Origin of the sequence: Anditalea andensis (assembly GCF_000714815.1) — a bacterium.
In the GTDB taxonomy this organism is placed as follows: domain Bacteria; phylum Bacteroidota; class Bacteroidia; order Cytophagales; family Cyclobacteriaceae; genus Anditalea; species Anditalea andensis.
The window spans coordinates 403,701-461,371 of record NZ_JMIH01000016.1 but is presented as its reverse complement, the minus strand read 5'-3'; the positions used below and the strand labels follow the sequence as shown (position 1 = coordinate 461,371).

Below are 57,671 nucleotides of genomic sequence, written 5' to 3'. Positions count from 1 at the left end.
TTTCTTACTGGCAGTAGTCTTTGCCCCCAGATATATGGGTGCAAGAGTGCAGACCCTGCCCGAGTTTATGGGTAAAAGGTTTGGAGATTCCACACGGAATATTCTTGCTTGGTACATGATTGTTACCATTTTGATAAGCTGGTTATCTCTTACATTATTTGCAGGAGGGATTTTGATCAGGCAGATTCTAAACTTCCCCATGTGGCTTTCGGTAATTGTACTCATCATCATCGCCGCTTTTTTTACTATAGCGGGAGGTCTGAAAGCCATTGCCTATACGAATGTATTTCAGATGATCTTACTGATAGTGGTTTCCTTAGCCCTGACGCTTACGGGTATATATTCCGTCGGTGGAGTAGGGGAACTGATAGCCAGAGCTCCTGCCGAATATTGGAATCTGTTTTTACCGGCTGATGATCCCAATTATCCATGGATAGCCATTATCCTGGGTTATCCGGTGATGGGTGTATGGTTTTGGTGTACAGATCAGTCCATGGTCCAATCAGTTTTGGGAGCTAAAAACCTCAAGCAAGGACAATTGGGTGCAAATTTTACCGGGTGGTTAAAAATCTTGGATGTTCCTCTATTTATACTTCCAGGAATATTGTGCTTTTTAATCTTCCCCGATTTAGAAAATCCTGATGAAGCCTATATGACTATGGTGACCAAACTATTTCCGGTAGGAATGACCGGGTTGGTGATGGCTGTGCTCATAGCGGCACTGGTAAGTACTATCGATTCTGCATTAAACGCATTAAGTACCGTTTTCACTGTGGATATTTACGTCAAAAAATACCATCCAAACGCTACACAAAAGCGGGTAGTGATGGTAGGTAGAATAGTAACCGTAGTGGGAGCTTTATTGGCAATTTTCATCACTCTGGCAATTGACAGCATCAGAGGACTGAATCTTTTTGATATTTTCCAGTCTGTACTGGGTTTTATAGCTCCCCCTATGTCTGTGGTATTTCTCTTTGGAGTTTTATGGAAAAAAACGACCACCAAAGCTGCCAATACTATCCTTATATTCGGTACCCTACTCAGTATAGGTACCGGGATAATGTACTTATGGGTTTTTCCACAGGAAGTATATGGTATCTGGCCACACTTCCTATTATTGTCCTTTTATATATTTGTCTTCTTATGCTTTCTTGTAGTTATAATTTCTCTTGTAGACAGTAAAAGGAAGGACGTTTCGACCAATGTTCTGGACTATGGAAAACTTCCCCGCATTCCTACCAATGTCAAGTGGCTTTGGGCTGTTTTGATCGTAATTATGATAGCCCTTTATATAATATTCAATGGTCATGGTTAAATGATCAATACAATAACCATATTATTGGAATATCTATCCATACCTCCTCCATTTCTTATCAAATACAGGAAGGTCCAGGATAAATTTGATGAATTTTGATTTCAGCTTTATAAACTATGCAATGATAATTTTCTCTATGAATAAGCTCAAAATAAAATCATATTTAGTATACACCATATTACTGTTAATATTGGGTACACTGTTTTCTTTTACAGAAAAGGATCCTATAGAGAAACAGGCTACTTGGATCTGGTATCCCGGAGATTACGAGATCTGGTTAAGTAATAAGATGCAGGCGCGCAGAACAGAAAGAGGAGCTTTCCTGCCACCCCTTTGGCGCTATTATAGTCCCTATGCTTTGGTAACTTTCCGGAAGGAGATCGACTTACCCGAGGATGATGAAATAGAAATTAAAACTGAAGGGGACTTCAAGTTGCAAATAGACGGAGACCTGGTCCATGGAAGACCAAAAAAACTGGCAATTCCTGCCGGAAAACACAGTATTGTGATCAAGGTCTATAATCAGGAAGCAGTACCGAGTGTATATATAAAGGGTAAGCATTTACGAACCGATGCGAGCTGGAAAGTGACGTTTGAGGATAAAGAATGGATAGATGAAACAGGAAAAGCTTCTGATCAATCAGGGACTTTTTGGGAAGCAGTGGGAAGTTGGAATTTCGATTCCGCCGAGTCTCTTCCTTCAGAATTCAGATTGGAAACTACTCCCCAATATGCAGTTGAAGTCAAAGAAGCGGGTGATGGAATATTGGTAGATTACGGAAAAGAAACCTTCGGGTATGTCAAATTTCATGGATTAAGAGGAGCAGGCAAAGTTTCCTTATACTATGGAGAATCAGAAGCGGAAGCTATGGACAAGGAATTCTGCGAGACATTGGACCACTTGGAGTTTGATGGATCGCAGGAAGAGGATTACCAATTAGAGGGTTCTATGGCTTACCGCTATGTCCAAATACAACATGATCCGACTATCAGTTTTGATTCGGTTTCTATGATGTATGAATATCTGCCGGTGACCTATAGAGGGGAATTTCGCAGCTCAGATGATTTATTAAATGAGATTTGGGACGTTTCGGCTTATACCATGCATTTAAATACCCGCGAGTTTTTTCTGGATGGCATAAAAAGGGATAGGTGGATATGGTCCGGTGATGCCTATCAAAGCTACCTGATGAATTATTACCTGTTTTTTGACAATCCTTCCGTCACCAGAACATTACTGGCCCTGAGGGGCAAAGAACCTATAACCAGTCACCTTAATACCATCATGGACTATTCCTTTTACTGGTTTATTGGGATTTATGATTACTACCTTTATTCAGGGGATGAGGAGTTTATAAAAAACTTCTACCCACGGATGGTCAGTTTGATGAAATTCTGTTTAGGCAGAAGAAATGAAGAGGGGATGATGGAAGGACTTCCGGGAGACTGGATTTTCATAGATTGGGCCGATGGTTTGAGCAAAATGGGGGAAGTGAGCTTTGAGCAGATGCTTCTCGCCCGAAGCTTAGAAGCCATGGCCATAAGCGCAAATATTGCTGGTGATAAGAAAGGGGAGGAAGAGTATGGTAAGATGGCTTCGGATTTAAAAAAGAAGCTGTTTGACGTATTCTGGTCAGAGGAACACCAGGCCATCATGCACCAGAGAGTGGAAGGTGAAGTCTTGGACAATGTAACTCGGTATGCGAATATGTTCGGGATATTTTTTGATTATTTCTCTGAAGAGCAAAAATTAGCGGTAAAGCAGAATGTCCTTCTTAATGATGATGTTCAAAAAATCACCACCCCATATATGAGGTTTTATGAGTTGGAGGCATTATGCGCTATGGGGGAGCAAGAATTTGTTCTCGCAGAGATTAGAGATTATTGGGGAGGTATGCTTGAGCTTGGTGCAACCTCCTTTTGGGAAAAGTATGATCCGACTGAGTCAGGTGAGGAGCATCTGGAAATGTATGGACGACCATACGGAAAAAGCCTTTGCCATGCTTGGGGGGCTAGTCCTATTTACCTATTTGGTAAATACTATTTAGGAGTGAAGCCGCTTACAGCAGGATACCAAACGTATGAAATCGTTCCTGAGTTGGGTGGTCTGGAATGGATGGAAGGGAAAGTCCCTACCCCTGAAGGTGATATTAGCATCTTCGCAAATAACAGGGAAATTAAAGTAAAAGCAGACAGCGGCCAGGGTACGCTCCGTTTTAAAAGCCGCTCCAAGCCAAGAAGCCAGTCCGGGAATATCCGTAGCTTAGGAAACAATGCCTATGAGATGGATATCCAGTCCGGGAAAGAATACTTAGTAAATTACAGAGTAATAAAATAATGCGGGAAATCATCCAGTCCTTTAAGATTTTTAAGGCAAAAGCAGCCTTGGACAAACCTATCTCGGACAGTACACATACCTTGACCGAAATATCCTTTCTAATCCTGAGGATACGGTTGGGTAGTGGTGTAGTGGGAGAAAGCTATCTGTTGAGTTTCCAATACAGCCATAATGCTATAGTCGGTGCGCTCAAGGATGCAGGGGATCTGCTGATCGGTGAACCTGTCTATGCCACTTCCAAAATATTTGAAAAACTGGAAGCAGCCAATGAGTATTTTGGGCAGGATGGTGTCAACCGCTGGGCACAGGCGGCCTATAATATTGCTATGTGGGATGCCTGGGGGAAGACCTTGGGAGAGCCCGTCTGGAAAATTCTAGGACTGGCAAAGAAGAAAGTGTCAATCTATGGCAGTGGGGGTTGGATTTCTTACAGTACAGAGGAATTGATCGATGAAGTGAGTGATTACAAAGCCAGGGGTTTTCGGGCAGTGAAGATAAAAGTAGGCAAACCGGACTGGAAAGAAGACCTGGAAAGGCTGAAATTGGTTCGGGAAGCTGTAGGCAATGATATACAGATCATGATGGATGCCAATCAGGGGATGCAAGTTTCCTCTGCTCTTCAGTTGGCCCAAAATGCCAGAAGTTTAAATATCCATTGGTTCGAGGAGCCGATTGACCATAGGGATTTTGAAGGGTACCGTTTGTTAAGAGAGCAGACGGGTATTTCTATTGCCATGGGCGAAAGAGAATATTCCACATTAAGTTTAAGGGAATTGCTCCAGCGTAATGCCCTGGACATTTGGCAGCCGGACATTTTACGTATAGGAGGGGTGGAAGCATGGCGTGAAAGTGCTGCCTTGGCCAAAGCCTTTAATGTGCGGGTCCTTCCCCATTACTACAAAGATTATGATGTGCCGCTACTATGCACCATTTCCAATGGGGTGGGTGCAGAGTCTTTTGACTGGATCAATCCTCTGATCGATCATCCCATGTTAATTAAGGATGGCTGGGCCGTACCCCATGACCGTCCGGGTTGGGGCTTTGGGTTTAAGGATTACTATTTAGAAGAAATTAAATAATGATCTCATTACTTAATAACATTGTATCTACTTTAAGGAATCCGGACAATCATTCCCTTCCAGTAGGTTTGGAGTGAACCAAGCGGTAATAAATATAAATTGATCAAATCAAAGAAGTCCCGCCTTATAAAATATCGGTCACATCCAAGTGGGAAATTAAATTTTGAATGTAAATATTGATTTAACCATGATTAAAAATACCAATGACGGAAGTCAAAACACGCCTTACTTGAGAGTGGACATGAATTACGGAGGATGTAATGAGCTTCCGGGCTTTTCAGAGGGGCCAAAGGGGGATGACAGGGAAAAGCATCAAGCTATCAAAAAAGCAGGATTTGGGGGTATTCAGGATGGAGAGCCTTCATTGTGCAAAGAATTGGGGCTTGAATTGACCGCCCATGCCCGTATGAACGAGGTGGGTGACCTTGATGAATTGTTGCCTAAATGGAAAGATGGGGGGTATAATTGTGCCACCCTTCATGTAGGCTGGGGTATGGAGTCAGATGCAGAAGCAGACCGTTTGGTGGAGTATGTGTTGAGCAGTTCAATGAAATTTGATCTGCCCATATATATAGAAACCCACCGGGCTACCATTACCCAAGATATGCAGCGAACAGTTGAACTGGTTAAGCGATTTCCGGAAATACGATTTAATGGAGATTTTTCCCACTGGTATACCGGACAGGAAATGGTTTATGGGGGCTTCGAGAATAAACTAGAGTTCATCTCACCAATTATAGACCGGGTAAGGTTTCTTCATGGTAGAATTGGAAATCCTGGTTGTATTCAGGTAGATATTAAAGAAGGTAAAACTCTGAGCTATGTAGAGCATTTTAAGACTATGTGGACCCAATCATTTTTGGGTTTTTTAAGATCAGCATCTCTAGGGGATTATATATCTTTTACAGTAGAATTACTCCAATCAGATATTTTCTATGCTCGAACTATAATAGATAATAATGGGATAGAGCAGGAAGAAGGTGACCGATGGCAACAAGCAATACTTTACAAGCACCTTGCTGAAGATTGCTGGCAATCAGCAATTAAATCTTTAAATTAACAAAAAAAGGCCGTTCACTCAGGACAGCCTTTTTTTTAATTAATAATTCATTTACAGTTCATCAGCAGGAATTAAACTTACATTTGAAATGGTAACACCATTTGGCCCTAGGGTTCCTTCCCAACTTCCTGCTTTGATGGCAAAATATTTAGTACCGCCTTCTTCAAAGTTTACAATACCATCTGTTTCTCCATCACCAGCACAATGTATCTCGACTATATTCCCCTCAAATGGGTCTATACCGCATTCTGCCCATGTATTCATACTAAATTGATTATTGTCTGAATAATCATCATCTTCTTCGGGTTCATCGTCCCCAAAAAGAAACTCTACCCAGGATTGGTGCATTCCTCCTCCAGATATTTGAGCTGAAAATACATAATCAGTATTTGCCTGAACTTCTATAGCTTGCCAGACCACTACATTCGATTCCACTTCTTCGCCATTTGAAAGTATCAATTGTCCATTTTCAAATGCATGTTGGGTCACCTCCACAGAACCGCCCGCATAAACATTCCAGTTTTCAGGATTCTCAAAATTGCCATCCTGGATTCTTTCTCCTAATAAACTTCTATCAATAACGGAGACTTCCCTCACAATTTCATTTCCCGTACCATTACCCATTACTGCAAGTTTAACTTCATAAATTCCACCAGCTGGGAAAGTATGAGTGGGAGAATCTTCAGAGGAATGATCACTTCCATCTCCAAATAACCAATAGGATGAATGATGATGCTGAGATGTGTTAGTGAAATGAATAGTCATATCATCATTTGGATCTGCCTCATAAGTGAAATCCGCAATTGCTTGCGGACCATCTAAAGTGTCATCACAGGATGTAAAAACTAGCAAAGAGAGGGCAATACCAAAACTGGCTTTCAAGTAAGTACTTCTTTTCATATTTCTGTTTTTTTGGATTAAACCATATTACATAATGTCATAATTTAACAAAATCAGCTATTTTTTCCTACCCTTACTGTCATGCACTTACCTGAACCTACATGCTCATTCCCTTATTTTAATTATTAAAGTAATTCATTTTTAATAGCTAAAATCAAGACCTATTATTTCTTTCAAGTTACATTAGGCTATATAAAGCTTAAAATTTATAGATACTTAAATAAATCATTCCATGGAAGTACAGGAGGGTTTAGCCATAGAGAAAGTTAAATTTAGCCTAGTTTATAGATCCTTATCTTTAAAATCAACTGTATGTTCATCAAAAAATATTTCGAAGAAATTAAGTTAGAAGAAAATCGGATTACACTGGGCAGGACCATTACAGAAACGGATATAGTAATCCACGCTGGCCAGTCAGGGGACTTTTTCCCCCATCATATGGATGAAGAGTGGTGCAAAACCCAGCCTTTTAAAAAAAGAATTGCTCACGGTACTTTAATATTCACTATAGCAGTGGGTATGACAGCCCAGTTAATAAATGAAGTCGCCATGACCTATGGCTATGAAAGATTACGCTTTACCAAACCTGTATTTATCGGTGATACCATAAAGGTGAAGGTGTCCATAAAAGAAAAGAAAGATCATAAAAAACCAAATTATGGGTTGGTCACCGAATTAGTAGAGGTGTTTAACCAGCATGAGGAATTGGTAATGCTCTGTGAACATATATTAATGGTAGAAAGAAAAAGTCAAGCTTAAAATGACGAAAACAATACTTAAAGGAATAACATGGGGTCATAGTAGAGGGCTAGTCCCTTTACAGGCTTTTTCTCAAAGGTTTAATGAAATATATCCTGATGTAGAAATCACCTGGAAGAAAAGAAGCCTGCAGGAATTTGCGGACTATCCTATAGAAAAACTTACAGAATTTTATGATCTGTTGATCATAGACCATCCTTGGGTGGGATGTGCTGCTGCTACCAATTGTGTTTTGCCCCTGGACTTGCACCTTTCCCCCACCTATTTGGAAAACCAAACACTCAATCAAGTGGGGAAGTCTCATGAGAGCTACCGGTATGGTGGTCACCAATGGGCCTTGGCAATAGATGCAGCCACGCCTGTACCGAGCTTCAGAAAAGACTTGTTGGATAATAATGATATAAATGTCCCGGAGACTTGGACGGAAGTATTGGAAATAGCAAAAAAAGGAAAAGTAGCGGCTCCTGCCATTCCGATAGATCTATTGATGAATTTTTATATGTTCTGTCAGGTCCATGGTAAAACTCCTTTTACCAATAAACAGGAAGTAATAGATCAACCTACCGGCTTCAAAGCCCTTAAAACAATGAAGGAATTCTATTCACTTTTGGACCCTGCATTGTTTGATGCTAATCCAATCCGGGTAGCAGAGATAATGTCAGGTTCAGATGAGTATTGGTACTGTCCTTTTGCCTATGGCTATTCTAATTATTCTAGAGTGGGATATGCTAAAAACAAATTGACCTATGGCAACTTGGTAAATTTCGATAGTCAGCAAAAATTAAAAAGCACGCTGGGAGGAACAGGCTTAGCTGTTTCAGCTTTTAGTGAAAATAAAGATATCGCAATCAAATTTGTAGAGAAGATAGTTTCTGAATCTTATCAGTCCACAGAATATGTACTTAACGGCGGACAGCCCGGGCATAGGAAAGCCTGGTTAAGCGCCCAGTGCAATGGGGTGACATCTGATTTTTTTAAAAATACGCTTCAATCATTAGACGATTCATACATAAGACCCAGATACAATGGGTACCTCCATTTCCAGGATCATGCGGGTGATCCTATTCGGGATTACCTTATGGGAAACGGAACCCAGGCCGAAGTGCTTTTCAAAATAAATTCTCTTTACCACGAAAGCCAGCTGGTTCATGACAGAAAACAATAAAAAAGGGACCTATAATCCCCCCTTAAAAGGAGTGGTTGTACTTGAATTCTGTCAGTATCTATCCGGTCCATCTGCAGGTTTGAGACTGGCAGATTTGGGGGCCCGGGTGATCAAAATTGAGAATCCAAACAAAGGTGATCTGTGTCGCATTTTACCTATAAAAAACCAATGGGTTGGAGGTGACTCCCTTTTGTTTCATACCATAAACAGGAACAAAGAAAGTTATACCGCTAACTTAAAGTCACAGGAAGAGTTGGATGGGATTAAAAACCTGATCAAAAAAGCCGATGTGCTTATTCATAATTTTAGGCCTGGGGTAATGGCAAAATTGGGGTTGGGTTTTGATGAAGTAAATAAAATAAATCCCAGATTGGTCTTTGCAGAAATAAGTGGATACGGAAATTCCGGTCCTTGGGCAAAAAAACCTGGTCAGGACTTATTGGTTCAGGCAATGACAGGCCTCATGTATGCCAGTGGAGATAAAGATAATGCGCCAACTCCCTTCGGGTTGGCGATAGGAGATATTTTGTGCGGATTACAGATGGTACAGGGGATTATAGCTGCCCTAATCTACAGAAATAGATCAGGGAAAGGCGTTAAAATTGAACTGAGTTTATTTGAATCCCTATTGGATTTCCAATTTGAATCTTTGACAACATTTTTTGTATCAGGGAAAAAGCCTTCGCGGTCTGCGGTCAATAATGCCCATCCGCTATTGGGAGCACCGTATGGAATTTACGAATGCCTTGAGGGACATATAGCTATTGCTATGGTCCCTATAGAAAATCTCCAGGAAACCATTGCCTGTCCAGGTCTTGATAATTATACACAGGAAATGGTCTTCACCCATCGAGACGAAATCAAAGCACTTATTGCAGACCATTTGAAAAGCCGTAAAGCAGACTATTGGCTCACCTTGTTGAGAGAGAAAGGATTGTGGGTCATGGATTTAAAAGATTGGAAAAGGATGAGAGCAGAAGAGGGCTACCAAAAAATGCAACTTGAACAAGACGTCAATTTAGATAACGGCAGAACAATTACCACTACACGCTGTCCTATTTTAATTGATAAAAACCGATTGCTTTCCAGTAAGTCAGCCCCATTATTGGGAAAAGATACAGATAGAATTAAAGTAGAATTTAAGCTTAAAAATCTTCAATCATGAAGTTACTTGAAGGAATAGTCATTGTCGATTTTTCCCAGTTTTTGTCTGGACCTTCGGCTAGTTTAAGGCTGGCAGATTTAGGGGCAAGGGTAATCAAGATTGAGAAACCCCGTACCGGAGACATCTGTAGGCAATTATATGTATCAGAAATTAAGTTAGAAGGGGAATCCACGATTTTCCATACCATCAATAGAAATAAAGAAAGCTTCACTGCTGATCTGAAAGATGAGGGTGACAGAGAGGTCATTTTGAAATTAATTTCCCAGGCTGACGTAGTAATGCACAATTTCCGTCCGGGAGTGATGGAGAAATTGGGATTGGGATATGAAACTATCAAATCTGATTATCCTCAAATCATATATGCTGAAATCAGTGGTTATGGTGATTCGGGTCCGTGGGAAAAGTTGCCTGGACAGGATTTGCTGTTGCAGTCCCTTACCGGCCTGCCCCACCTCAATGGTAATAGGAACCAGCCCCCCACGCCTATGGGCGTTTCTGTAGTGGATATTTTAGCAGGTACCCATTTAGCTCAGGGGATTTTGGCAGCTTTATTCAGAAAAGATCAAACCGGTGAGGGTGCGCTGATACACGTGAGCATGTTAGAATCTTCTTTGGATTTTCAATTCGAAGTTTATACAACTTTCTTAAATGATGGAGAAGAATTGCCCCAGCGAAGTAGTCAAAACCATGCCCATGCCTATGTAGCCGCTCCATATGGGGTATACCAAACGGCTGATGGTTTCCTTATTCTGGCAATGGGGAATATACAGGTATTAAAAGATTTGTTGGAGTGTCCAGGCTTGGCCCCTTACCAAGATCCCGGAAAATGGTTTGCCCTTAGAGATGAGATTAAAAGAATATTGGCAGCTCATCTTCTTACTGAAACCACCGCCTATTGGCTTGGAATATTAGAACCTGCGGATATTTGGTGTGCAGAGGTATTGGATTTTGAAAAGCTGATGGAAGAGGAGGGATATCAAGTTTTGGAAATGGAAATGATCACCAAAACTTCTAATGGTAGTGAAATAAAAACCACTCGCTGTCCCATCCGAATAAATGGAGAGTTTTTACTTTCCAAAAAAGGCGCTCCCTTTCTCGGTGAGCATAATGATGCCATTTCAAAAGAATTTAACCTTAAATAATTCACTGTGAAGATAATTGATACACATATTCATATATGGGATTTTAGTAAAGCCCGATATGAATGGTTAGAGAATGATAATTCCATTCTTAGGAAAAATTATAGTATTCAAGATTTGGAGGAGGAAAGGTTAGAGGCAAATGTGTGCAGTGGAGTTTTTGTCCAAGCAGCCAATAATTTCGAGGATACGGACTGGATGCTGGAAGTAGCCAAAAATACAAACTGGATAGATGGAGTAGTAGGATGGTTGCCCCTGATGGATCCTGACCTCACCCAAAAAATGCTATTGGAAAAATACCATATAAATCCATACTTCAAAGGCGTTAGGCATCTGATACATGATGAAGCTGATCCCAAGTGGCTTTTGCAGCCACAGGTGATAGAGAGCCTAAAGATCCTCTCACGGCACGGACTGACTTATGACATAGTAGGGATTTTACAGGAACATATCAGAACAGCGCTGAAAGTGGCAGAGATAGTTCCGGAACTTAAAATGGTTTTTGACCACCTAAACCAACCTCCGATGAATGCTAAACCTGGGTTTGGGGAATGGGGCGACCTAATGAAAGAAGCTTCTGGCAATGTGAATTTTTTTACTAAAATATCAGGATTGGGCTCAGCCTCCGGCAAACCTTATCAATGGGGAGAAGTGGATATTACTCCTGCTGTAGAATTTACATTAAGTAATTTTGGGGTAAAAAGATGTTTTTGCGGAGGGGATTGGCCTGTTTCTTTATTGGCAGGGTCTTATAGGGAGACTTGGAATACCTACCTGAATGTTTTTAAGGGAATACTAAGTGAAGATGAACAAGAAAAAGTTTTGTTTCAAAATGCTGCAAAATTTTACAATTTAAACTATTAAGTGAATGAGTGTAATCGGAGGAGTGATGTTCCATGCGGTAGGTGCATCTTTTGCCGCCCTTTGCTATACCCCACAGAAGAACGTAAAGCAGTGGTCATGGCAGACTTATTGGCTGGCCCAGGCATTTATCTGCTGGTTTTTCTTGCCATTTTTAGTAGCATGGATTACTATTCCACATCTTTCTGAAGTTTTAAGAAATTCACCTACGGATGCTATGTGGAAAGCTTTCGGGCTGGGTATGGCTTATGGAGTAGGAGGGACGGCCTTTGGGATAGCCATTAGGTATATTGGTTTTTCTTTGACATATGCCATTTCTATTGGTATCTCCTGTGTGGTAGGGACGCTCTTACCCCCTTTTGTCAGAGGAGAGCTGGTTACGGTTCTTCAGCAGGATGGAGCAGAGTGGATTGTTATTGGAATGATTCTAGGGGTTATGGGTATTGCACTTTGTGGTCTTGCAGGAAGATATAAGGAAACAGATTTAGTAAAAGCCCTAAATATCGACACTACATTTTCTATAAAAAAAGGTCTTCCGCTTTGTATATTGGCAGGAGTTTTATCCGCCTTATATGGTTTTTCAATTGATCAAGGTCAGCCGATAGCAGATGTAGCTGTAGAGTATGATGCGGGAAATTTCCAAAGCAATGTCATCTATATTTTCTCAAATACTGGAGCTTTTATCACTACGCTGGTATACTGTATCTTTTTGCATAATAAAGAAAATACCTTTAGTGAATTCTTTGCCAAATCAACTCCACTTTCCAAGAACTATATTTTTGCCATCATCACCGGGATGCTCTGGTATTCCCAGTTCTTTTTTTATGGCTTGGGACATGTAAGAATGGGAGATTATAAATTTTCAAGCTGGGCTGTCCACATGATTATGCTGGTGATGTTTAGTACTATAGCCGGCTTGGCTTTAAAAGAATGGACACAGGCACGCAAAAAGACTATCGTAATTTTGGTGATTGCTTTGGTCGTATTGGTACTGGCAGTATTATCCCTTACTATTGGCAATTTGTTGGCGGATTATTATTGATATATTACAAAGTGCTTATACGAGATGATACCATCACAAACATAAAAAATATATGGCAATGAAAGTCCACACTACATCTTCTTTCAAAATCCAGATTATCGGTGCAGGAGGGATCGTAAATGATGCCCATTTGCCTGCTTATAATATAGCTGGATATCCGGTAGCGGGGATTTTCGATATTGACAAAGCAAAAGCATCCGTTCTCCAAAAGAAGTTTAATCTACCTAAAGTTTATGGCAGTATAGAAGAAATGGTAAGCAATTCTGACCATTCTACCATATTCGATGTAGCCGTGCCCGGGAGTGAAATCTTTGCAACTCTTCAAAAATTACCGAACCATGCTGTGGTTTTGATCCAAAAACCTATGGGCAATAATTTAGATGAGGCAATAGCCATCCGGAGTTTATGTAGAGAAAAACAAATAATAGCAGGTATGAATTTCCAGCTGAGATATGCACCATTCATATTAAAAGCACGGGAATTAATCTCTGATGGGACTATTGGGGAACTCTGTGATTTGGAAATCAATATCAACGTATATACTCCATGGCATTTATGGACTTTTCTCAATGAGGCTCCCAGGGTAGAGATCTTATACCACAGTATACATTATATTGATCTGATTCGATCTTTTATTGGAAATCCTAAATCCATATATGCACGGACATTAAAACATCCTCAGGTTACAAATCTAGCTTCTGTGAAAAGTAATATTCTGATGGATTACAATGAATTTGTTCGTGCCCACATTCATACCAATCATAATCATAACTTTGGAGATAAGCATCAGCATGCTTTTATTAAATTTGAAGGAAGTAAGGGTGCTATTCGCGTTGAGCTGGGATTATTGAAAAATTATCCCGAAGGTGATGAAGATGTTTTTGAATGGGTGGAAATAAAAGAAGGTGAGCAAGCGAAATGGCAAAAACTTGACATTGATGGTAGCTGGTTTCCCCATGCTTTTATAGGCTCCATGTCGGAAATGATCAAAGTAATGAATGATAGAAATTATGTTCCTGATAATAGTATAGAAGATTGTATTCACACCATGGCCTGCGTAGAATCAGCTTATCAGTCCAGTAAAAGTGGTGCCGTCTCCGTAGTGAAAGTTTAATTGGGATAATATTCCTGTAATAAAGCAGTAAAACCTTCAATTGTTTGTAACCTAAGCAGGTAAGTTCAGGATTCTAAATAATAAGTGAATAACTACCTTGGTGATGGGGTTTATTGTTTTTAAAAGGTAGGGTAAGAGGCAACTCTATACCTTACTTTTTTTCATCCCATTTGTTTTTAAATACCTGAGAAATATAATGGTAATGGAAAGGGTAACTGCAACTTATTATATAGAAACACCTTATGAGGTAACTGCTGCTGCAGAAGTATTAGCCGGTGAGCAATCTTCCGGAACTTTCGTGGAAGTGCCAAATGAAACCCAAGAATTAAAACAGCGCTTTGCTGCAAGAGTGGAATCCACAGAATTTTTAGAGACTGTCAACACCCCAGCTATTCCGGGAGCTAATTCCCGTAGTGGACAATACCATAGGGCAATAGTGAAAGTCTCGTGGTCCATTGAAAATTTTGGATTTAACCTTCCGGTTTTAATATCAACACTACAGGGTAACCTCTATGAAATCACCCAGTTTACCGGATTAAAATTAATGGATGTGGATATTCCTGATTCCTTTGCCAACCATTATAGAGGGCCCAAATTCGGAATAGAAGGCTGCAGATCACTGACTGGCGTGCCAAGTGAAAGGCCATTAATCGGTACCATCATAAAGCCCAGCATCGGCATGAGCCCTGAGGTGACGGCAGAGTTGGTTAAAACCCTGGTAGAGGCTGGGATTGATTTTATCAAAGATGATGAACTGATGGGTTCTTCGGCCAACTCTCCCTTTGATCAGCGAGTAGATGCCATAATGAAAGTGATCAATGACCATGCTGATAAAACAGGTAAAAAGGTCATGTATGCATTCAATATTTCGGATGAAATGGATGCCATGCAGGCCCATTATGATAAAATAGTAAGTGCTGAAGGTACCTGTGCTATGATAAGTATCAACAGCGTAGGAATGGCAGGGGTGAAGAAGATATGTGACAGAGGAGAACTCTCCATTCATGCTCACAGAAATGGATGGGGTATGATGAACCGGCATCCTTTATTGGGAATAGATTTCTCCGCCTACCAGAAATTCTGGAGATTGGCGGGGGTGGACCAGCTTCATGTCAACGGCATTCAAAATAAATTTTGGGAATCGGACGATTCGGTGGTTAAATCCATACAGGCATGTTTACAACCCATGCTTGGAGGCTACCAGGTATTACCGGTAGTTTCATCAGGCCAGTGGGGAGGGCAGGCTCCGGAAACCTACCGTCGTACCAAAACCACAGACCTGTTATATATGGCAGGTGGTGGCATCATGGCTCATCCTTCCGGCCCAGCAGGTGGAGTAGTAGCCTTACAGCAGGCCTGGCTGGCAGCAGTTGATGGTCATTCTGTCGAAGAAGCTACAAAAATATATTCCGAATTTGCCCAATCAGTTCAGAAGTTTGGAACCAAAGCATAATGGATAACAGGCAACCACTATTATTGGCTTTTTACGGAGATGACTTTACCGGGTCCACCGATGCCCTGGAGTTTTTAAATAAGTCAGGAATCAAAACCATCCTATTTATTTCTCCACCTGATGAGGAACAGCTCAAACGATATGAGGGACTACAAGCTATAGGTGTGGCAGGAATGACCCGCTCTATGAATGCGGTAGTTATGGAGGCTGAGCTAATGCTGGCTTTTGAGGCCTTGAAGAATACGGGAGCGTACCATGTTCACTATAAAGTTTGCTCCACATTTGATTCTTCACCGGAGATTGGAAGTATTGGTCAGGCTATAGATATAGGATCAAAGATATTCGGCGGAGCATACATTTCCCTATTGGTAGCTGCTCCTGCTTTGGGCAGATTCTGTGCCTTTGGAAATTTATTTGCCAGAATGGGAACCGGCAGCCAAGGTCCTGTCTACCGCCTGGACCGTCACCCATCCATGAGTAAGCATCCTATTACCCCATCAGAAGAAAGTGATTTAAGACTTCATCTTTCGTTACAAACCGATAAAATTGTAGGCTTGGTGGACGTATTGGAAGTGGAAGGAGGAGAAGAAAAGATCTACGAAGCAGTGAAACGCCATCAGGAATCAGGAGCAGAAGTCATTTTGTTTGATGCCATGTATTCCCATCAAATGTCTGCGATAGGCAAAGAGATAGATAGGGCAGCGAATGGAAAAACCCACTTTTCTGTAGGATCATCCGGTGTAGAGATGGCTTTGGGTAATTACTGGAAAGAAATTGGAAAAATCAATGGAGATACCAACTGGGGAAAGCCTGGAAAAGCCGAAACGCTACTGGTGGTATCCGGTAGTTGCTCACCTGTCACCTTTGATCAAAACCGTTATGCACTTAAAATGGGATTTGCGGATATAGCCTTGGATACTGAAAAGTTGGTAACCGAAGGGAAGGATTTCGATCATAGTCCATATGTAGCTGATATATATAAAGTGCTGCTATCCGGTAAGCCTGTAATACTCCATACAGCTTTGGGAAACAGCGATACCCGAATAAGTCTCACCAAGAATATACTGTCCGAGCAAGGTTTGAGTAAAATCCAGATAGCAGAAAAAACAGCTAAAATTTACGGTGAAGTTATCGGAAAAATCATACGAGAAATTGCCCATAATATAAAAATACATCGCCTGGTAGTTGCTGGAGGGGATACTTCAAGCTATTTGGCCAGAGCACTGGGAATAGAAGCTGTTGAAATGATAGCCCCGGTGGTGCCAGGTGCTCCTTTATGTAAAGCTTATGCTCCAGGTTCGCCCATCGATGGTATGGAAGTGAACTTCAAAGGGGGACAGGTAGGCAGTGAAGATTATTTTATTAGAATTTGGGAAGGTAATTGTTGATATAAAGAACATATGAGATGGAAAAAGGAAAAACATTGGGATTGATACATACATCGGCTACATTGGTGCCGATATTCCAGCAGCTATGCGAAGAACATTTAAAGGGCGTAAAAATTTTCAATATAGTGGATGACAGCCTCATCAAGGATGTAATCTCTAAAGGTAAACTTACTGCCCAAACCTCCAGGAGGGTAGTGGACTATATAGGATCAGCAGAAGCGGCAGGAGCAGATCACGTCTTAGTGACCTGTTCTTCCATAGGTGCGGCAGTAGAAGCTTCAGAATCTTTGACCAATATACCTGTACTTAGAGTGGATCAACCGATGGTGGACTTGGCCATCAAAACAGGTTCTAAAATAGGAGTGGTGGCCACCTTAAACACCACCTTAGACCCAACCACCGATCTAGTGGAAAGAAGGGCAAAAGTTCTGGGCAAGTCCGTAACAGTTACTTCTAAATTATGTGAAGGGGCATTTGATGCCTTGATGGGTGGTGATCCGGATAAGCATGATGAAATGGTAAGTGAGGCGCTGAAAGAACTCTCCGGTAAAGTGGAGGTGATCTTATTGGCCCAGGCATCTATGGCCAGAGTAGTGGCCAAACTGGATGAATCAGATAAAAAGGTCCCTATAATAGCAAGTCCCCCTGAGGCAATAAAATATTTAGCTTCCATCCTGTAAAATACAGGTTAAATGGCCAAGATTCAGAAAACCTTTTTAATACTCTCCCTGGTATCCCTTCTCCTTTTTCTGGGAGGACTGATCCTTGCTTTGCCTGTACTCTGGCAATACACAGCAGTATTTACCTGTGTGAGCTTCGCCATAGGGATAGCGGTTCATCCTGTCTTAAAAGGTTATCAATATACAGCATGGATCATCACCGCCGTAGTGGCAGGAATGATATTTCCATCCGCATTTTTGCAATGGGGCAATGTTGATCTGCGTAACAAATGGCTGATCCTAATAGTAGTCCAGCTGGTGATGTTTGGAATGGGTACCCAGATGAGCCTACGTGATTTTTCAAACTTAGGAAGTACAGGAAAAGGAGTATTGGTCGGCCTCCTCTGTCAGTTTTCCATTATGCCTTTGGCCGGCTATGCTTTGACCAGAATTTTTACACTGGATCCAGAGATAGCAGCCGGAATCATTTTAATGGGCGCCTGCTCGAGTGGGCTTGCATCAAATGTGATGGTTTATCTGGCCCGGGCTAATCTGGTTTTGTCGGTGACAGTAACCGCCATGGCTACATTATTAGCCCCCTTGATGACCCCTTTCTGGATGAAAGTACTGGCAGGAACCTTACTGGATATAAAGTTCATAGACATGATGCTGGAGATTATAAAAATAGTTTTGGTTCCCATAGGCGCGGCTTTGTTACATGATTATTTAAAAGGGGCGGGTAGCCATATAAAAGCTAAATTTGATTTAATAACTGTAGTTGCTCTCGTATACCTGATTTCACTGCCACTGGGACTTTGGAATCTTTTTTCCACCAACATAGGTGTTGAATTACTTCAGTCGCTGGAAATATTCAGTTTTTTTGTGGGAGCCGTAGTAGTAGGGGTATTGTACAATAAGCTTACGCATAGATTTAAGGGTATGGATCTTTTTATGCCTTTAATTTCCATGTTTGGAATCATCTATTTTACAGCTGTTACTACCGCTGCAGGCAGAGAAAATCTGCTTCAGGTCGGCATTGTCCTTTTCTTTGCTTCTGTTATACATAATTCATTGGGATATGTATTTGGATATTGGTTCAGCCGATTCTTGGGTCTGGATATTCCCTCCTCCCGGGCCATGGCTTTGGAGGTAGGGTTACAAAATGGTGGAATGGCCTCCGGACTGGCAGGCACAATGGGGAAATTAAGCACGGTGGGATTGGCTCCTGCGGTATTCAGTCCTTGGATGAATATATCCGGATCAATATTGGCGAACTATTGGCGAAAAAAATCCTACAAGGAAGAGTCTTCATCAGTCGAAGATGAGCCAAAGGTAAAGGTCAATTAATACTCAATATAGCAGGAGAGAGTAGTGTCAAATCATATTTCACCATGGAAGCACAGGAAGGTAAAACTAAAGCGTTTATTTACTTTGTATAGCTGCTTTGATCCCGGCATGAAGCACCACCTAGCGAACGAATTGGCGATGTAAATAGAAAGACAAATAACAGAACAGGAGTTGCGATCTCCGATCTTCGGTCATCGGTCTTCCCTGCCTACCGGCATGCAGTCATCTTCAGTCCCAAAACCAACATTCATCACATTAAGATTATAAAAATACAAATAATGAAACATTCACATCAGGTCATATTATATATCTCTTTGATCTTCATTGGATTATCGTTTTCCTGCACAAAAGGGCTTAATCCTGCCAGGGAAATTACCGGCGAGGTAATGGAGGAAATACACGAGGAAATAAAAACCCCTTATAAATACGGCCTGGTAAAAGTGCCGCCAAGCAATGACCTGAAGATGGATTGCCCGAGTGTTTTTAAAAATGGGGATAAGTGGTATATGGTATATCTGATCTTTGGCGGGAGAGGCTACGAGACTTGGTTGGCAAAGAGTGACGACTTGTTGAACTGGGAAGATATGGGCCGGATCATGTCTTTTTCAGATACCGATGACTGGGATGTAAACCAAAAGGCCGGATATATTGCACTGCAGGATTATGAGTGGGGCGGAAGTTACGAACTGGAAAAATATGACGGCAAATACTGGATGAGCTATTTTGGAGGAGACAGCAGAGGCTATGAAGCAGGACTGCTTTCTATAGGGATGGCCTATACTGAAAGAGACCCCACTGAAGTTCACGAATGGGAAAGACTGGAAGAACCGGTGCTGATGTCGACTGATGAGGATGCGAACTGGTGGGACAACAGTACCATGTATAAAAATTCTGTCATCTGGGATAAAGATAAATCATTGGGCTACCCTTTTTTAATGTATTATAATGCCAGAGGAGACAGTATAAACCCTGCCAAGGGTGCCGAACGCATAGGCCTGGCAGTGTCACATGACATGAGAAATTGGGAACGCTTCCAAGAGGACCCAATGATCAATCACCACAAGGGGATTTCCGGCGACGCCTATATCCAAAAAATTGATGATTTGTACGTGATGTTTTATTTTGGAGCCTTCTGGCCTGACAAACCAGGTATAAGTGCCTATAATCGATTTGCCGTATCAAATGATCTTGTCAATTGGGTCGATTGGGAAGGGGAAGATTTAATATCACCTTCTGAAGATTATGATAATATGTTTGCGCATAAATCTTTTGTGGTAAAGCATGATGGTGTAGTGTATCATTTTTACTGTGCCGTAAATAAAAATGAACAGCGGGGAATAGCAGTAGCTACTTCTAAAGATTTAGGAAAAAGTGAGTTGACTTTCATAAAACATGAAGATAAGAAATAAGGTAAGGGTTTCCTTTCTGATAGGGGGATTGGTCTCTCTGATGGTGATGGGAGATATATATGCACAGACAGTGACAGGTAAACCTGCCGGGATACCTGAACCACCGAAAAAATATAGTTTTGCTCCATGGGAAGACCCTCTGGTCACTAGTATTAATAGAGACCCTTCCCGTGCTACTGCTTATTCATTTACCAATGAACGTGACGCGCTGGAAGGAAATAGAGAGAAAAGCCGGTTGATCATGTTAAACGGGGAATGGGATTTTAAATTTGCCTACAATCTTAAAGAAGCTCCTGCTGATTTTTATCAATCCAAAGTCAGCGGTTGGGACAAAATAGAAGTGCCTTCCAATTGGGAATTGAAAGGATATGATATTCCCATTTACAAAAGTGCGGTGTATCCTTTTAATCCGATCAACCCTCCATTTATACCCAAGGATTACAATGGGGTAGGATCATATCAAAGAAGTTTTACTGTTCCCGGAGAGTGGAAGGATATGAATGTGACCCTTCACTTCGGTGCTGTAAGTTCTTCCTTACAGGTCTGGATCAATGGGGAGTTTCTTGGATATGGTGAAGACAGTTTTCTGCCTTCTGAATTCAATATCACTCCCTATCTTCAGGATGGGGAAAATATAGTCTCTGTACAGGTCCTCCGCTGGAGCAACGGTTCTTATCTGGAAGATCAGGATCATTGGCGTATGAGCGGGATTCAGAGAGAAGTATTTTTAATGGCGGAGCCAAAGGTGAGAATTGCAGATTTTCATTACCAGACCAAATTGGACAAAGATTATAAAGACGCGACTTTTCAGCTCCGTCCGAGAATTGATAATTATACTGGAGAAAAAATTAAAGGATATACCCTAAAGGCCCAGCTATTTGATAAAGAAGGAGAGGCTATATTCGAAAATCCCCTTCAAAAAGATGTGGAAGATATTCTAAATGAAATATATCCCCGACTGGACAATGTCCGGTTTGGCTTGCTGGAAGCCAAAGTGAAGGATCCGAAGAAATGGAGCGATGAGCATCCCAACCTCTATACCCTCGTACTTACCTTAACGGATTCACTGAATAAAGTACTGGAGGTAAAAAGCAGTAAAGTAGGTTTTAGATCGGTGGAGTTTGATGATGAGGGAAGATTGCTCATCAATGGCAAGGAAACGCTAATCTATGGAGTAAACCGGCATGACCACCATCATATACGCGGTAAAGCCATGACCCGGGCAGATATAGAAGAGGATGTCCGCACGATCAAGCAATTCAACTTCAATACCATCAGGACAAGTCATTATCCTAATGACCCCTATTTTTATGATTTATGTGATGAGTATGGGATATTGGTGATCGACGAAGCCAATCATGAAACCCATGGCATTGGTGGAAAGCTGAGCAACGATACCCAGTGGACGCACGCTTTTATGGAAAGGGTAACGCGAATGGTCCATCGGGACAAAAACCATCCAAGTATAATTTTTTGGAGTCTTGGCAATGAAGCAGGGAGAGGACCCAATCATGCAGCCATGGGAGAGTGGACACGGGATTTTGATATCACCAGACCGATACACTACGAGCCTGCACAGGGAAACCATAGAGTGGAAGGCTACATCCCGCCAGATCATCCTGACTATCCAAAATACCATGCCTATAGAGTCCAGGTCCCATCGGACCAACCATATGTGGACATGGTCAGCCGGTTTTATCCGGGAGTATTTACTCCTGCACTACTGGTAAATCAGCATGTGGACAAGCGCCCCATTGTATTTATAGAATACTCCCACTCAATGGGCAACAGTACCGGAAACATGAAAGAGCTGTGGGATGAATTCCGTTCTATGCCACAGGTGATCGGAGGATGTATCTGGGATTTTAAAGATCAGGGACTGTTAAAAGTCAATGATGATGGGGAAGAGTTTTTCGCCTACGGCGGTGATTTTGGAGAAGAAGAGCATCATGGGAATTTCTGTATCAATGGTATAGCTGCCTCTGACGGCAGGCCGAAAGCTGCAATGTATGAATGCAAATGGGTGTATCAGCCTGTAAACAGCCAACTGGTAGATGCTGAAAAAGGCTTAATAAAAATAGAAAACAGGCACGCCCATAAATCATTGGCGGATTATAATGTTAAACTAACCCTGCTCAGAGACGGCAAAGAATTATTCGTAAAAGATATGGATATAATAGATCTGGCCGCAGGAGAAGAAAAAGAGTTAGATATAAGCTCTTATCTCCCCGAAATGGACGGGGGGCAGGAGTACCTGGCATCCCTTTCTTTCCATCTGTCTGTAGATGAAATATGGGCGGACAGAGATCACCTGGTAGCCTCAGATCAGTTTGTTTTAAAGCAGGATTTTAGCAGCAAACGAGAGCCTATAAGCACCGCTTCCACTGTCATGGACCAATCTCATTCAGATCATATCGAGGTGAAGGGAGAGGGGTTCAGTATCAAATTTGACAAAACGAATGGCGCTTTATTTTCATATGTATCTAAGGGGGACGAACAGGTCTTCAGTCCTTTATTGCCCAACTTTACCCGGCCGCTGACTGATAATGATAAAAAGGGATGGAAACCTCATGTAAAGTACAAAGAATGGTATGAAACTGATATAATCTTAAAGGAGATAGAAGCGGCCGAAGATATAAATGGTTTGGTGACCATTTCCAGCAATTATTCTTTAATAGATGATAAGGCAAAGGTGAAGGTAGTCTACCAAATAGATGGTGAAGGAATCATCAAAGTGGATTATACACTGATTCCATACTTTAATCTGCCCAATATTCCTAAGGTGGGGATGACGATGGGATTAAACAGGAGCTTTGATCAGATCACTTGGTACGGCAAAGGGCCTTTGGAAAATTATGTAGACCGTAACCACGGTTTTGAGGTAGGTATATATTCCCAACCGATAGAGGATTTTATGGAACCCTATGTTATGCCCCAGGAAAACGGAAACCGGACAGATGTACGATGGATGACGCTCTCCACACCTTCTAAAGATTCAGGTTTATTGGTACTTGCAGATAGCTTATTAAGTATGAATGCCTGGCCTTATACTGAAAAGAACATTAATGAAGCCACCCATACCTATGATTTGAAGGATGCGGGTTTTATCACGGTCAATATTGATTTGATTCAGATGGGTGTGGGCGGAAATGACAGTTGGTCTGATGTGGGGCAGCCCCTTGAGCAGTATCAGATCAAATCGGCTCCATACAGATACACCTTCTACCTTTATCCTTATGAAGCCAATGAAAATCAGTTGATGGAAAAATTATCCCGGATAAAATTTTAGGTTTACTATAATTGAATAATAAAATCTTAAAAGGGCAGGGATAATATAACTCCAGATTATACACAGTAAACATTCTATAATGAAAAAATACGCTCCCTTATGTTTGTTTTTATTTTTACTGATTATACTATCGGTGGCTACCTCATGCAGGTCTGCCCACAAAGGGAATAATAGCGGAAAATTTTCTTATGACAGTTCACAACCATGGGCCTATTGGTATTGGATGCATGGGGCATATTCTGAGGAAGGCATCACGGCCGATCTGGAGGCGATGAAAGAAGCCGGGTTGGCAGGAGCATATTTGATGTCCATCAAAGGCCCAACAGAAGAGCCCCTGATCGATCCCCCTATCATCCAAACAACGCCTGAATGGTGGGAGATGGTAAAGCATGCCATGAATGAAGCAGACCGGCTTGACCTGAAACTGGCGATGCATTCCTGCGATGGATTTGCTGTAGCCGGAGGTCCGTGGATTACTCCTGACATTTCCATGCAGAAAGTAGTATGGTCGGAAATGATCCAAGAAGGTGGTAAAGTAATTCAGACAGCGCTTCCTCAACCGGAAATAGTAGCCGGACATTATAGAGATATAGCCGTTTTTGCCTTTCCTGTTAAGACTGGAAATCCAAGAAAATCCGGTGACCTTAATCCCAAAATCAGCAGCAACGAAGGAGAAGATGTTTCATTCCTACTGGATGATAGCATGGATGGCAGTTTTTCTACCAACGATGAAGCCTGGATACAATATGAATTTGATGAGCCATTTACTGCGCGGTCTATCCGGATCAAGACAAGCGGAAACAGCTATCAGGCTCACCGCCTGATCATAGAAAAAAGTGATGATGGAATTGATTTCCAAAGGGTAACAAGGTTAAATCCACCCAGGCATGGCTGGCAGGATTGGGATTTTGACTATACCCATAGTATAGAGTCCACCACCGCCCGGTTTTTTAGATTTATTTATGAAAAAGAAGGGACTGAGCCCGGGGCGGAAGATTTAGATGCCGCCAAATGGAAACCTTCTTTAAAAATCAGAACCTTGGAATTATCTGAACATGCCCGGATCAATCAATATGAGGGTAAATCAGGGGCAGTCTGGAGGATCAGTGAGAGAAGTACCGATGTGGACATCCCGACAAATGCGGTAGTGTCCAAAGAAGAACTGATCAACATCAGTGATAAAATGTCGGGAGACGGAAACCTTTTATGGCATGCTCCAGAAGGTGACTGGATGATCATGAGATTTGGGCATACCTCTACCGGCCATACCAATGCCACCGGCGGAGGAGGTAAGGGACTTGAAGTGGATAAATTTAACACTGACGCGCTCAGGTTTCAATTTGACCAATGGTTTGGCGAAGCCCTTCGTACTGCAGGACCCGATCTGGCAGAAAGTGTATTGAAAATTTTACACATTGATAGCTGGGAAGCGGGAAGCCAAAACTGGTCCCCTGTATTTAGCAGTGAATTTAAAGAAAGAAGAGGTTACGACATTCTTGACTACCTGCCTGTTTTTGCAGGGGTTCCCATAGAAAGTGCAGAAGCCTCAGAGAAGATTCTCTTCGATATAAGGAAGACCATATCGGAGTTGGTGGTAGATAAGTTTTTTGTGACCATGGCCGAAGAGGCGCATAAAAACGGAGTGGAATTCAGTGCGGAGAATGTGGCTCCCACGATGATGAGTGACGGTCTGCTGCATTTTAAATATGTGGATCTCCCAGGTGGGGAATTTTGGCTCAACAGCCCTACCCACGATAAACCTAATGATATACGGGATGCTATCTCCGGAGGCCATATATATGGAAAGCAAATCATACAGGCAGAGGCTTTTACCCAATTGCGGATGGATTGGGACGAGCATCCGGGAAATATAAAAGTAGTGGGAGACCGTAATTATGCCTTGGGCATCAACCGTTTTTTTTACCATGTCTTCGTACACAATCCATGGTTGGACAGAAAGCCGGGAATGACATTAGATGCCATAGGTTTATACTTCCAACGTGACCAGACATGGTGGGAGCCTGGCAAAGCTTGGGTAGATTACGCCCAGCGTACACAATACCATCTTCAAAAAGGACATCCTGTAGTCGACCTCGCTGTTTTTGCCGGGGAGGAGATACCCAACCGTTCCGTGTTGCCCGAGCGATTGTTGCCCTTTTTACCGGGAATATTTGGAGAAGAAACAGTTCGTAAAGAGGCTGAACGTAGGGCAAATATAGATCAGCCTACCACCCAGCGACCTAAAGGGGTAACCTATTCTGCTAATATGGCAACAGCTGAGGACTGGACAGATCCACTCAAAGGCTATCAGTATGATTCCTTTAATGCGGATGTATTGCTGAACTTGGCACAAGTAAGGAATGGAAGAGTAGAATTGCCGGGAGGGGCAAGTTATGCCTTATTGGTTTTTCCCGGTAATAGAAAAATGAACCCACATGCATATAGGATGTCGGTGCAAGTGGCTACAAAAATTTTAGAATTAGTAAAATCCGGTGCAACAGTACTGGTAGATGAAAAGGCAACCCATACTTTGGGATACACCGGTGACCATATAGAACAATTGGAGACTGTAATGGAGGAACTGTGGCAAGGATATAATGAAAATTGGAACAAGGATGACGCTCAAAGCTGGCAGGTAGGTCAGGGAAGAGTAGTAAAATTACCTTACCATCAGGCAACATTTGAGGCGCTGGGGCTTCAGCCTGATTTTGTAGCCAAAGATGCCAGTGGAAAATTGAATGAAGGTATTGCCTTTACACACCGTAGAAGTCAGGAGGAGGATATATATTTTATATCAAATCAAAGAGAGGAAAAGAGGGTATTAAATCTTTCTTTTAGAATCAGTGGCAAAGAGCCGGTTTTTTATGACCCGGTATGGGATCGCTATTTTCCGGTGAAGCAGTGGAAAATAGAAAACGGAAGAACGGTCATACCAGTAGAATTGGTGGAAAATGAATCTTTGTTTGTGATTTTTAGGGAAAACACAGATCGCAAGGAGGTAAATATGGGTTCAAACATTACGGAATTCAATACGGTGGCAAATTTGGATAACACTTGGACCATAGATTTTGATGAAACATACAGAGGCCCGAAAAAACCTTTGGTTTGGAATAAGCTACAGGACTGGACCGCGCATGAAAATGATAGTGTGAAATATTACAGTGGCACAGCGGAATACACCACTTCTTTTCAATGGGAAGGAGAGCGTGATGCTGCTCTTTGGCTGGATCTGGGTAAAGTGGCCAATCTTGCGGCAGTGAGGGTCAACGGTCTAGATTGCGGCGTGGCATGGACATATCCGTATAGGGTTGATATTACCGATGCCATTAAACCTGGCCAAAACAGGGTGGAGATTGCGGTAACGAACACTTGGGCCAACAGAATCATCGGAGATTTTAACCTACCGGAAGAAGACAGACTGACAAGATCTTTAGCCCCACTTGAAAGAATAAAAAATAATCCCTTACAGGAAGCAGGTTTAATCGGCCCGGTGAAGATATTAAAAAGGCTTTAACAGCCTAATTCAAATTTAATATTACGCTTACATATGACTACCTATAAATAATCAATCCACATGAATCGATTCTACATATTCATTTTATTGGCATTCACGGCAAGCATACAAAATGCTTTGGGAGAAATTACCCTTCCTGCCATTTTTTCTGATAATATGGTTCTCCAAAGAAATATGGATGCTCCCATGTGGGGCTGGGGATCACCAAACGGGGAAGTCCAGATAAAGCCATCATGGAGCAGCGAAGTTTATCATGCCAAGATCAATGGGGAGGGGCAATGGAGAATAACACTTCCCACACCGGATGCAGGTGGGCCATATCAGATCAGGCTCAATGATGGTGATGAAATTTCATTGAATAATATTCTGATAGGAGATATATGGCTTTGTTCAGGCCAGTCCAATATGGAAATGCCTTTAAAAGGATTTCCAGGGCAGCCGGTAGAAGGGGGAAATGAAGCTATAGTTACTTCACGAAATCCTTCCATTCGACTATTGACTGTTCCCCGTAAAAGCCGGATCAATCCCGAAAATGATTTTGAAGGCGGTTGGAAAATGGCAGAGCCTTCCTCTGTTGGAAATTTCAGTGCCACAGCCTGGTTTTTTGGTCAGCTTCTGCACCAGGTATTGGATGTGCCTATTGGCTTACTTCATGTGTCCTATGGAGGTTCTAATATTGAGGCTTGGATGAACAGCGAGATGCTAAAGGATTTTCCTGAAATTGTCCTCCCTGAGCGCCAGGAGCAGATCAAAGAGCTCAGTCGAACACCGACAGTCCTATATAACGGAATGTTGGCCCCTGTTATAGGTTTCGGTATAAAAGGAGCCATCTGGTACCAGGGTGAGTCCAACTATGACCGCCCGGATCAATATGAGGATTTGCAGATTGCCATGGTGAGGGAATGGAGAAAGGTGTGGGGTCAGGGAGGTTTCCCATTTTACTATACGCAGATATCCCCTTTTGATTACAGTCAGTTTACGCCTGATAAGAAAATAGAGAAAAACAATTCTGCTTATATACGGGATGCCCAGCGAAAGGTCTTGGATCGAATTCCCAAAAGCGGGATGGCAGTATTGATGGATTTGGGTGAAGATAATAATATCCATCCAAAAAGAAAAAAAGAAGTAGGCCATAGACTGGCTTACATGGCCTTATCCCACACATATGATATCACCGGATTTGAATCCTTCAGTCCTGAGTATAGTGGAATGGAGATCAATGAGAATCTAGTTACAGTTTCATTTAACCATGTGCCAAATGGAATAACTTCCTTTGGCAAAGAAGTAACCGGTTTTGAAATTTCCGGTGAAAACCGAAAATTCTATCCGGCCAAAGCGGTACTGCGTAATAAGTCCCTAGTACTTTCTTCTCCTGATGTTCCCAAACCTGTGGCTATCCGCTATGCCTTTAAAGATTTTGTAGTAGGTGAATTATTCAGCACAGGTGGACTGCCACTATCTTCATTTAGGTCAGATGATTGGTAATTAACCTCCCCAAAAATAAATATTAATCACCTTTTCAGCATAGCACAGGGAAGTTGGGAGCTATTCATTTTATATTTTCGGATGAATGGTCAAAAAATTTTACTATCTCATGGTGTTGCTGCTGTTTTCTCAAACGGCCAATGCCCAGAATATTTCTTTAGAGGCTTATAATCCGGTATGGACGAGCCAGAGTAAGAATTCTTCAGAATCCATGCCCTTAGGAGGCGGGGATATAGGCATGAACGTATGGGTGGAAAACAATGACCTGTATTTTTACTTTTCAAAAAGTGGGACTTTTGATGAACATAATACTTTTTTGAAGCTCGGTAGAGTAAAGCTACGCTTAGATCCTAATCCATTTGATAATGAAAGTAGCTTTAGCCAAGAGCTTCATCTGGAAGATGGCCATATCAGTATATTGAGTAAAAACGGACAGGATGATGTGCGCCTCCAGCTGTGGGTGGATGTGTTTAGTCCTGTCATTCATGTGGAAGTGGATAGCCGCAGGGCTATAGAGGTAGAGGCATCCTATGAAACATGGAGGTACAGAGACAGACCTGTCAAGGGGAAAGCCAATAATGCCAATTCATATAAGTGGGCGCCTCAAAGTGAAATCATAACCTATGCAGATCAGGTAGATTTTAAAAAGGATGGTGTGCTGTTTTATCACAGAAACAAAAATGAAGATACAGTATTTGACGTCGTAGTCCAGCAACAAAAAATGGAATCTGTTAAGGACCAGATGATGGATCCTATAAAAGACTTAACCTTCGGTGGATGGATGCGCGGAAAAAATATGATCCCATCCGGAAATGAAGAAAGTGTATATCAGGACACAGATTACAAAGCATGGAAGATCAAGAGTCAAAAGCCTTCACGTACCCATCACCTCGAGATATTCCTTCATACCCAACAAACCCCGCAGCAGCAAGACTGGCATCAAAGCCTTATGGCCTTGGTCAATAAACAGCCGAAGTCCAACAAAAAAGCCAAAACAGCCACAAAGAACTGGTGGAGAAATTATTGGATAAAAAGCTATCTGATAACAGATCCTGATCAGGTGCATCCAAATGATACGGTTTGGCAGGTAGGGAGAAACTATCAGCTTTTCAGGTATATGTTGGGTTGCAATGCTTATGGTAATTATCCTACCAAATTCAATGGGGGATTATTTACTTTTGATCCTGTTCATACCGACTCCACATTGTCCTTCACGCCTGATCATAGAAACTGGGGGGGAGGAACAATGACCGCACAGAACCAGCGACTGGTCTATTTCCCCATGGTCCGTACCGGGGATTTTGAACTGATGAAGCCCCAGTTTAAATTCTATATGAGGAGTTTAAAAAATGCTGAGTTGAGGTCACAGGTTTATTGGGGACATGAAGGGGCTTCATTTACTGAACAGATAGAGAACTTTGGCCTGCCCAATCCTGCTGAATACGGGTGGAAAAGGCCTGAAAATTATGATCCAGGCATACAGTACAATGCCTGGCTGGAATACCAATGGGATACAGTTTTGGAGTTCTGTTTAATGATGCTGGAAACAGAGCGATACACAGGAGAGGACATCAAAGAATATATACCCTTTATCGAAAGCTGCCTCCGGTTTTTTGATGAGCATTATCAGTTTAGAGCCAGAAACAGAAGTGCCAAAACCTTGGATGAAAACGGCCACTTGGTCCTCTATCCGGGAACAGCTAATGAAACGTACAAAATGGCCTATAATGCCAATTCAACCGTTTCTGGGCTTCAGACTATACTAAAGCGATTATTGGAACTGCCTGAAGGTTATCTGGACACTGTGCAATCTGCGCACTGGGAAGAGATGTTGGCGAGGATACCGCCCTTAAGCCTAAGAACCATAGAAGATAATCCGGTATTATCGCCCGCAAAGCTCTGGGAACGCGTAAATAATACTGAGACTCCCCAGCTGTATCCGGTATATCCCTGGGGTATTTACGGGATTGGAAAAGAAGGTTTACAGATAGCCCTCAATACCTGGAAATATGATCCCGACGCCATCAAGTTTCGCAGCCATGTGGGATGGAAACAGGATAATATATTTGCCGCAAGGATGGGTATGACGGAAGAGGCAGCCGAACTTACACTGAGAAAAATGGGGGATTCTGGACGGCGGTTTCCGGCCTTCTGGGGCCCCGGTTTCGACTGGGTGCCTGATCATAACTGGGGTGGGTCAGGAATGATCGGCCTTCAGGAAATGTTGATGCAAACAGATGACGACAAAATCTACCTATTTCCGGCCTGGCCCCGGGACTGGGATGTTAAATTTAAACTACATGCTCCATATCAAACTATCATATCCGGAGAGGTGAAGGATGGGGAGGTGGTTGGACTTCAGATCCTACCGGCTTCCCGAGAAAAAGATGTCGTCAATTTCTTTAAGCTCAATAAACACGAAAAAATAGAATTATCAGAAAATATAGGAAATGGAAAGCCCTGAGCTTTTTATCCCGTCAATATAAAATTGCTTCAAAACCATTAATAATTAAATATATGAAGATCAATAAACCCCTTATATGCCTATCAGTATCCATTGCTATGATGGCAGCTTGGCCCACGGTGGCACAACAGAAGGCGCTGGTCAATACATCTGAAAGCCCTTACAGTAAATTGAAAAGTGTAGACATTCAGGATGTAACATGGACGGATGGCTTTTGGGGTGAACGTGTCAAAGTTAACAGGGAGAAGACCGTTCCCTTTATGTGGCAACTATACCATGATGCTGATATAAATCATGCCGCACGTAATTTTGAAATCGCATCGGGAGATATAAGGGGAAAGCATAAAGGCCCTTCTTTTCATGATGGGGATTTTTATAAAGTATTTGAAGCCATGGCTTCCTTATATGCTATTTCCCAGGATCCTGAATTGGATAGGCAAATGGACGAAGCTATTACTATGATCCAAAAAGCCCAAAGAGCAGATGGATATCTTCACACTCCTGTGCTGATAGAAGAGAGATGGGGAACCTTGGGCCCGGAAGAGCTTCAGAAGCAATTGGGTTTTGAAAAATACAATATGGGGCATTTAATGACTGCTGCATGTGTGCATTATCGTGCCACCGGTAAGGATAATTTTATGAAAGTAGCCAAAGGAGTGGCTGATTTTTTATATGACTTTTATAAAGAAGCCTCGCCCGAACTTGCCAGGAATGCCATATGTCCTTCACATTATATGGGTGTGACGGAAATGTATCGAACCCTCCGGGATCCAAAATATTTAGAGCTTTCTCAAAATCTGATTGATATCCGGGGAACAACAGATGATGGAACCGATGACAATCAGGACAGATATCCCTTCAGAGATCAGACTGAGGCTATGGGACATGCCGTCCGTGCAAATTACCTCTATGCTGGAGTAGCGGATCTATATGCTGAAACCGGGGAGCAAATCCTTTTGGACAATCTGAATTCTATCTGGGATGATGTGGTATTCCGTAAAATGTATATAACCGGTGGATGTGGGGCCTTGTATGACGGTGTCTCACCAAACGGAACCTCCTATAACCCCATAGAAGTACAAAAGACCCATCAGTCATATGGCAAACCATACCAGTTGCCCAATGCGGCGGCCCATAATGAAACCTGTGCCAATATAGGGAATGTTCTTTGGAACTACCGAATGCTACAGATCACCGAGGATGCTAAACATGCCGATGTGATGGAACTGAATTTCTTTAACAGCATACTTTCCGGTATCAGTTTAGAGGGAACTGAATTCTTTTATACCAATCCTTTAAGTGCAAGAGACGACCTGCCCTATACCCTGAGATGGCCGAATATCCGGGAAGGGTATATTTCAAAGTCCAACTGTTGCGCACCAAATGTAGCCCGTACTATGGCTCAGATGAGTAATTACGCTTATAGTGTCTCTGAAGAAGGATTATTGGTAAATATGTACAGCAGCAATAATCTTAAGAGCAGGCTATGGAATGGTGAAGAGGTGGAACTGGAGCAGGAAACTGAATATCCCTGGGATGAAACTATAAACATTACGTTTAAAAAAGCACCTAAAGAAGATTTTTCACTTTTGCTGAGAATACCGGAATGGTGTAATGAATCAAGCTTATCCATCAATGGGCAAAAAAGTGAAATTCAAACCATACCCGGACAATACGCTAGTGTCAAACAAAATTGGAAAGCCGGCGACAAGGTTACCTTAGAACTGAAAATGCCAGTCCAATATGTAGAATCCCATCCCTTGGTGGAAGAAACCAAAAATCAAATTGCTGTAAGAAGGGGTCCTATGGTCTACTGTGTGGAATCAATGGACTTGCCTGAAGGAAGAAATATAGATGATTTGATGATTTCATTAGACCAGAAACTTACGCCGGAGAAGATTGACATCAATGGCGTTTCTATGATGGGTTTAAAAGGACAGGCCTATTACAGGAACGATGGGAATTGGGATAAGAAGCTTTATCGTACCGTCGGGGATGAGGAGTTGGAATCAGCGCCGGTTACCCTAATTCCTTATTTTGCCTGGGCAAATAGGGGACAGGGAGAAATGGCCGTATGGTTGCCTTTCAAAAAATAAGGGATTGCTTATAGCAAGCAATTTTAGTTGGTAGTTCCCAATCTATGGACCTGCCCAATTCTAATAAATAAAGATAAAATGAGAAGTATAATCTTATCAGGTGTAATTACCACTATAGCTATTTTCAGTTCATGTACCCAACACACTGCTTCCTCTGAGACAGAAACCCTTTCTCCTTCCAAAAAAGCAATCGTAATGGAAGAATTCGTTTTTACAGATTCTCCGACACGGGATGTCCACGCCTCCTCGCTGCTGGAACTGGCCAATGGCGACCTGCTGGCCACATGGTTTGGGGGAACAAGAGAAGGCGCACCGGATGTGAACATATGGCTTGCCCGAAAGCCTTCCGGCGGCAATTGGGAGGCGCCTATCAGTGTAACTGATGGTGGAGGCCAAACAGTTTTCAATCCCGTTCTGGTCCAGCTCAAAGGTGGAGATATCCAGATTTACTTCGTAAGTCCAGGTATCAATGATGGCCAGGTGGTAACTTCTAAGGACAATGGCTACTCTTGGAGTGAACCTAGAAAGCTTCCAGAAGGATTTGTCGGACCTATTGTAAACAAACCGGTGTATATGGAAGATGGGGCAATCATTGCAGGCGGTAGCCTAGAGGGCAGCCCCGGCAGAAGAACGCATATAGAGCGCAGTACAGACAACGGTGAAACCTGGACCAAGATCGGACCGATAAACGATCCTACTCATAGCGATCAACAGATTATCCAACCCACTATACTCGTCCATTCTCAGGAGCGATTGCAGATACTGGCCCGAACCAATAAGGAACATGAAGATGCCAAACTGGCCCAGGCTTGGTCTGATGATGGTGGATTAACCTGGTCCCCTGTGACAGACACAAGCCTTCCAAACAACAATTCTGCTGTAGATGCAGTGACACTTGATGATGGACGCCATATCTTGGTTTACAATCACTCCACACGCGAAGATCCGATAGGTGGTCGCAAAGGCCGGGGCATACTGACAGTAGCGGTATCCGATGATGGGATTAATTGGGAAGCTGCTGCAGTTTTGGAATATAGAACCGGCCCAGTCCAGTACTCATACCCTGCAGTAATTCAGACCAAAGATGGAATGGTGCATGTGACTTATTCCTGGCACAGAAGGCGGATCAAGCATGTGGTACTCGACCCGTCTAAGTTTGAAACTTATCCTATTATAGATGGACAGTGGCCTAAGGATAAAATGCCCTGGATAAAAAGTGAGGAAGATGTCGATGTCACAGATGATGCTGAACATTTGAAATAGTAGGCAAATAGCAATTTGTATAGAACTAAAATCCAACTATAACAATGTATGTAAACTATTTCGTGAGTTTATACTTTCATCCACTGAATCACGTAAGTGCAGGATGGAATTGCAGGATAAGATCATAAGTTTGCAATAGAGGTAGGGCATTAATAAGACTTTTCCTATCTATAGACTTAAATCTGCTATTTTCATTATGATCAATAAAACCTTTTTGCCTAAGCCATTAAAGGGGATAATCACCCCTATGGTAACACCACTTTTGGACAATAATACGCTGGACATAGTAGGTCTGGAAAGACTTATCAATCATGTCATCTCCGGTGGGGTACATGGATTGTTTATTTTGGGTACCACAGGTGAATCTACCAGCCTACCATATGCCCTGCGGGATGAATTGGTCAGGAGAACCTGTGCAATGGTAGACAGAAAGATACCGGTACTGGTAGGGATCACTGATACCGCTCCTTCAGAAAGTTTACGTTTGGCAGAGATCGCCGCAAATGAAGGTGCTGATGCAGTAGTAGCGGCACCTCCTTATTATTTTAGCATGGGTCAGCCTGAGCTGATCGAATATTATGAGTACCTGGCGGACAGCATTAACCTCCCGCTGTATTTATATAATATGCCCTCCCATACCAAAATTGTAATAGAACCCAATACCGTCCATAGCCTATCAAAACACCGGAATATTATTGGACTAAAGGATAGTTCTGCCAATAATGTATATCTTAACAGTGTCATCAATATGATGAAAGACCGTCCGGATTTCTCCCTACTGGTAGGTCCGGAAGAACTTATGGCTGAAACAGTACTATTGGGCGGTCATGGAGGAGTAAACGGTGGCGCGAATATGTTTCCTTCTCTCTATGTGCAGTTATATGAAGCTGCTTTTACAGGTGACCTGGAAAAAGTAAAACTGCTTCATTCCAAAGTGATGACCATATCTTCGAAACTATATAAAGTAGGAAATTTCGGATCAAGTTATTTAAAAGGTTTAAAAGCCGCTTTGTCCGTTTTGGGGATTTGCAGTGATTTCATAGCTTCACCCTTAAGTAGCTTTAAAATAGAAGAAAAGGAGAAAATCAAGAAAGCTATAGATGACATACAGCAAATACTCTAAAACCGTCCTATGCAATTATCAATAATAGACCTGGTTATTTTTTTGGGATATATGGCAGGCATACTGCTTTTCGGGGTATCGTTTTATTTCAAAAAAGACAAGTCTACGGATGATTATATTACGGGGGGGAGGAAACTGCCCTCATGGGCCATCGGAATGTCCATCTTTGCTACCTTTGTCAGCAGTATCAGCTTTCTTGCACTGCCGGGAAATGCTTATCTGAGTAACTGGAACAGTTTTGTTTTCAGCCTTTCCATCCCCATTGCCGCTTTAATAGCGGTAAAATTTTTCATACCGCTATATAGGGAAGTCAACAGTGATTCTGCTTATTATTACTTAGAGCTTAGGTTTGGGGGCTGGGCCAGAACCTATGCCTCTATATTTTATTTGTTGACACAGTTGGCCCGCATGGGATCCATTCTTTACCTTCTGGCCCTTCCCATGAATGCCTTGCTGGGTTGGGATATTGCTACCATCATTATTATCACCGGTATCTGCGTCATCATATATGCTTCCATGGGAGGCATCGAAGCTGTCATCTGGACAGATGCCATTCAAGGTGTAGTGCTCATATTGGGAGCGCTGACCTGCTTGGGTATCATAATGTTCAGCATGCCGGAGGGACCGGGTCAGGTAATCGAGATCGGTAGGGAAAACAATAAATTCAGCTTGGGAAGTTTGGATTTTGACTTGACCCGCAGCACATTTTGGGTGATCCTGGTCTATGGATTGGTCATTAACCTGCAGAATTTCGGAGTAGATCAAAACTATGTACAGCGTTACATGAGTGCCAAAAATGAAAAGGAAGCTATTAAATCTACCTGGTTTGGAAGCTTACTTTACGTTCCGGTTTCTTTACTGTTTTTTTTCATCGGCACGGCCTTGTTCGCTTATTATCAGATTAATGCACATTTGCTTCCGGAAGAATTGCTCGTAGCGGAGGCTGCAGACCGGATTTTCCCCTTTTTCATCGTTCACGGTTTGCCCACGGGTATGACCGGATTGTTGATCGCGGCAATCTTTGCAGCAGGCATGAGTACGATTTCTACAAGCTTAAACAGCTCTGCCACCATCATCCTCACTGATCATTACAAAAAAAATATTCAGAAAGAGGTGAGTTCCAAAGTCAGCTTCAGGGTATTGATGGGATCGGCTATTTTTATGGGTATCCTAAGCATTTTCGTGGCATTGGCCATGATGGGCGTTCAAAGTGCGCTTGAAGCATGGTGGGCGCTGTCTTCTATATTCAGCGGAGGAATTCTGGGCTTGTTCTTATTGGGCTACTTTGCCAAAAATGTGGAAAGGGTAGAGGCAGCCATCGGTGTGGTATTGGGTGTATTGGTCATCACATGGATGAGTCTTTCGGTATTTGTATTCCAGGAAGGAATTTGGGTGAATCCATTTCACGCCAACCTGACCATCGTGTTCGGTACCATTGTCATCTTCTTGACCGGTTTTCTGCTATCCCTGCTTAAGGGAAAAAACAAGGATCATCAGGTAAAAGAGAAGGCTTAACCAAACCTTATAACTTATTTATACTATAAAATCTAAACATTAAAATTTTCTAATAATGAATGCCAAACTATTATCCAGAAAAGTCAGTGAGCAGACAGGGAAACCTGTCATTGGGGTATTTGCACCATGTGATCCCAGGATCGACCAGCAGAGCAGAGATAGAAGTACTGCAATCGTCCGGGACGCAGCAGGCAAAATAGCCGATAAAATTATACTGCCTGATGGGTCCCATGTGCAGGTGGTCTATTCCGATGTACTGGTGGACGGGGAACCACAAGCCGATCAGGTCGCACGGCAGTTCAAAGAGGCCGGCGTTAACATCCTCGTATGCGTACCCGATACATGGTCTTTTCCTCAGCTTACAGCCTTATCCCTTATGGCCCATTTTCCGAAAGATACACCGATAAATTTCACCACAGGTAACAGTGCTCCCAGACCGGGCGTAGTGTATACCCATGCGACTGCGGGAGCCATAGCCCAATATGGTAAGCTGACGCATATTAATGTGGGGAAGTGGCCCGATACAGGGCAATCGCCCCAAATGAGTGACAAAACCCTGGAAGATTTGGTGGACTGGTGTTATGCCGCAGCTACTTTCCAGGGGCTCAAGGGCAGGAGAGTGGTGGTGTTCGGCCACGATTCTATGGGGATGGAAACCGCCTTACCGCATATATTGGAAACGAGAAACCAGTTTGGGCTGGAGATCACCAGACTGGATATGAAGCTCCTTTCAGATATGCTTCAAAAAGAATCCTATTACAAAAAAGAAGTCGCCAAACTCAGGTCATGGCTGGACTCCCATGCAGCAGACCGATTGGAGTTACCGGATGAGCACAAAGACAGTGAGCTTCTTGACAAAAGTTTAGCGCTTTATTTGATTGTCCGTGATATAATGGTAGAACTGGATGCTGTTGGCGGGGGATTCATGAGCCAGTTAGAGTGGGGGTCTGATGCCAGAGGCATTCAGCAGCCAGTAGCCGATATCATGGAATCACTGTTTAATTCCACTTTTGACCACAATGGACCAAAAGCTGTAGTTCCATTTGCCACTGAAGCAGATGTCCAGGCCCTATTGACCCAATTATTTATGACCTGGCTATCCGGTGGCAATCCACCATTGTTTATGGATTTCAGGAAAGTTTGGGAAACGGATGATATCAAAGAATTTATAGAAGAAGGAGATTACGACCTCAAAGCTGAAGGTAAATGGATGGCAAAGGGATTTGTAGACGGAGTCAATTCCGGATCAGCCTCTTTTAACTGGGCAGCAGAACCCGGTGCGGATGAAGCAGCCATTATGTCTAAAATTTCTTTTCCCAAAGCGGTTGATTATTTCTTTTATTTAGGCAATTCAGTCCACTTTATATCTCCCGGTGGCATAAAAGGTGTAGCTGCCCGATTGGCTTATAGTTCGCTTTCCGGAATGTTTTCTATGGTGTGGGATGAAGCAGAAACGGTGGAGTTGCCCGAAAAGCTGGCACAGGGAATCTGCAATACGGCAAATCCTACCTGGCCACATACCTTTGTGGTTCCAAAATATGCTTCCATGACAGAATACAAGCAGTATGCCCCTTCCAATCATTTTCATATGACTTGGGGCTTGAAACCTGCCAGATTGCAGTTTTGGATGGATTTCACGAATGTGTTATCGGTTACCCCATGGCAGCAGAGACCTGCTTTTATAGAGGGGACTGACCGGCCCACTCCACTGCTATATCTATTAAATGGGGGAGAAGTAGCTACCAAAAAACTCAAAGCAGGTAAATAGTTTCAATATAAGCTATGGGGTTTAATTAATCCCATAGCTTGTATTTCTCCAACTCGTAGAATGGCCTAGTTTACACCAAAAGAATTTCTTTTGATTACAGGTTTCCGAAGGTTTTTTATGCCATTGAATACCTACTTAAAAAAACAAACCAATATGAAATTCCTAAAAATCCTTCTTCTTATTTTCATTAGCTCTTATGGTGTTTTGATGGCACAAGAGGAGGTGGAGAAATGGGGAGTTTTTGAGCTCGTTCTAGAGGGATCTGACGTAGGTAATCCCTTTTTGGAAACAGACTTACACGCTGTATTTTTTCATAAAGATACTACCTTCAGTCCCGAAGGCTTTTATGATGGGAATGGCGTTTTTAAAATTAGATTTATGCCTACCAGGGAAGGCACCTGGACTTACAAAACTTTTAGCAATCAAGAAGAATTAGAGGGAAATGAAGGAGAGTTCTTTTGCACACCTGCGGGATCTGAGAATCATGGTCGGGTAAAAGTGGCGGAACAATACCATTTTGAATATGAGGATGGAACGGAATTTATGCCATTCGGGACCACAATTTACGAATGGACTTTCCAAAATGAAAGCACTAAAGCCGCTACCATAGAAACATTGAAAAACAATCCCTTTAATAAAGCCAGATTTTTGGCAATTCCTCCTCACAAAGAAAAATATATAGACGGAGGTGAACTGCACCTAAAGGATTATCCATTTGAGGACACCGGTAAAGAGGATTGGGACTTTACCCGGTTCAATCCCGAGTTCTTTAAAAACCTGGATGAGTGTATTACCCGACTAAATGAGATAGGAGTGGAAGCTGATCTGGTGCTTTTCCATCCCTATGATAAAGGCAAATGGGGTTTTGATATGATGGGAATGGAGAATAACCTGAGGTATGTCCGGTACATGATGGCCCGATATGCTGCTTATAAAAATATTTGGTGGAGTCTGGCTAACGAAAACAGTTTTATCAAAGACCTCGATGATGAAGATTGGGATATTCTTTTTAAAGAGGTACAAGAAAAAGATCCGTATGGGCACTTGAGATCTATTCACAATGCCGGGCGGATCTATGACTATAACCGGCCTTGGGTCACTCACGTAAGTTTACAGTATTATAATGCGGTAAGGGTTCCGGGTGTCAGTCCACTTTTAAGAGACATTTATAGAAAACCTATTGTTCATGATGAGATAAATTATGAAGGGGATATCGAAAAACGATGGGGAAGGATTTCTGCAGAAGAGCTGGTCTTCAGATTTTGGAATGCTGCCATTGGAGGAGCTTATGCCACCCATGGAGAATCTTATGAAGAAAGTGATTGGATTTCCCATGGGGGAACGCTTATAGGTGAAAGTCCTGCCAGGATCGAATTCATGAAGAACCTTATGGCGGATAAACCTTGGAAGTGGAACCCAATAGATCAGTATTATGAATTGAATATGGCCGGTAAAGCTGGGCTATATTATCTGATTTATTTTGGTGAAGAAGCGCTGGAGGATTGGGCTTTTGTCCTTCCCAACAAAGAATTGAAATCCGGAGCAAAATTCAAGGTAGAGATTATTGATACCTGGGGGATGACCGTAGTGCCGGTAGATCAGGTATTTGAAGTGGTACCTTTGGAAGGTGACGGATATAAAGTGAGGGATAAAGACAATGCTGTCATATCCCTTCCAGGCCAAAAATACATAGCGCTCAGAATACAGCGGATTAAGGATTAAATCTTTTAGATTTCGGCTTATCAGGAATGTTCAGGACAGTTTCCGGGTATGTTCCTTGTATTTTACTCCTTTAGCTGGAATAATCAGTTTAGCTATGAAAATTTTAATAAACGAAAATGACAACCCCTATTCAAAAAGTAAAGTCCAATTCTAAAAATTATCTCTTACTGATGTTTTTATCCTTGAGCGTAATGGCTTGTGATACATCGGTTCAGGATGATTCTAGTATAAATGAATTAGACCGAATTCCGCATATATCAGAAGTGGGGGCACTAAATATGCCGGATGAAATAGCGCCAGTAAATGCTCCTTTCGACATGCCAGAATTCAAAAAACCTGTTTTTCCGGACTTTACTGTAAATATTGCAGATAAAGGCGCACGGAACGGGAAGAAAGTGACCGCCCATATACAGTCTGCTATAGAGGAGGTCAATACTGCCGGAGGAGGGACTGTACTCATACCAAAAGGCAAATGGAAAACCGGTAGGATCATACTGAAAAGTAATGTTAACCTTCATATTGCTGAAGGAGCTGAGGTATATTTCAGTGGGGAATTAGCCGATTATCGACCGGCTGTTTTTACCCGACATGAAGGCGTTGAAGTGATGTCACTTGGCGCTTGCATTTATGCTTTTGAAGCTGATAATATAGCCATCACCGGCAAAGGCACCTTATATGGCCCAGCAGATGGCCCTGTAAAGGATCAGATGATGACTGAGGATGTGGTTGAAAATTTTGTACCCTTGGACAAGCCTGTTTCCGAGAGAATCTATGAAGGATATGATGGGGAGTCCATATTCCTGCCTATGTTCATCTCTCCCACCAACTCTACCAATGTGTATATAGAAGGCATTACTTTGGAGAAGACCGCCTTTTGGAATATTGTACCGGTATATTGTGATGGGGTGATTATCCGGGGTGTCACCGTTAATTCTGTGGGGATACCTAGAGGGGACGGGATAGACATTGAATCCTCCAAGAATGTATTGATTGAATACTCAACTTTGAACAATGGTGATGATTGTTTTACCATGAAAGCCGGTAGAGGGGAAGATGGGATAAGGGTAAATAAACCTACTGAAAATGTCGTGGTCCGTTATTGTTTGGCGCAGGAAGGCCATGGCGGAATCACTGTAGGAAGTGAAACGGCGGGAATGATCAGAAATCTGTACGTGCATGACTGTGTTTTTGATAATACCGGCGTAGGAATCCGGTTTAAAACCAGAAGGCCGCGTGGCGGGGGAGGTGAAAACCTGACCTATGAAAGAATCCGTATGAATCTAAGGCATACAGCCTTTAGATGGGATATGTTGGGCAGTGCGATGTACGTAGGCGAATTGGCAGAAAGATATCCGCCAAGAGAAAGAGATCAATTGACTCCTGAATTCCAACATATAACCGCACGGAACATCATCGTTGAAAATGCATCAGCCTTCATCAATGTGACCGGAATCCCGGAAACGCCTCTGAAAAACTTCTTATTGGAGCATGCAGAGATAAACAGTAAGAAGCTATTTACAGCACATGATGTCGACGGTATGGTGCTGCGTCATGTAAACATTACCGCCCAGGACAGTATGATGTATTTCTTGGATGCCAGAGACATCCTGTTTGAAGAGGTACAATTTGATGTACCGGGTGGAGAGCTTTACACAGAAATAGAAGGTGAACTAAGTGATGATATCCGTTTCAAAAGTACCAAACCATCGGCCCCTAAGGAGTGGAATAAGGAAGTATTTAAAAGATAAATTATTTAATATGGTTAACGGGAATAATGCCATAAGCCAATATTCCTTTGTTTTACGAGATCCCTGCCTGCCTGCAGGCAGGGAAGACGGAAGAACGTAAAATTTTAATTTTAACCATGGCATTCTTTATTCAGCGTCATTATTGGTAAAGAAGGGGATATACATAAAATAATTTAAACATGCGTAAAATAGGACATATGACTTATATACTTAAAATAAACATTTCCTTACTGGTAATTTTTTGCAGTGCTATTGGGACGATCCAAGCGCAGTCTGCATCCATCGTTTCTTGGAGAGAGGCCCAGCGTCAACAGCCTGAATGGTATGGCAGCGATGAAGCGGTAAGAATCGCGGAAAATGTCTTGCTATATCAAAAAGATAATGGAGGCTGGTTTAAGAATATAAACATGGCCACAGTATTAAGTAGCAAGGAAAAAACCAGGCTCAAAAATGAAAAAAAGAAACTAGTCGGAACCACTATAGATAATAATGCTACCCATACCCAGATGAGGTATTTGGCTAAGGTTTATAATGCTACCGGAAAAGAAGAATTTAAAAAAGGTTTCATCGATGGCTTCAACTATATACTTGAAGCGCAATATGATAACGGTGGATGGGCCCAATATTACCCTGAGAGAAAGGGATATTATGAGCATATAACTTTTAATGATCATGCCATGATAGGCGTGATGGAAGTATTAAGAGATGTAGTAGAAGAAAATGAGCCTTACACCTTTGTTGATGAGACACTAAAAAACCGGGCCAGAGAAGCAATTGACAAGGGTGTGGAAGTCATATTGAAAGCCCAGATAGAAGTAGATGGGAAACTGACAGCCTGGTGTGCCCAGCACCGCAGGGAAGACCTAAGTCCTGCCAAAGCGCGGGCATACGAGTTGCCATCTATCAGCGGAGGTGAAAGTGTGGGTGTAGTAAGATTTCTGATGGGTATAGAAAATCCTGATCCAGCAGTTAAAAAATCGATCCAAAGTGCAGTAGACTGGTTTGATGAGGTTAAAATTGAAGGCATTAAAGTGGTACAGGAGCCTGACAAATCATTGCCTAAAGGCTATGATAGGGTAGTGGTAGAGGATCCTAATGCCGGGCCACTTTGGGCCAGATTTTATGAAATCGGCACCAATAGGCCTATGTTTGTAGGAAGGGATAGTAAAATCAAATATAATCTTGCAGAGATAGAGCATGAACGGAGAGTGGGTTACAGTTACCTTGGTAATTATGCTGAAAAACTTTTGGAGAAGGAGTTTCCGGAATGGAAAGAAAAGTGGCTCTGACAGTTAATTAAAATTTTGATAATATAAAAACTTACTTCCATTAGACCAATCAATTAAAATAATAATCCTTTAAGTAGATGTTTAAAAACATGAGTCCTGTATTCCAAAAGAAATTTCTTATCCTATTATTCTCTTTGGGGTGGTTTTGTGCTGATGCCCAACAAACACAAATAAAATATCTCTCCGGGACAGGTAGTGATGATACCGTTGACTGGGAATTCTTTTGTACTGAAGGAAACAAATCCGGAGAATGGACGACGATCCCTGTGCCATCCAATTGGGAGCTGTTCGGATTTGGTAAATACAATTATGGACATGCCAAGGATGAAGAAAGGGGCAAGGAAGAAGGCCTGTACAAATATAATTTTGATGTTCCAAATGATTGGAAAAACATGCAGGTCAAAATTGTATTTGAAGGATCCATGACCGATACGGAAGTAAAAATCAATGGAAAGCTTGCCGGAAAAATCCATCAGGGGGCTTATTATCGTTTCGATTATGATATTTCCAGACTATTGAATTATGGAAAATCCAATTTATTGGAAGTGCGTGTGGCGAAGCATTCTGCCAATACTTCCATAAACAAAGCCGAAAGGCATGCAGACTATTGGATATTCGGAGGCATATTCAGACCCGTCTACCTAGAAGCCAAGCCCACCCAAAATATCCGTCGCGTAGCAGTGGATGCCCAGGCAAATGGTACTTTGAACGCGGAAGTTTTTCTCCATAATATAGGTCGCGCAGACCAGGTAACGGCTCAGGTGATGACATTGGACAATAAGCCTGTGGGAGAATCCTTTTCCGGTAAAGTGTCGAAGGGTTCTGATAAAGTATCCTTGCAGTCGGTGATTGATGATATTAAGACCTGGAATCCGGAGGATCCCAATTTATATAAAGTGAAATTTACCTTGTATGCCAGAGGGAATCCTGTACATGAAATGGATACCCGTTTTGGCTTTAGGACAGTGGAAAAAAGAGACCGTGATGGTATATATGTCAATGAAGTAAAGATTAAATTTAAAGGGGTCAACCGTCACACTTTCTGGCCAACCACCGGGCGGGCATCCAATAAAACCAGGAGCATTGAAGATGTCAAGTTAATGCAGGAGATGAATATGAATGCAGTCCGAATGTCCCACTATCCTCCGGATACTCACTTTTTGGATGTATGCGATTCTTTGGGGATGATGGTGCTGGATGAGTTAGCCGGATGGCATGACGCCTATGATACAGAAGTAGGCAGCAGGCTGGTAAAGCAGATGGTGACGCGTGACGTTAACCATCCCTCTATAGTACTGTGGACCAACGGCAATGAGAGTGGCCATAATTACGATCTGGTCCCCCTATATGCTGAGTATGATATTCAAAACCGAGAGGTCGTCCATCCATGGCAGCCTTTTAACGGGATGGCCACCCAGCATTACCGGGGATATGATTATGGTTCAGGTACTTATTGGCATGGACATAAAATAGTCTTTCCTACAGAGTTTTTACATGGCCTGTACGATGGAGGAAGTGGTGCCGGCTTACATGACTTCTGGGAACTCATGTGGAACAAACCCAGAGCGGCCGGTGGCTTTCTTTGGGTCTTTGCTGATGAGGGAGTAGTCCGTACTGATCAGGATGGCAAAATTGACACCTACGGTTCAGCTGCTCCTGATGGGATAGTGGGGCCTTTTCATGAAAAGGAAGGTAGTTTTTTCGCTATAAAAGACATTTGGTCTCCGGTGCGGTTTGAAAATATTGACATTACAAAGTGGTTTGATGGCAGTTTAAATGTAGAGAACCGCTATTTTTTCACCAATCTGGAAGAATGTTCTTTTAGTTGGCGATTGGCCAAAATGCCCCTTCCAAACGGCCTACAAAATGAAGAGGAAGTTTCCGGAACAGCGGCGGCACCCTCAGTAGAGCCCGGTCATAAGGGTAAGATCAAATTGGATATGCCTGCAGACTGGTTTAATTATGATGTATTATATGTCACGGCTACAGACAAATTTGGAAAAGACCTATACGAAAAAAGTTGGCCTATTACTTTGCCTGAAGATGTAATAGCTGTAATGATGAATAGAAAAGAAGATGGCAGGGCGGTAACCATGACTGAGACAGGAAATTCACTGATAGTACAGGCCGGGTCCATAGAATATACCATAGGGAAAAATAACGGTATCCTTGAAAAGGTGGTGAATTCAAATGGAGAAATTCCATTCGTAGGAGGGCCTTCTTTAAGTGCCGGGGAGGTGATATTTGAATCACTGAAAACCCGAATGGAAGGCGATACGCTGCACATCACCAGTTCCTTTGGCAAGGAATCCAGAATGAAGGAATTTACATGGACTTTTTTTCCATCCGGTATGGCCAAGCTGAATATTTACTATGTTCCCAAAGAATATGATGTAGACTTTCATTATATGGGAGTGGACTTTAATTATCCCGAAGAGCTGGTCAAAGGAATTCAATGGTTGGGTAGGGGACCTTACCGGGTATGGAAAAACAGGATGCAGGGCGTGGAAATGGCCGTTCACCAGAAAGATTACAATAATACGATCACCGGTGTACCGCCATTAATCTATCCTGAGTTCAAAGGTTATCATGCCAATCTATATTGGGCTAAAATAGAATCCAAGGAGCAGGCATTTACCGTAGCTACTTCCAGCGAAGATGTTTTCCTCCGTTTGTTTACACCTGCCCAGCCCGAAGAAATTTTTGAAAGGACAGCCCCGCCATTTCCCAATGGAGATATTTCCTTTATGCAGGCAATACCTGCTATCGGTACTAAATCAAATGAGGCGGAAAATCTAGGACCATCCGGCAGAAAGAATATTTTCTTTGATTATGGCCCCTATGATGATTGGAGATTAAGGAGTAAGGTAATGGATTTGTATTTTGACTTTTCTGCGGGACAGTAGATTGCTGTATAGAATTGCTTTCTAGCATTTGGCTTAATATAAAATTAAGGTGTAAGTGATAAAATTTTATCATTTACACCTTTACTTTTTTAATGAGGTTAATATATGCCTTTTATGGAATTCAGCCCCATATTTATTTGAAAATCACATCACTACAGGTAAGTGCAGGAGAGTTGTATTAAGAAATAGACTAATTTTGTTATAAACTCTCTTGTTAAAATTAGATTTGGTTTTAGTAATTATTAGTTCATCTACTTTTCGTAGTTTAATAAAAAGTACATAAATCTTATCGGGGAAGATAGTTTTGACCCAAAATCCCGACACCATGAATTATAAAGAACTTAACGATGCCCAATTATGGCATTTGATAGCATCCAATGACAGGACTGCCTTTAGTTATGTGTTCCGTATTTATTCCAAAGATTTATTCCGGTACGGGCAAAAATTTTCACAGGACAAAGAGTTGGTGGAAGATGTCATCCAGGATTCATTTTTAGAGCTATGGCACAATCGGGATAAAATAAATATCATCAGTTCCATAAAATTCTATCTCTTAACCTCCTTTCGCCGTGAACTGGTTAGAAGAATGGTCAATCTGAGAAAAAACGAAAATCTGGAAAGTATTCCTGAGACAATGTTTGAAACTTCACATCTTGAGAATTTGGTAGATGTACAGGAAGAGAAAGATGCTGAGCTTCACAAGGCAATAGGGGAATTGACTGAACGGCAGAAGGAAGCGATTTATCTAAAATATTTTATGAACCTCAGTTATGAAGAAATTGCGGTCATGATGCAGATGCAGGTACCTTCTCTTTACAACCTGGTCATGAAAGCCATGAAGTCAATGAAACAGGGGCTTACCACCAAGGATTATCAATATAAATATAAATGATCATTAATATTGATAAGATTTTTTATGTGCACGAATTTCAAAGTATCTCAAACTTTAGTTTATAATTGAATTTGAGCATGATCACTAATTAATTAATCGTATATTGTAACTATAAGATTTTCATACTATTAATAGATTTTTCCAATAGCGTGTTCAATTAAATGCCATTCTAAATAATATGAATATGAAATATATAACAAAAACCTTTCTATCTGCCCTTTTGATATTTGGATTTATTGCCTGTAATTCCTCCATCACTGAAAACACTGATGATGAGTTGGTAGATGCCAAGAGACGAGAAATTTCCAACCTTATTGATCAGTATAAGGAATATGGAATAGTGCCCCTGCCATTAAGTGAGACCGAAGTAAAAGAAATGGATATGGGGAAATTAACACACATGCTGGAATTTGAGAAGCACAGACATGAAATATCTGAAGCCAGAAAGAATTCTCCGGAAGCTAAATTAACTAATCTATATGTTGAAAAAATGGAAGCCACAGCATCAGAAGAAGGTAAAAGGGAACTCCTAAATGAGTTGTTGGAAGAAGTTATAAAATTGAGAGCTGCATCATCTGAGGAAATCAATGATAAGCCTACAAAGTATGCCTACTATAAAATTATATTAATTATCATGCTTTCCGCCTCATTTTTAGAAAAAAATGAGGCTTTTTTTCCCTTACAGAGAATGAGACGAATCTTGGAGTATCTCAATTTTCTCTTTCTTTTTAATAGACATATTTTTCAAATACAAAACTCATGGATTGGATAATAAACCAGAATGACCATCCGGATCATTTTTTTTTAAATACATGGGTTCTTTCCTAACACAAAAATAATAATTATAAAATTAAGTAACGATTCATTAACAAACACTGATTTATACTGCTAAGTAATTTACAATTGTCAGTTATTTTTAATAAAAGTGAAAATTTAAAATATTTTTCATATGTAGTGATGAGATTCAGTATGGCTTTTACCCTTATTACTATAAAAGCCATAGAAATTGAAAAAGCAATATTCACAAATAGAAGATTTTTTAGAAGACCCATCCTTTAAGGAGTGGGTGTTCAGTGACAGTAATTTCAGGAGCCTCTTCTGGAATAATTGGCAAAATGAGAATCCTGATAAAATTGACCTTATGCTTCAGGCAAAAGATATATTGTTTAAACTGAATGAGGATATTGATGAGTGGGAGGACGAAAAACAGGAAATGGTATTTTCCAGAATTTCAGATATCCTGAATGAAGAAGTAAATGATGAAATCATTCCCATCAGCAAACCGGATAATATTCGAAGTAAAATACTTAAGACCAGGCCTAATCAAACATTCAAAAGTATCTTAAAGATAGCTTCTGTATTTTTCATCTTCCTATTGTCCGGAGGTATATTATATAATATAGTAGGCAATCCTTTCAATTCTAAATCTATAAAAGCAAGTGAAGGCTTAGGCTTAGATTATATAACTAAAAGCACCCAGATGGGGGAGAAAAAAAGGGTTCGGCTATCCGATGGCTCGATAGTATTTATGAATGCTGCCAGTGAACTACGGATCCGTGATGGATTTGGAATCACTCACAGAGATATAGAACTTATAGGAGAGTCATTTTTTAAAGTTTCACCTAATAAAGAACTCCCATTTAAAGTAATGAGCGGCAACCTGACCACTGTTGCCTTAGGAACTTCATTTAATATTAAATCATATTCAGAAGATTATACTTCTGAAGTAAAACTGGTCTCAGGTAAGGTAAGTGTAGAGAACAAAAATCCTGAAGTATTAAATGATATGGTTTATCTAATCCCTGGAGAAGCCATTACATTAACATTTGATAATTTTAAAAAGAGTCAGTTTGATCTAAAAAAAGCGGATCTATGGCTTCAAGGCATTTTACTTTTTGAAAAAGCCCCATTTCCTGAAGTGGTGAAGGATTTAGAAAGGTGGTACGGTGTGGATATTACCATTACAGGCAAATTCAATTTGAACGATTATTTCGTGTCCGGCGAATTCAAAAAGGATAATCTTGAAAATGTATTAAGAAGTATAGGGTATTCCCTGGGTTTCGATTTTGAAATTCAGGGTAAGAACGTACAGGTGAACTTCAAGTAGTAATAAAGAATCTAATAAAAGGGTAAGAAAGAAGATTTTCTCTTGATTAAAATAAATAAAACCCAAGTCCAATAACCAAAATAATAGCACAATGGAAATAAAATTTTACCACTATTACAAAATTTGGAAAGTATTTTTTTTAGGAATGTTTATAATAATTGGAACTATCCAAATACTTCATGCAGAAATGTTACACAATCAGGCCTCTAAGGATTTAAAGAAGGTTTTTGTCAGTTTTTATTTTGAAGGTGCTACACTTCCTGAAGTCTTTGACGCCATTAAGGCAAAAACTGATTTTTCATTTGTATATGATAAGAACCAAATTACAGATCTGCACCCGGTGAGCTTTAAAGCAGAGAACCAGTCGCTGGAGTCGGTTTTGTTACTATTGTCCTCTTCTCATAAGCTTTCCTTTCAGCAGGTAAATGAAAGGATAAGTGTAAAAAGAATGACCAATCCCAATCAAAAAGCCATACAGGCCCGGGTCACCCTCACCGGTGTAGTATATGATGATGAAGGCGAACCGCTTCCCGGTGCTACAGTAAGAATAGAAGGGACTAGTATAGGTGTAGCTACAAACGCACTAGGTGAATTTACAATAGAAGCAAATGATGATGCCGTATTATTAATTACATTTATAGGTTTTGTCACCGAGCGGATAGTAGTAGGAAACCAGACTACTTTTTCTGTGACTTTAACATTGGATGATGCTTCTTTAGATGAAGTTATTGTAGTAGGGTATGGGGAGCAAAAAAGAGCCAACCTCTTGGGGGCGGTGGAAAGCATCACCACAGAAAAACTCGTAGATATACCGGCTGCCAACATGTCTACTTTACTTCAGGGTAGGATGGCGGGTGTAAATGTGGGAGGTCCTACCGGCAGGCCGGGTACAACATCAGCCATTAATATCAGAGGTACAGGTACCTGGAATCAGGAACCGCCACTTTTTGTAATTGATGGTTTTATAAGAGATCAGGCAGCATTTGATGTACTGGATCCTACTGAGGTGGAAAGTGTATCAGTACTTAAAGATGCAGCGGCTGCCGTTTATGGCGCCCGTGGTTCAGGAGGGGTGGTATTGGTACAAACCAGAAGGGGTAAAGAAGGAAAAGCACGGATCAGTTATTCGGGATCTGTAGGTTTATCGGATGCCACCTCATTTCCAGAAATGCTCAGTGCTTATGACCAGGGTGTTTTTAGAAATAATCAGCGAAGGATTTATTCCCCTGATGATTTTGCCCAAGGAATAGGGGTATATGCCCCGGATGAGCTGGAAGCTTTTAGAAATTACGATTACAACTGGATGGATTATGCTTGGCAGAGTTCCATGGTCACCCGGCACACATTGAATGTAAGTGGTGGAAGCAACCGAGTCAGGTATTTCGGAGGAGGTTCCTATTATAATGAAGATGCCAACCTGCCCGGGACAGACCTGAATAAATATTCTCTGAGAATGGGGATCGATGCAGACATTACGGATAATCTTACTGCCTCACTTACCCTAAGTGGGGATACCAGAAAAGATACCAGGCCTTTCAATAGAGAAGATGGAAATCCCAATACTTTAAATGGCGCTTTCGAGAGTTTAATAAGAACGCCAAGGTGGATTCCTCCCTATGTAAATGGCTTACCGGTGAGATATGGTGGAGCTATAGCGTCTCACCCTATTGAAATTAATAAACGGGACAGCAGAATACAAAATACAGGAAGCAATTTAGTACTAAATGCTGCTTTGGAATATAGAGTTCCAATCATTCAGGGATTGAAACTGAGAATAGCCTATAATCAGGCTGAAGGACATGCCTATGTTAACCAATTAAGAAAAAACTATGATTTATATGATTTCATGATGGTCGGCAGTAATGGCAATTTAATTTCTAATGTACCTATTGGTAGCACCAGGATCAATAATCAGGAAAGACTCCAGGAAGATTATAATTATATAAAAAATTATCAACTTAACGGCAGTGCTTCTTACGCCAGAAGTTTCGGACTTCATGATGTAAATGCATTGGTGGTATATGAAGTAGCCGAATCTGAATCTAACGGCTTTAGAGCCATGCGGGAAAATCAGTTAATTCCCGGTTTTGACCTGCAGCCGGGCTTTGCGGAAGCACAAGATGCCACAAATGGTTGGGCGGAGAACAATGCCCGTTTAAGTTATGTTGGAAGGGTAAATTATTCTTATGCGGGGAAGTATCTGATGGAAAGTTCCTTTAGATATGAAGGTTCAGTCAGGTTTGCACCGGAAAACAGATGGGGTTTCTTCCCTTCTCTATCACTGGGTTGGAGGATATCTGACGAAAGATTTTTTAAAGACAATATCAACTTCATACAGGACATGAAATTCAGGGTTTCCGGTGGTCTTCTGGGCAATGATGCTATTAGTGCCCGACAGTGGGAATACAGTTACGGCCAACAAGGCGGTGCTTACCTGGGCGGTAGCGGCGTGACCAATGGACTAAACCCACGTAACAATGGCCTGATCCTCTCCGGCCAGACCTGGGAGAAGACCAGATTTTTCAATGCCGGTATAGATATGCTGTTGGCCAACAACCTGAAAGTTGGATTAGATGGATTTTATAGATATACGTTTGATATTCTAGGCACCCGAGCGTCCTCTTTGCCGGCCAATGTGGGCGTGAACAATATGCCTGCAGAAAACTATGGCAGAATGGAGGGAATGGGCTTTGATGCATCAGTGACATATGCCGATAACATCGGAAGAGATTTTGGATACAGCATAGGATTAGTGGGGGGATGGAACAGAAACAATGTCCTTGAAATTTTTCAAAACGAGGCGGTGATCGGTACCTGGAGAGATGAAATGGGAAGAATGCGCGGCGGTGAAGATGGACTTACTGCCATAGGTATTATCAGGACCCAGGAACAACTGGATTTAATTTTAGAACAGACTCCGGGACTGACGATTTTTGGTAGAGCTCCGGAGCTGGGTATGATGATGTATCAGGATGTAGGAGGACCGGATTATTCAGATGAGCCGGATGGTGTGATCGACGTCAATGATTTGAGAATGATAGCTCCTGCAGTCCCTTCTATAGGCTTTTCCCTTAATTTGGGTGCCAATTATAAGGGCATTAGGGTGGATACCCAATTAGGGGTAAGTGGCATAGGTACTAAAGTATTTTATGACCAACAGTCCTATAGACCACCGGCAGCCAATAGCATGTTGAATATGCCTGCCTTCTGGGCAGATCACTGGTCTCCCGAGAATCCGAATGCGGCATTTCCCCGGCCTGCTCTGTATGGTGGAGAGGATCGACGCTCTACCTTTTGGATGAGGGATGGGACTACCATGAACCTTAATATCGTCAACGTATCCTATAGCTTGCCCAGTCACCTTGCCGAAAGATTAAACGTGCCTCAGCTGAGGGTTTATTTTACGGGTCGTAACCTTTGGAGGATCATCAATCCATTTGATTATAAGGATCCAACCTTATCCAGATTTGACACTTATCCCACGTTGCGTACCCTTAACTTTGGTTTGAACATTACAATTTAAAAAGCGAAATATGATGAAGAAATATATAATAATTTTAAGTTGTGCATTGGTCTGGGCTTGTGGAGATATACTAGATGTACCGGATGTAACTGCAGTGGGCCCTTTTATTTGGGATAATGAACAGTCCGCTACTCTTTATGTAAACAGGTTGTATGAAGTCAGCTTACCGGGTGTAGGTTTTGGGACTAATTCAGGTTTTTCAGATGAGTCTCCCGGGGCCAATGACCATATGTACGGCAATCTTACCGCCAATTCGGTAGATCTATATTCGGTCAATTACTATAATAGGATCAGGAACATCAATATAGGATTGGAGGCTTTGGAAGGAGGCACACTGTCAGAAGAGGCCAAGGGTCGATTAAGGGGGCAAATGTTGTTTCTCCGGGCATTTGACTATTGGAATCTGGTCAGATTATATGGAGGTGTGCCCATGGTATTGAGACCCCAGGACCCCTATCAGGACCAGGTGGATATTCCTAGAAATCCGACACGGGAAAGTTTTGAAATTATGGTAGCCGACCTGAATGAAGCGATGGCGGTTCTTCCGGCCAGCTGGCCCAATGACCAGATCGGTAGAATAACGAGGGGTGCGGCTGCCGCCTTTAAAGGAAGGTTATTGCTATTCTGGGCCAGTCCACAGTTTAATCCAGGTAATCATTCAGAGAGATGGGAAACGGCCTACCAGGCTAATGCTCAGGCAAAGGAAATGTTACTTCAGGATGGCTATGGACTTCACAATGATTTCACCGGTGTATTTTTAAACAAAGGAAACAGGGAAGTAATCTTTGCCCGCCTATATGATTTCAATGCCGGAAGGACTCATGGCTGGGAAAATTCGGTAAGGCCAAGAGAGATTGGTGGATCGGGAGGAACCGGAAGTAATCCCACTTGGGATTTTGTAAAGGCTTTTCCGATGAAAAATGGCAAATCCATTCAGGAAGAAGGGGCCGGATACGATTCAGTGTATTACTTCAGGGATAGAGATCCAAGATTTTATGCTACTGTAGTCTATAATGGAGCTCCCTATACCGTAACAGGAGCTGATCCCCTAAGGCAGCAATGGACTTATTATGTCGGCAATACCCCGGTAGATAATCCCGGTGCCACCACCACCGGATTTTACAACAGAAAAGCAGTCAATCCAAATATACAGCAAACATTCGTAGGTCAGACAGATACTGACTGGCCGGAGATCAGATTCGCCGAAGTGCTTTTAAATCTTGCAGAGGCTGCCGCAGAGACCGGCCGTCCCAATGCTGTGTATATAGAACTGAGAGCTATACGACAAAGGGCCGGATTAGATCCGGGTGACGGAAACTTTGGATTAAGGGAGGGTATGGGCCGTGGAGAACTGGTAGATGCCGTGATGCTGGAAAGACAGATAGAATTGGCTTATGAAAACAAAAGATACTGGGACCTGAGAAGAAGAAATTTATTTGCCGGCAAACTCAACGGAACCAGAAGAATGGGTATCATCACCAGGCTGAAGCCAGGCATTAACCCCACTGACTTTGCTGCCATCCGCAATACTATTAATATGGATACGGAATATGATCAATATTTCACGATGGAGCTATGGGTGAAGGATCAGCAATTTGCCATCAATTATCCCCAGCCTCTTTACAATTTCTTCGGTATTCCCCAGAACATTCTTGACAGAAGTCCTTCTCTGCAACAGACTATGGGTTGGGAAAATGGCACCTTTGATCCAGTGGCTGATTAATGAAAGGAGCTTAAAAATTATATTCTCAATACTGAAATTTTAATACAGATATGACTATTAAAAACACTTTAATAATATTTACCCTTTGTTTCATCACCGGGTCAGCGATGGCACAGTATCCAAAGATACCTGCTGATGCCCGTGCCAAATCCGACTCCATCATGAAGGAGGCGGAAAGGCTTTCTGATGAAGCCTGGGAAAAAGCATTACCGATTGTTCTAAAAGAAGCTTCTGAGGGTAAATCCTATGTGCCATGGGCGTTCAGGCCTACTGATTTAGAGCAGGCGGAGATCCCCTCATTTCCCGGAGCTGAAGGAGGTGGGATGTATTCCTATGGCGGAAGAGGCGGAAAGGTTTATACCGTTACCAGTTTAGAGGATCGGGGCCCCGGTACATTAAGGGAGGCCTGCGAAAAAGGTGGTGCCAGAATAGTGGTTTTCAATGTAGCAGGCATAATCAAATTGGAAAGCCCGCTGATCATCCGTGCTCCTTATATCACTATAGCGGGTCAGACTGCTCCCGGAGACGGGGTAGTGGTCGCCGGCGAGACGGTGTGGATTGATACCCATGATGTAGTGATACGACATATGAGATTTAGAAGGGGAGAAACCTTCGTAGGAAGAAGAGATGATGCCATAGGTGGAAATCCTGTGGGCAATATCATGATTGACCATGTTTCCGCTAGCTGGGGCCTTGATGAAAACATGTCGATTTATAGACACATGTATAGCCCCGGTGGAGATTATCCTACGGAAAAACGGGGTACTGTAAATATTACTATCCAAAACAGCATTTTCTCCGAAGGATTGGATACCTATAACCATTCCCTGGGAAGCACACTTGGTGGAGAGAACTGTTCCTTTATGAGAAACCTATGGGCAAGTAATGCCGGAAGAAATCCATCCATTGGCTGGAATGGCATCTTCAATTTTGTAAACAATGTAGTATTCAACTGGAACCACCGCACGACTGACGGTGGAGATTACATGGCAAAATACAATATCATCAACAACTATTATAAGCCGGGACCGGTCACTCCTGAAAATTCTGATATAAGGTTTAGGATATTGAGACCGGACGCTGTTCTTACCCGGCTGGATACCACCATTTATGGTAGGGCATATGTAGAGGGCAATATAGTAGAAGGTGTTGCAAATGTAACTGCGGATAATTGGGACGGGGGCATACAGCTGAATAACAAAGAAGGCAATATCCCTTTTGAGGAAGCAAAAGAAATTTATTTTCCAAGAATAAGATCCTACAAGCCTTTCCCTATGCCGCAGCTAAATATTTCACCTACTGAAGAAGCATATAAATATGTATTGGAAAATGCAGGGGCTACTTGGCCCCGTAGAGATCCTGTAGATGAAAGAATTATCAGAACAGTGAAGTCTGGAGAGGCAGAATATGTGGAAGGTCTTGATCCAGCCTCATTTTATCAGTTTGAGCACAGAAGACTGCCTGCAGATTCTTATAAATTGGGGATTATTACTGATATCGCTCAGGTAGGTGGATATCCCGAATATAAAGGAACCCCTTATACCGATACAGATGGAGATGGAATACCTGACGCTTGGGAGAAAAAATACGGACTTAATCCCAATGATCCCTCAGATGCCAATGGTGATATAAATGGTGATGGCTATACGAATATAGAAAAGTACATCAATGGAATAGATCCTAAGAAAAAAGTCGACTGGAAAAAATCAGCCAATAATAAAGACACCTTATCCAAAAGGAAAAGCCTGCTGTAAAAAGCGCACTACTACGGTTTGATTGAGTATACATCCAAAAACCTAAAATAATATGAACAATATTTATCCTGATTTTAAAATTAAAAGACCCCTCTTGTATGGTGTATTTATTATCCTGATAGGAATAGTATCATGTCAGAATCTGGAGGAGTTTACTTTAAACACCATTCCTTCGCCCCAAAATGCCGGAATCACCAAAGTAGACAGAAATGCTATACTGGCCTGGGATGCGGTGAGTGATCCCAGAGTCACTTCATATGAGATTCAACTGGGTTCTGATAGTGAGTTCAGTGTGGTATTAAAAACCGATACCATACCTTCCAGCCTTCTCGAATATACATTTGAAAATTTAGAATCCGAAGAATCATATGCCGCGCGGGTGAGGGCTTTGAATCCTGATCCTCTGACCAATTCATTTTATACTTCTGTACTATTTATATCAAATGAGATAGAAAATATTTTTAGGTTATTGACCGATGATCATATTGGTGTGGGTTCGGTATTGTTACGATGGAATGAACCTTCAGAAGGATCGGTCACGCGGATCACCTTCACACCGGTTTCCCCCGGGGAACAAATAACAGTCGTTCTCACCCCGGAACAGGTTGCGTCAAGGGAAGCAAGTGTAGAAGTTTTGAATCAGAATAGGACTGAATATCTCGCTGAGATTTTTGATGGAGAAGTAAATCGCGGAGAAATAAGATTTATCACAATAGATATCAATGCTGTTATAAGCGTAGACGGAGGGATATACGGTGATTTACAGGCTGCAATAAATGCCGCCACATCAGGCAGTGTGGTTAGAGTTGGTGCTTCGGTATATGATTTCAGTGCGTTGCAAAATGGTACCATTTTGATCAATAATAAATCCCTGACGATCCAGGCCGCTTCTGATGAAGGTGCTAAGCCGGATATCAAACTTAGAAATTTTAATATAATTGGAGATGTAGGGTATTTAAAATTGATTGGTTTAAAAATACAAAGTATCAGTAGGGCGGAAACGTCTCTTAATACGGATTACAATAAACACTTGTTTGGTGTTACTTATGTAACGGATGCATTTCACCTTGAAATTACGGATTGCGAACTGACCGGGGCAGAATCAGGATTGATTTTTACCCAGGGTGTTGGTGCAGCAAGTGCTCCGGATCCAATACCGGGGACGGGAATATTTAGCATGGCAGTAGAAAACAGCTTGCTTTATGACTTTGGAAATGCGGGTGGTGATTTTATTGATTTTCGGTCAGGATCAGTAGCGGGTATTACGCTGAAAAACTCCTCCATTTGGAACAGTGCT

General features: G+C 42.0%; 37 protein-coding genes (2 of these 37 cut by a window edge). 36 read left to right on the top strand and 1 reads right to left on the bottom strand.

Annotation, left to right across the window (positions count from 1 at the left end; translation table 11 throughout):
• The 4 genes from EL17_RS10235 to EL17_RS10220 form a co-directional block, all read left to right on the top strand.
• On the top strand, positions 1-1,315 hold the 3' portion of the coding sequence (locus tag EL17_RS10235; RefSeq protein WP_035073316.1) for a sodium:solute symporter. 275 nt of this gene lie to the left of the window's left edge; only the last 1,315 of its 1,590 coding nucleotides appear in the window; its start codon lies off the left edge, out of view; the stop codon is at positions 1,313-1,315.
• Positions 1,316-1,451: 136 nt separating this feature from the next.
• Complete coding sequence (locus EL17_RS10230) at positions 1,452-3,653, top strand: alpha-L-rhamnosidase-related protein (protein WP_035073537.1); 2,202 nt, start codon at positions 1,452-1,454, stop codon at positions 3,651-3,653.
• Positions 3,653-4,732: a mandelate racemase/muconate lactonizing enzyme family protein gene (locus tag EL17_RS10225; protein WP_035073313.1), complete on the top strand. Its 1,080-nt coding sequence runs from the start codon at positions 3,653-3,655 to the stop codon at positions 4,730-4,732. Before EL17_RS10230 ends, EL17_RS10225 begins: the two co-directional genes overlap by 1 nt.
• A 187-nt stretch (positions 4,733-4,919) precedes the next feature.
• Positions 4,920-5,792, top strand: coding sequence for a hypothetical protein (locus tag EL17_RS10220; protein WP_035073310.1), 873 nt, complete (start codon positions 4,920-4,922; stop codon positions 5,790-5,792).
• A gap of 51 nt (positions 5,793-5,843) precedes the next feature.
• Here the strand turns inward: EL17_RS10220 and EL17_RS10215 are convergent, their stop codons facing one another.
• Positions 5,844-6,692 (bottom strand): PKD domain-containing protein, encoded by an 849-nt coding sequence (locus EL17_RS10215; RefSeq protein WP_035073307.1) that lies wholly within the window; start codon positions 6,690-6,692, stop codon positions 5,844-5,846.
• A gap of 312 nt (positions 6,693-7,004) precedes the next feature.
• Between EL17_RS10215 and EL17_RS10210 the strand changes: the two genes are divergently transcribed.
• The 32 genes from EL17_RS10210 to EL17_RS10050 form a co-directional block, all read left to right on the top strand.
• A complete protein-coding gene (locus tag EL17_RS10210) occupies positions 7,005-7,451 on the top strand; it encodes a MaoC family dehydratase (RefSeq protein ID WP_035073304.1) in 447 nt (148 codons plus the stop codon).
• Position 7,452: 1 nt separating this feature from the next.
• Entirely contained in the window at positions 7,453-8,616 is a 1,164-nt protein-coding gene (locus EL17_RS10205) for an ABC transporter substrate-binding protein (protein ID WP_035073301.1), read from the top strand.
• Positions 8,600-9,781 (top strand): CaiB/BaiF CoA transferase family protein, encoded by a 1,182-nt coding sequence (locus tag EL17_RS10200; protein WP_051719925.1) that lies wholly within the window; start codon positions 8,600-8,602, stop codon positions 9,779-9,781. The genes EL17_RS10205 and EL17_RS10200 overlap by 17 nt, the downstream gene beginning before the upstream one ends.
• On the top strand, positions 9,778-10,923 hold the full coding sequence (locus EL17_RS10195) for a CaiB/BaiF CoA transferase family protein (protein WP_035073298.1): 1,146 nt from the start codon (positions 9,778-9,780) through the stop codon (positions 10,921-10,923). Before EL17_RS10200 ends, EL17_RS10195 begins: the two co-directional genes overlap by 4 nt.
• Before the next feature lie 6 nt (positions 10,924-10,929).
• Positions 10,930-11,784, top strand: a complete 855-nt coding sequence (locus tag EL17_RS10190) for an amidohydrolase family protein (RefSeq protein WP_035073295.1) — start codon at positions 10,930-10,932, stop codon at positions 11,782-11,784.
• Between the two features lie 4 nt (positions 11,785-11,788).
• Positions 11,789-12,823 (top strand): L-rhamnose/proton symporter RhaT, encoded by a 1,035-nt coding sequence (locus EL17_RS10185; protein ID WP_035073292.1) that lies wholly within the window; start codon positions 11,789-11,791, stop codon positions 12,821-12,823.
• 58 nt (positions 12,824-12,881) lie between these two features.
• Positions 12,882-13,937 (top strand): Gfo/Idh/MocA family protein, encoded by a 1,056-nt coding sequence (locus EL17_RS10180; RefSeq protein ID WP_035073533.1) that lies wholly within the window; start codon positions 12,882-12,884, stop codon positions 13,935-13,937.
• A 202-nt stretch (positions 13,938-14,139) separates the two neighbouring features.
• Positions 14,140-15,390: a ribulose-bisphosphate carboxylase large subunit family protein gene (locus tag EL17_RS10175; RefSeq protein WP_035073531.1), complete on the top strand. Its 1,251-nt coding sequence runs from the start codon at positions 14,140-14,142 to the stop codon at positions 15,388-15,390.
• The gene (locus EL17_RS10170) at positions 15,390-16,778 is read left to right on the top strand and encodes a four-carbon acid sugar kinase family protein (RefSeq protein ID WP_035073289.1); all 1,389 of its coding nucleotides are present in this window, start codon (positions 15,390-15,392) and stop codon (positions 16,776-16,778) included. Before EL17_RS10175 ends, EL17_RS10170 begins: the two co-directional genes overlap by 1 nt.
• A gap of 17 nt (positions 16,779-16,795) precedes the next feature.
• Entirely contained in the window at positions 16,796-17,458 is a 663-nt protein-coding gene (locus tag EL17_RS10165) for an aspartate/glutamate racemase family protein (RefSeq protein ID WP_035073286.1), read from the top strand.
• Between the two features lie 12 nt (positions 17,459-17,470).
• A complete protein-coding gene (locus tag EL17_RS10160) occupies positions 17,471-18,784 on the top strand; it encodes a bile acid:sodium symporter family protein (protein ID WP_035073283.1) in 1,314 nt (437 codons plus the stop codon).
• A gap of 278 nt (positions 18,785-19,062) precedes the next feature.
• Positions 19,063-20,193, top strand: coding sequence for a glycoside hydrolase family protein (locus EL17_RS10155; protein WP_035073280.1), 1,131 nt, complete (start codon positions 19,063-19,065; stop codon positions 20,191-20,193).
• The gene (locus tag EL17_RS10150; protein WP_051719924.1) at positions 20,177-23,482 is read left to right on the top strand and encodes a glycoside hydrolase family 2 TIM barrel-domain containing protein; all 3,306 of its coding nucleotides are present in this window, start codon (positions 20,177-20,179) and stop codon (positions 23,480-23,482) included. Before EL17_RS10155 ends, EL17_RS10150 begins: the two co-directional genes overlap by 17 nt.
• 79 nt (positions 23,483-23,561) lie before the next feature.
• Positions 23,562-26,996, top strand: a complete 3,435-nt coding sequence (locus tag EL17_RS10145) for a glycosyl hydrolase (protein ID WP_035073277.1) — start codon at positions 23,562-23,564, stop codon at positions 26,994-26,996.
• Between the two features lie 60 nt (positions 26,997-27,056).
• The gene (locus EL17_RS10140; protein WP_035073274.1) at positions 27,057-28,481 is read left to right on the top strand and encodes a sialate O-acetylesterase; all 1,425 of its coding nucleotides are present in this window, start codon (positions 27,057-27,059) and stop codon (positions 28,479-28,481) included.
• 85 nt (positions 28,482-28,566) lie between these two features.
• Positions 28,567-30,945: a DUF5703 domain-containing protein gene (locus EL17_RS10135; RefSeq protein ID WP_035073272.1), complete on the top strand. Its 2,379-nt coding sequence runs from the start codon at positions 28,567-28,569 to the stop codon at positions 30,943-30,945.
• Between the two features lie 53 nt (positions 30,946-30,998).
• Positions 30,999-33,041 carry an aceric acid hydrolase gene (locus EL17_RS10130; protein ID WP_035073269.1) on the top strand — a complete coding sequence of 681 codons (2,043 nt, stop codon included), beginning with the start codon at positions 30,999-31,001 and terminating at the stop codon, positions 33,039-33,041.
• A gap of 78 nt (positions 33,042-33,119) precedes the next feature.
• Positions 33,120-34,304: a sialidase family protein gene (locus tag EL17_RS10125; protein WP_051719923.1), complete on the top strand. Its 1,185-nt coding sequence runs from the start codon at positions 33,120-33,122 to the stop codon at positions 34,302-34,304.
• A gap of 196 nt (positions 34,305-34,500) precedes the next feature.
• Positions 34,501-35,427: a dihydrodipicolinate synthase family protein gene (locus EL17_RS10120; protein WP_035073266.1), complete on the top strand. Its 927-nt coding sequence runs from the start codon at positions 34,501-34,503 to the stop codon at positions 35,425-35,427.
• Between the two features lie 9 nt (positions 35,428-35,436).
• Entirely contained in the window at positions 35,437-36,942 is a 1,506-nt protein-coding gene (locus EL17_RS10115; protein ID WP_035073263.1) for a sodium:solute symporter, read from the top strand.
• Between the two features lie 55 nt (positions 36,943-36,997).
• Positions 36,998-38,710: a hypothetical protein gene (locus tag EL17_RS10110; RefSeq protein ID WP_035073260.1), complete on the top strand. Its 1,713-nt coding sequence runs from the start codon at positions 36,998-37,000 to the stop codon at positions 38,708-38,710.
• A gap of 153 nt (positions 38,711-38,863) precedes the next feature.
• Complete coding sequence (locus EL17_RS10105; protein WP_164675037.1) at positions 38,864-40,432, top strand: DUF5060 domain-containing protein; 1,569 nt, start codon at positions 38,864-38,866, stop codon at positions 40,430-40,432.
• A 116-nt stretch (positions 40,433-40,548) separates the two neighbouring features.
• Complete coding sequence (locus EL17_RS10100) at positions 40,549-42,180, top strand: glycoside hydrolase family 28 protein (RefSeq protein ID WP_240485967.1); 1,632 nt, start codon at positions 40,549-40,551, stop codon at positions 42,178-42,180.
• A gap of 179 nt (positions 42,181-42,359) precedes the next feature.
• On the top strand, positions 42,360-43,469 hold the full coding sequence (gene pelA / locus EL17_RS10095; RefSeq protein WP_051719921.1) for a pectate lyase: 1,110 nt from the start codon (positions 42,360-42,362) through the stop codon (positions 43,467-43,469).
• 89 nt (positions 43,470-43,558) lie between these two features.
• Complete coding sequence (locus EL17_RS10090; protein WP_035073514.1) at positions 43,559-46,375, top strand: glycoside hydrolase family 2 protein; 2,817 nt, start codon at positions 43,559-43,561, stop codon at positions 46,373-46,375.
• Between the two features lie 325 nt (positions 46,376-46,700).
• On the top strand, positions 46,701-47,267 hold the full coding sequence (locus EL17_RS10080; protein WP_035073251.1) for an RNA polymerase sigma factor: 567 nt from the start codon (positions 46,701-46,703) through the stop codon (positions 47,265-47,267).
• 184 nt (positions 47,268-47,451) lie between these two features.
• Complete coding sequence (locus EL17_RS10075; protein WP_164675036.1) at positions 47,452-48,039, top strand: hypothetical protein; 588 nt, start codon at positions 47,452-47,454, stop codon at positions 48,037-48,039.
• A 234-nt stretch (positions 48,040-48,273) separates the two neighbouring features.
• Positions 48,274-49,374, top strand: a complete 1,101-nt coding sequence (locus EL17_RS10070; protein ID WP_035073245.1) for a FecR family protein — start codon at positions 48,274-48,276, stop codon at positions 49,372-49,374.
• Between the two features lie 187 nt (positions 49,375-49,561).
• Positions 49,562-52,897 (top strand): SusC/RagA family TonB-linked outer membrane protein, encoded by a 3,336-nt coding sequence (locus EL17_RS10065; protein ID WP_164675035.1) that lies wholly within the window; start codon positions 49,562-49,564, stop codon positions 52,895-52,897.
• Between the two features lie 10 nt (positions 52,898-52,907).
• Positions 52,908-54,620 (top strand): RagB/SusD family nutrient uptake outer membrane protein, encoded by a 1,713-nt coding sequence (locus tag EL17_RS10060; RefSeq protein WP_084166174.1) that lies wholly within the window; start codon positions 52,908-52,910, stop codon positions 54,618-54,620.
• A 107-nt stretch (positions 54,621-54,727) separates the two neighbouring features.
• Positions 54,728-56,374, top strand: a complete 1,647-nt coding sequence (locus tag EL17_RS10055) for a polysaccharide lyase (RefSeq protein ID WP_316932656.1) — start codon at positions 54,728-54,730, stop codon at positions 56,372-56,374.
• Between the two features lie 52 nt (positions 56,375-56,426).
• Positions 56,427-57,671: the 5' portion of a DUF5123 domain-containing protein gene (locus EL17_RS10050; RefSeq protein WP_035073236.1), read on the top strand. Its footprint extends 378 nt past the window's final position; the window shows 1,245 of its 1,623 coding nt (coding positions 1-1,245); its start codon is at positions 56,427-56,429; its stop codon lies off the right edge, out of view.

Excerpts from the sequence above, each read along its gene's own strand:
- EL17_RS10230 (WP_035073537.1), top strand. The coding sequence starts at position 1,452 with ATGAATAAGCTCAAAATAAAATCATATTTAGTATACACCATATTACTG.
- EL17_RS10225 (WP_035073313.1), top strand. The coding sequence starts at position 3,653 with ATGCGGGAAATCATCCAGTCCTTTAAGATTTTTAAGGCAAAAGCAGCC.
- EL17_RS10220 (WP_035073310.1), top strand. The coding sequence starts at position 4,920 with ATGATTAAAAATACCAATGACGGAAGTCAAAACACGCCTTACTTGAGA.
- EL17_RS10215 (WP_035073307.1), bottom strand. The coding sequence starts at position 6,692 with ATGAAAAGAAGTACTTACTTGAAAGCCAGTTTTGGTATTGCCCTCTCT.
- EL17_RS10210 (WP_035073304.1), top strand. The coding sequence starts at position 7,005 with ATGTTCATCAAAAAATATTTCGAAGAAATTAAGTTAGAAGAAAATCGG.
- EL17_RS10205 (WP_035073301.1), top strand. The coding sequence starts at position 7,453 with ATGACGAAAACAATACTTAAAGGAATAACATGGGGTCATAGTAGAGGG.
- EL17_RS10200 (WP_051719925.1), top strand. The coding sequence starts at position 8,600 with ATGACAGAAAACAATAAAAAAGGGACCTATAATCCCCCCTTAAAAGGA.
- EL17_RS10195 (WP_035073298.1), top strand. The coding sequence starts at position 9,778 with ATGAAGTTACTTGAAGGAATAGTCATTGTCGATTTTTCCCAGTTTTTG.
- EL17_RS10185 (WP_035073292.1), top strand. The coding sequence starts at position 11,789 with ATGAGTGTAATCGGAGGAGTGATGTTCCATGCGGTAGGTGCATCTTTT.
- EL17_RS10180 (WP_035073533.1), top strand. The coding sequence starts at position 12,882 with ATGAAAGTCCACACTACATCTTCTTTCAAAATCCAGATTATCGGTGCA.
- EL17_RS10175 (WP_035073531.1), top strand. The coding sequence starts at position 14,140 with ATGGAAAGGGTAACTGCAACTTATTATATAGAAACACCTTATGAGGTA.
- EL17_RS10170 (WP_035073289.1), top strand. The coding sequence starts at position 15,390 with ATGGATAACAGGCAACCACTATTATTGGCTTTTTACGGAGATGACTTT.
- EL17_RS10165 (WP_035073286.1), top strand. The coding sequence starts at position 16,796 with ATGGAAAAAGGAAAAACATTGGGATTGATACATACATCGGCTACATTG.
- EL17_RS10160 (WP_035073283.1), top strand. The coding sequence starts at position 17,471 with ATGGCCAAGATTCAGAAAACCTTTTTAATACTCTCCCTGGTATCCCTT.
- EL17_RS10155 (WP_035073280.1), top strand. The coding sequence starts at position 19,063 with ATGAAACATTCACATCAGGTCATATTATATATCTCTTTGATCTTCATT.
- EL17_RS10150 (WP_051719924.1), top strand. The coding sequence starts at position 20,177 with ATGAAGATAAGAAATAAGGTAAGGGTTTCCTTTCTGATAGGGGGATTG.
- EL17_RS10145 (WP_035073277.1), top strand. The coding sequence starts at position 23,562 with ATGAAAAAATACGCTCCCTTATGTTTGTTTTTATTTTTACTGATTATA.
- EL17_RS10140 (WP_035073274.1), top strand. The coding sequence starts at position 27,057 with ATGAATCGATTCTACATATTCATTTTATTGGCATTCACGGCAAGCATA.
- EL17_RS10135 (WP_035073272.1), top strand. The coding sequence starts at position 28,567 with ATGGTCAAAAAATTTTACTATCTCATGGTGTTGCTGCTGTTTTCTCAA.
- EL17_RS10130 (WP_035073269.1), top strand. The coding sequence starts at position 30,999 with ATGAAGATCAATAAACCCCTTATATGCCTATCAGTATCCATTGCTATG.
- EL17_RS10125 (WP_051719923.1), top strand. The coding sequence starts at position 33,120 with ATGAGAAGTATAATCTTATCAGGTGTAATTACCACTATAGCTATTTTC.
- EL17_RS10120 (WP_035073266.1), top strand. The coding sequence starts at position 34,501 with ATGATCAATAAAACCTTTTTGCCTAAGCCATTAAAGGGGATAATCACC.
- EL17_RS10115 (WP_035073263.1), top strand. The coding sequence starts at position 35,437 with ATGCAATTATCAATAATAGACCTGGTTATTTTTTTGGGATATATGGCA.
- EL17_RS10110 (WP_035073260.1), top strand. The coding sequence starts at position 36,998 with ATGAATGCCAAACTATTATCCAGAAAAGTCAGTGAGCAGACAGGGAAA.
- EL17_RS10105 (WP_164675037.1), top strand. The coding sequence starts at position 38,864 with ATGAAATTCCTAAAAATCCTTCTTCTTATTTTCATTAGCTCTTATGGT.
- EL17_RS10100 (WP_240485967.1), top strand. The coding sequence starts at position 40,549 with ATGACAACCCCTATTCAAAAAGTAAAGTCCAATTCTAAAAATTATCTC.
- pelA (WP_051719921.1), top strand. The coding sequence starts at position 42,360 with ATGCGTAAAATAGGACATATGACTTATATACTTAAAATAAACATTTCC.
- EL17_RS10090 (WP_035073514.1), top strand. The coding sequence starts at position 43,559 with ATGAGTCCTGTATTCCAAAAGAAATTTCTTATCCTATTATTCTCTTTG.
- EL17_RS10080 (WP_035073251.1), top strand. The coding sequence starts at position 46,701 with ATGAATTATAAAGAACTTAACGATGCCCAATTATGGCATTTGATAGCA.
- EL17_RS10075 (WP_164675036.1), top strand. The coding sequence starts at position 47,452 with ATGAAATATATAACAAAAACCTTTCTATCTGCCCTTTTGATATTTGGA.
- EL17_RS10065 (WP_164675035.1), top strand. The coding sequence starts at position 49,562 with ATGTTACACAATCAGGCCTCTAAGGATTTAAAGAAGGTTTTTGTCAGT.
- EL17_RS10060 (WP_084166174.1), top strand. The coding sequence starts at position 52,908 with ATGATGAAGAAATATATAATAATTTTAAGTTGTGCATTGGTCTGGGCT.
- EL17_RS10055 (WP_316932656.1), top strand. The coding sequence starts at position 54,728 with ATGGCACAGTATCCAAAGATACCTGCTGATGCCCGTGCCAAATCCGAC.